This window comes from Actinoplanes sp. ATCC 53533 (assembly GCF_003947245.1).
The window spans coordinates 1-57671 of the sequence record NZ_QHHV01000021.1 but is presented as its reverse complement, the minus strand read 5'-3'; the positions used below and the strand labels follow the sequence as shown (position 1 = coordinate 57671).

Here is a 57671-nt window from a genome sequence, read left to right as displayed (position 1 = left end):
CTGCGAGGCGACCTGCACGCTGGAGAACGTCTGGTGGGAGGACGTGGGCGAGGACGCGGCGACCTTCAAGCCGTCGTCCACCTCGGCGACCATGACGATCAAGGGTGGCGGTGCGCTGCACGCCAGCGACAAGGTCTTCCAGCACAACGGCGTCGGCGGCACGGTCGTCATCGACGGCTTCCAGGTGCAGGACTTCGGCAAGCTGTACCGCTCCTGCGGCAACTGCAAGTCGGGCCAGGGCAAGCGCACGGTCGTGATCAAGAACGTGACGGCGACGTACAAGGGCGGCTCGCTGGCCGGCATCAACACCAACTACGGCGACAGCGCGACGTTCAGCAAGATCACGATCATCGGCGACAGCAGCAAGAAGATCGTCATCTGCAACAAGTTCATCGGCAACAACACCGGCGCGGAGCCGACGTCGAACGGCTCGGGTGCGGACGGCACGTACTGCAAGTACAAGGCCTCGGACATCACGTACAAGTAGGTCCTGCTCCTTCTGAGCGGCCCCGGGCTCGCCCGGGGCCGCTTCGTGCGTTCTGTCGGCTGCTTGCCCGCTTTTCGCCTCGCTTGCTCTGCCCGCTTGTGTCTGGTGGCTCGCTTGCTTTGCCTCGTTGCTGGCCTGTTCGTGCCGCGCTGACCGCCTGCTTTTGCCTCATGATCGCCGGGAGTGACAGAAATGCGGCCATTCGGCCGCCTTGAAGTCGCGGCCGTGGCGATGGATCGTGGCAGGAACCGGGCCATCACCGACGCCGGCCCGGTCGGGGAGGCCGCCATGACGATGCCGATGCTGGACCGGATCCGGTGCGGGCTGATCGGCGCGGGGGAGGTGCTCGACGGGCCCTACGGGCCGCGGCGGCTCACCTACGCCGACCACACCGCGTCGGGCCAGGCGCTGGACTTCGTCGAGGACTTCATCCGCCGGCAGGTGCTGACCCGCTATGCCAACACCCACACCGAGGCGTCCGCGACCGGGCTGCAGACCGGTGCCCTGCGGGCCGAGGCCCGGCAGCTCATCCATCGCAGCGTCGGCGCGGGCCCGGACGATGTGGTGCTCTTCTGCGGCTCCGGGGCCACGGCGGCGATCAACAAGCTGGTGGCGATCCTCGGGCTGCGACTGCCGGAGGCCCTCGATGACCGGTACGCCCTCAGCGCGGCGATACCCCGCCAGGAGCGCCCGGTGGTCTTCGTGGGCCCGTACGAGCACCACTCGAACGAGCTGCCCTGGCGCGAGACGATCGCCGACGTGGTGCCGATCGGCGCCGGCCCCGACGGCCGCATCGACCTCGACGACCTGCGCCGGCGGCTGCTCGCGCACGCGGACCGGCCGCTGCTGATCGGCAGCTTCTCCGCCGCGTCGAACGTCACCGGACTGCTGACCGACACCGCCGCCGTGGCCCGGCTGCTGCACGAGCACGGGGCCCTGTCCGTGTGGGACTACGCGGCGGCGGGCCCTTACCTGCCGATCCGGATGCGCGAGTCCGCGCCGGGCCGCGCCGACCACAAGGACGCGGTGTTCCTCTCGCCGCACAAGTTCGTCGGCGGGCCGCAGACCCCGGGCGTCCTGGTGCTGCGCCGCGACCTGCTGACCAACCGGGTGCCGACAGTGCCGGGCGGCGGTACGGTCGCCTTCGTGGACCCGGTCACCCACCGCTACCTGGACGACCCGGTGGCCCGCGAGGAGGGCGGCACCCCGGCGATCGTCGAATCCATCCGGGCCGGGCTGGTCTTCGCGGTCAAGGACGCGGTCGGCACCGCCACCATCGGCGCGCGGGAACGCCGGCTGTGGCTGCGGACCCAGGACCGCTGGGCGGGCGAGGACCGCATCGAGGTGCTCGGCGACCGGCACGCCGAGCGGCTGTCCATCGTCTCGTTCCAGATCCGGGCCGGCGAACGCTACCTGCACCACAACTACGTGGTGGCGCTGCTCAACGACCTGTTCGGCATCCAGGCCCGGGGCGGATGCTCATGTGCGGGGCCGTACGGCCACCGCCTGCTGGGCATCGACGAGGCACACTCGCGGGAATTCCACGCCGAGATCGTGGCGGGCTGGGAAGGGGTGAAGCCGGGCTGGGCCAGAATCAACCTGAACTACTTCATCTCCGACACGGTCGCCGGCTACCTCGCCGAGGCGGTGGCACTGATCGCGCGGGACGGCCACCGGCTGCTGAGCGACTACCGCTTCAACCCGCGCACCGGCCGATGGTGCCACGTGGCCGCGACCCGGCCGCAGGTGTCCCTGGCGGATCTGCGGCTCGCGGCCGACGGCACCGTCACGATGCCGCCGGCCCGGCCGACGCTGGGGGAGGACGCCCTGGCCGGCTACCTCGACGAGGCCCGCCGCATCATGCGCGGCCGGGGCGAGCCGATCGACGGCGTCGGCCTTGACCTGCCGCCGGCATTTGAGAAGTTGCGGTGGTTCCTGCTGCCCGCCGAGTGCCTGGCTGATCAGGGGTGAACGGTGTCTCCGCCCGGTTGGCTCCGGGGGGTGCGACGCGGGCCAGCGGGATCGGCGCGAGCAACGGCACGGACAGGGTCCACTGGGGCAGGGTGAACACCGCGGCGCCGGTGGCGCGATGAACCAGGCGGTGAGTGGTGTCCGCGCCAGAGGCCGATGGCGGTTGTGACGCCGACGAGCGGGCGCCGCCGGCCGGTCTGGTTGGCGGGGTGTTGGGTCGGTCTGGTTGGCGGGGTGTTGGGTCGGTCTGGTTGGCGGGGCGTTCGACCGGTCTGGTTGGCGGGTGTTGGGCCGGACTGGTTGGCGGGGCGTTCGGCCGGTCCGGCTTACGGGCTGAGGAATGTCACAGCGCGTCGATACGATGTCGGCGTCCCGCGTCCTGCTAACCCTGGAGCTCAGCGTGCCCGTGCTTTGGCCGGATGGCGGCCCCTGGGCCCTGGCCACCACCTCGGCCACGGTCGACTGGCAGCCCGCGGCGGCGGCCCTGGCCGCGGCGTCGGCGGTGCGCGTGGCAGCTTTGGTCTTCGGCTGTGACGATCCGCCGGGGGAGCTGCTGCGCGGCGAGGTGGCCACGTTCCTGCAGGCCGCGGACGGTTCGGCCGACCCGCTCAGTGTCGACGAGGCAGCCGCGCTGGTCCGGACCCTCGCCCGGACGCACGGACTCGTGCTGGTGGTGGGCGTGCCGGGCCTGCTGGTCCCTGTGGGCCGGGCCGGCTGGAGCCTGATGGATCTGGCGGTGGCCGTTTCCGCGCCGGTCGTGGTGGTCACCGGGACGGGGCCGGACTCGGCAAACCACACGTCCCTCGCGCTCGCCGCCGTGTCGGGCCACGGCCTCACGGGCACGGTGATCACGGTCGGCGGCCCGGAAACTCCCGGCGCCCGGGCGACGGTGGTCGGCCCAGCGACGGTGGTCGTCCCGGCAACAGCCGACGCGGATTCGACGATCAGCCCTCCGGAGAACGTCGACGCGGCCCGACCCGATGCTGTCGCTGCAACGGGCGCGGCCCGTCCGATGGATGATCTTGCCCCTGCGGGTGATGCCGTCGCGGTGGACGGTCCGGCTTCCGAGGGTGATGCCGCCGTTTCGGCGGATGCTCCGGCTTCTGCGGCTGATGCTGTGCCGGCGGGTGATGCTGTTTCGGCGGGTGTGACCGTTCCTGGCAGTGATGCCGTCTCGGCTGGTGATGCCGCTGAGGCGGGCGGCATCACCAGCTCTGTGCACGCAGCGGATCACGAGGCCGGGATGCCGGTGAGGCCCGCCGGCCGGATTCCCGGCGACGTGGGGATCCGCGGCGACAGCTTCGCCGCCGCTGCCAGGGAATGGCTCGATCCTCTGTTGCACGCGTCGGCCGGCCGGCCCAAGGCCGACACCGCGCCGCCCCCGCCGCAACCCCTGCCACCCCCGGCGACTGCCAGCGGCAAGCGTGTCGTCCTGCTGCTGGCCGGCGTCTTCGTGTCGATGTCCCTGGTGGTCTGTGGGCTGGCGTTCTGCGACCGCACGGGTTCGACGGAGACGGAGGCCCGGATCTTCGAGACCACCATCGAGCCGCTACCGCCGGAGGCCTATCCCGGCACCGACCTCGGCCCCGGCCCGGACCCCGGCCTCAGCACCGGCACCGGCACCGTCCCGGTGCCGAGGCGAGCGGTGGGCGACGTCTGTCCGCGGAATCCGGCCGGGGTCACCCCCACCGTGCCGGACCGGGCCACCACGAAGCGCGTCAACGCCGCCTGGAAACGCATCGAGGTCTGGCTCGCCGCACACGCTCCGGCCAGCCGCCGCTCGCTGCGCCCTCCGGCCGCGGCCAAGGAGATCGCCGCGGCGCAGCGCCGCATGTCCGTGGCGTTCCCGGCCGATCTGGTCGCCTCGTTGCTCCGGCACGACGGTGTCACCAGCCGGGGAGCCGCGTTCACTCTGCCGTTCTTCTACGATCCGTTGCCGGTCGGCGGGATCGTGCCCGAGTGGCTGTCGCTCTGCGAGGTGCTGGCCAACGTGCCCGGCGCGCAGGAGAGCACCTGGTGGGACAAGTCGTTCGTGCCGTTCGCGTCGTCCGGGGACGGCGGCAATCTGCTCGTGGACCAGCGCCCGGGCAACCACGGCCGGGTGGGCGACTTCTTCAACGAGGTGGGTGTCTCCTTCGAGGCATGGCCCGGGTCGGTCGCCGAACTCCTGGAGAAGACTGCCCAGTCCCTGGAGTCCGGCCGGCCCTACGGCAACCGGTTCCGGCCCACGGTGACCAGGGAGGGCATCCTCGATTGGGACATCGTTTGATCAGCTATGCCCGCCGGAGTCATGACGGCGCTGGAGATCTTCGTGGCCGATGGCCCTCCGCGAGGGTGGTCCGGGAATGTCTCGCTGCTGTCGGCGATACCCCCAGGGTGACGGGCGGCTCCAGCAGGACGGGCTGTGGCGCTGCGGTTTCCTGAGGATCCCCGGTTACTCGATCGGGTAGTGCCGGCCCGCTTGTCCGCGGGGTATCCGGGAGTCTTCTCATGGGTGGTTGGTGGTCTACACCTGTGCGTATCAAAGGTCGGTGGTCGGTGGACGGCGGGGCTTGGGGCTGCTGACGGTGCGGCGCCGGCCGCGGACGTTGGATCTTGTCGCGTAGCGGTCTGCTCCGCGCCCGGATGTATCAAGGTCGCGGGTCTGGTGGGCGATATATGCGTTATATGAGGCTGTGGTTTCAAGAGGTGGGACGAGATCCTCCACCCGGCGCGAGCTCGATGAGCTGGGGCACCGAGCGCACCGCACGTCTCCATGATCGCGGGCGTCCCCGGCGGAGTCGCTTTCCGAGTCGGCGCGTGGGCCTTGATGCCCGGAAGGTCCCCAAGAACGTGGGCGCTCCCGCGAAGCCGTTCCGCCAACTCGACGCGCGCGCCCTTGACGCCCGTGAACAAGCCGCCGGTGGATGTGACCGTCACTCAAGATCGGTGAAGGTCGATCACATCAGGGGTCACCGGGCGGAGTGGGTGGCTTTATCGCGCCGAGTGAGCCGGCTCGGGCAGTGGCCGGCCCGCTCCGTACGTGGTGCCGGCCCGGTCGCGTTCGAGCCAGCCGGTGTCGACCAGCATTCGGCGCGTGGCGGCCACGTCGTCGGTGACGGTGGCCAGCCGGCGGTTGATCTCGTCCTCGGAGTGCAGGCCGTCCAGCGCCAGGTAGCGGGCGAGCAACTCGCCGATCAGCGGGTAGCGATCGCTGAGGGTGGGCGGCAGGCTGGTCAGCCGCCCGTGCGAGAAGTTGCCGCGCAGCTGCGGATAGCCGGCGAGCAGCGCGGCGATCGGCTGGAGCCGGTCCACCGCCTCGGCCGCCTCGCGCAGCCCCTCCGTCCGGGCCCGGTAGAACCCGTTGCCGGTGCCGGTCGCCAGGCCCAGGCCGACCAGCCGGGCGCAGGCGTCGCCGACCTTGGGCAGCGGCAGGTCGAGGGCGTAGGCCAGTTCGGCGAGGGAGGCGCCCTCCTTGCCCCGGCGGACGAGCTCGGCCAGGGCCAGCAGCCGGGTCGGACCGGACAATTGGGCTAAAACCTCGGCGGCGCGGGCGGCTTCGACGGACATCCCGACAAGGTAGTCACCGGGGCGCGTGCCGCGCATCCACATTTCCCGTACGGGGACACGACAGACCAAGCATGAAATCCGCGAAGCCGGGGAACACGGGTCTCTGTGCTCAGCGGAAGATCTCTGCCGGCGGCGCTGCTCGCGTTCTCCGGGCTGGTCCTGGCGGGCTGCGGCTCGGTCGGTGACCGGAGCCGGGCCGCCGGCGACGTCGCCGTCCGCCTGCTGACGGCGGTCGCGGACCAGGACGGCGCGACCGCCTGCGCGCTGCTCGCCCCCGACACCGCCGAGGCAGTGGCCGGATCCGGGGACGAACCGTGCGCGCAGGCCGTCCTCGACGCGAAGCTGCCCGGCCCGGGGGCGGTGACCGGCACCGACGTGTACGGCCAGTGGGCCCAGGTCCGGCTCACCGGCGACACGGTGTTCCTGGCGGTGTTCCCCGGCGGCTGGCGGGTGGTCGCGGCGGGCTGTACGCCGCGCCCGGAGCGGCCCTACGTGTGTGTGTTGCGGGGGAGTTGAGCCGTGCGCGTGCTGTTCGTCGTGCTGCTCCTGGTGGTCGGTGCCGGGCTGGTGTACTTCGTGACGTTGGGGGTGCTGCACCGGTGAGGCGTTTCGTCCGGGAGAACTCCCTCGGCCTGGTCTTCGGGCTGCTGTTCCTGGTGGTGCTGGTGGGGCAGGCCTTCGCCGGGCACGCCGACTTCAACCGGATGCAGCTCACCGAGGGCCTGCCGGAGGTGTCGCTGGGCCGCTACCTGACCTCGGCGAGCTTCGGCACCGACGTGGCCGAGAACTGGCAGTCGGAGTATCTGCAGTTCTTCCTCTACACGTTTATGACCGTCTGGCTGCTGCAGAAGGGCTCGCCCGAGTCCAAGTCGCTGGACGAGGCCGGCCTGGAATCGGACCGGGAGCAGAAGGTGGGGGAGTACGCGACCGGGAACTCGCCGGCCTGGGCCCGGGTCCGGGGGTGGCGGCTCGGTCTCTTCTCGAATTCGCTCGGGCTCGTCATGGGGCTGATCTTTCTCGCCTCCTGGGTGGCCCAGTCGGTCGCCGGCGTGGCAGCGTACAACGAGGAGCAACTCGGCGACCTGCAGGATCCGGTCTCCTGGGCGGGCTACCTGCGGGAACCGGACTTCTGGAACCGGACGCTGCAGAACTGGCAGTCCGAACTGCTGGCGGTGGCGTCGATCGCGATCCTGGCGGTCTTTCTGCGCCAGCGCGGATCGCCGCAGTCCAAGCCGGTGGGCGCCGCGCACAACGCTACGGGGATCGAGGGATGAGGGGACACACCTTCGAGTAGTTCGTCGCCGCGACAGGTTTCAACCGCCTCCCGGCCGGTAATGTCGCTTGCGGTATGGCAACTATTGCCCAGGGAGATCTCGTGGACACGAAGACCGAGCGACGTGCGACTGAGGACCCATCCGACCGCCCCGCCACCGCCCTTGAATCGCCTGAAGGCCTCCCGTCCGACCGCCCCGCCACCGCCCTTGAATCGCCTGAAGGCCTCCCGTCCGACCGCCCCGCCACCGCCCTTGAATCGCCCGAAGGATCCCCACTGAGCAGCACGCGGACCGCCGGCAACGCGGACGAGCTGTTGCGCGCGATGGCGGCGATGCCGGCCGCCCACCCGTCGCGGCCGGCGCTGCGCGACCGGGCGATCGAGGCCTGGCTGCCGCTCGCCCGGCACCTGGCGAACCGCTATGCCGGCCGCGGCGAACCCGTCGACGATCTGTTGCAGACCGCGGTCGTCGGCCTGATCAAGGCCGTCGACAAGTTCGACCCCGCCTTCGGCACGGACTTCGCCGGGTACGCGATCCCCACCGTCATCGGCGAGATCAAGCGGCACTTCCGCGACCGCACCTGGGCCGTCCGGGTGCCCCGCCGCCTGCAGGAACTGCGCCTGGCGATCACGGGCGCCAACACCACGCTCGCCCATACTCTCGGCCGGTCGCCCACGGTGGCCGACATCGCCGGGCACCTGGGAATCTCCGAGGAGGACGTGCTGGAGGGCCTCGAGGGCGCGCGGGCCTACACCGCCACGTCGCTGTCGACCCCGGTGGGCACCGACGGCGCCACCGAGCTGGGCGAGACCCTCGGCGGCGAGGACCACGAGTACGCGCTGGCCGAGGCCCGCCTGGCGCTCGGCCCGGCGCTGGCGTCCCTCGACGAGCGTGAGCGCAAGATCCTGATACTGCGCTTCTACGGCAACCTCACCCAGACGGAGATCGCCGAGCAGATCGGCGTCTCGCAGATGCACGTCTCCCGGCTGATCAGCCGCGCGCTGGCCAAGCTCCGAGGCAGACTCGGCGACGACACCATCTGAACCGCCGCACCGAACCGTCCTGGCCTGGCGGATCGGCCCGGCAGGCTACTGTCGGCGCCGGAAGGCCCGGCGCACCAGCAGGTACACGGCCGCGTAGCCGGCGGCGCCGAGCGCGAGGACCGCGAGCTGCCCGTACCAGTGCCCCAGCGGCCCGCCGGCGATCAGCTCGGTGTTCCGCAGTCCCCGCAGCAGCACGAGGAGGGCGAACGGGACCAGCGCCGCGCCGATCCACCAGCGGTTGCCCTGCTCCGGGCTCATGACTCACGCCCGGTGGCGACGAGCGGGCGGTCCAGGATCGGGAGCGGGGCCGGCGCGACCGGGGCGGGTGGGGCGCTGCGGTCGGCGATCCGCCGGCGGCGGGCCAGCACGGCGATCACCGCCGCGTACGCCAGCAGCACCGGCACGTCGATCACCGCGAACTGCCAGGGCATGTCCGCCGCGGTCTCGTCGATGGTGAGGTTGCCGTAGGCCGCGCTCAGGGCGCCGCTGACCAGGTTGTTGAGCACGTGCAGCGCGATCGCCGCCTCCAGCCCGCCGGTGCGTACGGTCAGCCAGCCGGTGACGGCGCCGAAGACGATCAGGTCGGCGAACCCCCACGGGGTGCCCCAGCCGTGCAGCGCCGCGAACACGATCGCCTGCACCGCGATCGGCACCCAGGGGCCGCGGCAGACCGTGCCGACCGCCTGCAACAGCCAGCCCCGGGTCAGGTACTCCTCGGCGGCGGCCTGCAGCGGCACCACCGCCAGCAGCACGAGGGTGCCCAGCGCGAACGGCCCCCAGCCGGCCAGCTCATCGTCGAGTCCCAGGTCCTCGCCGGTCGCCGCGGTCAGCGCCAGGTCGGCGCCGAGCAGCAGCACGACCGCGGCGAACGCCACCGGCAGGCAGGTCAGCAGCCAGCGCAGCCGCAGCCGGCCGGTGACCGACGACAGCGTGCCGGCCGGGCGCCGCTGCACCCAGCGGGCGGCGGCCAGGGTCACCGGCAGCAGCGTGGCGATGAACAGGAACTCCAGCGCCAGGTCCGCCAGCGGGCCGAAGGACGGCATGCCCTCGGCGTTGTTCGGCCGGCCGGCCAGCGCCGCGGCGAGCGCGGTCAGCCCGAGACCGAGCACGATGAGCACGACAGTGCCCGCGACCACCAGGGCGGTGCCGGCGACGGGACGCCACCAACGGTGGGCGGCGGTCCTTCCGAGACGGTGGTACGGGCTCAGCGGCGGCGCGGCATTCAGCATGCGAGAAGTCTCGTGGAGCCGGGGCGCCGGCGAATCTGGCCGCAGCCGGATTCCCGCCTCCATCGGAGGATATAGGGGCCGGATCCGTGGCGGATCCGGCCCCGCTCATCCAGCGGTGCCGGGGTTACGGCGCCGGGTAGTCCGTCACGAAGACCGGGACGCCGACCTTGGTGGTGTCCGCCGCCGCGCCCACGCCGTTGACGACGTGGTCGATGACGCCGGCGCTGAGGTTGACCGTCATGATGTGATGCAGCTTGACGCCCGGGCGGTTCGGCACCTCGAAGCCGTTCGCGGTGTGGATCGCCGGGTTGTTCTGGTTGAACACGTAGACGCCGGCCCCGTACAGCTTGTGGTTGCGGACCTTGGCACCGACCTTGTAGCCGGCGTAGCCGAGCGTGCCGTCCCGGTTGGTCCAGTCGGCCTGGGTCGGCGGGTCGTACGGCAGTTCGTTCTGGTAGAGCACGGTCGTGCCGTTCTCGCCGTTCCAGATGGTGTTGTACTGCTGGAAGTGCTCGACGAACAGGCCGGTGGCCGTCACGTTGTCCCCGTTGATCACGGCACCGTTGACGCCGGTGTTGGTGCGCCAGCGCTGGGTGTCGCCGTTGACGCCCTCGGTGAAGCCCTCGACGCCGTGGTCCGCCCGCCACACCCAGGTGTGGTCGATCAGCACGTTGTCGCTGTTGACCTCGAGCGCCGTCTGGGCCTTGCCGATGTGCGGGCCGCCGACCCGGAAGTAGACGTCGGAGAGCGTGGTCGGGTTGGCCGCCGAGCTCTTGCCGTGACCGTTCCTGCGGCCCACCTCCAGCAGCGTGTTCGACTTCCTGGTGCCCGCGTCGATGGTCACGCCGGCGACGACGACGCCGGGCACGTCCGCCACGGTCAGCGGGGTCGCGCCGTTGACCGCGGTCAGGGTCGCGTGCCCGATGCCGAGCACCACCGTGTCGGCGCGCCGCACGGTGATGCTGTGCGCGACGTCGTACACGCCCGGGGTGAGCAGCAGGTTCTTGCCCAGCGCCAGGTTGGCGTTGATCAGCCACACCGGGTCGGAGGGCTTGGCCACGAAGAAGTCCCGGATCGGGATCGTCCGGCCCGGGGTCGGGCCGGCCGACCAGGACGTGCCGCTGGTGTTGCGCCGCGCGGCGGGCACCCGGACGCCGTACCGGCCGTCGGCGCCGGTGAACAGGTACGGCTTCTCCCGGCTGAGCGGGGTCCGGTCCAGCGTGGTGTACGGCGGGTCCGGGAAGGCGGTCTCGGCCGGCGCGCCCTGCACCCCGGAGAAGACCTGGTTCCACACGGCGTTGGACCAGCTCGTCACCTTGCTGTCGCGGGTGAGCCACTGCTGCTGCGAGCCGTTGATCACGTCGGGCAGGGCCGAGTCGGCGATGAAGCCGCCGCTGGCGTACTGCGGGCCGGCGGTGCAGTAGTCCATCAGCGACAGGTTGCCCCCGCTGATGTTGAGCCGGCGCAGCGACACCGCCTGCGACACGGCCCAGAAGTTCGCCGTACCGCGGCAGCCGTCCTGGCCCTTGCCGTTGACGTTGATCGACAGGTTGGACAGCGTGCGCCAGAAGTTGACCAGCGCGAGGCAGTTGCCGGTGCCGCCGTCGGCGAGGCAGCGGTTGTACACCTCGACCTTGCCGTTGATCACGACGTCGGCCGGGGAGGCGCCCAGCCCGGAGATCTCCGTGTAGTAGCCGACCTTGACCTGCAGCGGCTTCTCCGCCGTGCCGTAGGTGCCGGGCTTGAACAGGAACGCGTACCGCTGGGTGCCCATCTCGTTGTCGACCTGCTGGGCGTACGCGGCGTCCAGAGTGGCCTGGATCTGCTCGACCGGCGTGGCCGGATCGAAGACGGTGACGTTGGCCCCGAGGTTCGGCCCGGACGGGCCCGGCCGCGCCGGGCCGGCGGAGGCGGCCGTACCGGTGAGCGTGCCGGTCGCCGTGAGGAGGAGTACGAGTGCCAGGGCGCGGGCGAGGTGCCGGCGCCTGGAAAGACGGCCACCGCCGGTGGGGCGTGTCGTCATGCGGAGAGGTCCTTTCGTAACAGGGCTGCGATGGAGCTGAGCACAGCAAGCGATAGACCGAGCCGACTGTCAAGAGCGCTCTCTCGGTGCGCATGCGGCAATCCCGGCGGCATCCGGACAACTCGCCGGAGTTCCGGAACCTGCGGCTCCGAACGGTCCATCCCGGCGGGCTGCGCGTACCTGTATCTCCGGGTGCCCGTCGTGCCTCTGTCTGACATGACGCGTGTCGACTATGCGGCCATCCGGCGCACCTGTGTGTTCGCCGCCGCCCTCATCCTGTTGCTGGTGTTCGCGCGGTCGGGGGCGTCGTCGCTGACCATCCAGGTGTGGTTCACGCTGTTCGTGATCGCCGCGACGCTCTGGGTCCGCGGGCAGTACATCGACAGCCTCGACGACCGGCAGTGGCTGATCTCCCGGCGCACCGGGGCGGTCCTGCTGGTGCTGGCGGTCGCGCTGGTCGGCTCGTACCAGTTCTGGCCGCGTGCCGGCGTCGCGCTCGCCGGCATCCTGCTGGCCTACTTCGTGGCCGGCTCGACCATCACCTGGCTGCGCCAGGGCCTGCGCTCCGACCGGCTGCGGCGCTCGCTGGCGCTCACGCTGACCAGCGCCGGAACCGTGTGCCTGCTGCTCGGCATCATGCTGCTCGGCCGCGCCTCCGGTACGGCCGGCGTGCTCCTGGAGTACGTGCTGCTCGGCTCGGCGCTGCTGGTGCTGCTGCCGCTCGGCGTCGCCCTGCTCTCCGAGCTGGCCGTACGCTGGATGTGCGGCCTGTCGGGCCTGCGCCGCCGGCTCGGGCTCGCCGGGCTCGCGCTCTTCGTCCTGTCCACGGCGCTGCTGTACGCGCTCACCCGTTCGCCCTGGCTGCTCGGTGCGGTCGTCGTGCTGTCGCTGCTGGTCGTCGCGGTCGTCTCCACCACCCAGGCGGACATCGCGTTCGTGATGAGCGCGATCGCCCTGCTGGGCGTCACCCCGCTGCCCGCCGACGTGCCGTCCGACCTGGTCCCGGACCGCACGGCCGGCTCCCTGCTGGTCGCCTTCGGCGACTCCTACATGTCCGGCGAGGGCGCGTCGACGTACTACGAGGGCACGGACGTCGGCGGCGGCAACCAGTGCCGCCGGTCGCCCACCGCCTGGGCGGCGATGGCCGGCCAGCAGCGGCCGTTCGACCAGGTCGAGTTCCTCGCCTGCTCGGGCGCGCGCACCTGGAACATCCAGTCGGCGGTGGCCCCGCCGGACCGCGCCGGGGCGCGGGCGCCGCACGCGCAGTCGGGCGAGGACCGCACCCAGCTCGACGCGTACGTGCACGACTACGGCGCCGGATTCGACCCGGCGATGGTCGTGGTCGGCGTCGGCGGCAACGACGCCGGCTTCTCCACGATCGGGCTCATGTGCCTGGCCCCGGGCATGTGCGACCGGCACAGCAAGCTCTGGACGGGCGCGCTGGAGCAGGTACGGGCCAACCTGCGGGCGACCTACCGGCAGCTCGCCGCGGTCTTCCCGGACACCCCGGTGGTCGCCGTCGGCTACCCGGACCCGATCGACCTCTCCGGCCCCTGCGAGGACGTGACGCTGGCGCCGCGCGAGCGCCGCTTCCTGCACGAGTTCGTGACCGGCGGCCTGAACCGGGTGATCGCCGAGACCGCGGCCGAGTTCGGCTTCTACTACCTGGCGGAGATGGAGGCCTCGCTCCGGGTCGCCAACCTGCAGCTCTGCGACAAACTGAACGAGGGCCGCCCGGGCCTGAACTTCGTCGGCATCCGGTCGGTGGGCGGCGTGGCCGAGCAACGATTCCACCCGAAGAACTTCTCGCACGGCAGCCTGCACCCGAACGAACGCGGCCACGCGGCGATGCTGCGTACCTTCCAGACCTGGCTGCCGGACCTGACCACCCTGCCGGCCCGCGCCCCGAAACCCGCGCCGCAGGCCCCCGGCAGCGGCGCGGGCCTCCGTCCGGTGTCGACGACGCAGGCCGCGCCGCAGTGCGACCTGCTCAGCGCCAGCACCGACGGCTGCCGGACGCAGGGCATGCAGTGGGCGAAGGGCCGGGTGCGGATGCTGCTGCTGACCCACGGCTGGCTGGGACTGCTGCCGCTGGCCGGCATCTGGCTCGCGGCCGTGGCCTTCTTCGGCGCCCAGCGCCGCCGCCTGGCAGCGACACGCGGTGCATGACGACCATGCTCCAGCGGCGCGATTCGGCGCGGGGGCCTTGGCGGTCCGCGACCGCTTGCGCCAACGGGCGAGGTACTGACGCGTTGGTTCTTACTCGGCGGAACCGGGACAACTGCCTCTGGCCGGTTCCGGCCCGGGAGCCCACCATGATCGGGTCGGCTCGACAGGGAGGTATCCCGTGCGTACCTGGAACAAGTGGTTGATCGGTGGGGTCGCGGTTGCCCTGGTCGGAGTCGGCGTGGCGCCGTCGTTCGCCGGCGAGGCGCCGGCGGAACGGCCACCGGTGGCCAAGCCCCGCCCGGTCCCGGGTTCCTGTGCCGACCCGGCGATGCTGTTCTGTGAGGACTTCGACGCGCTGCCGATCGGCGAGGCGGCCAGCCCCGACTGGAAGGTTGACCTGGAGAAGGGCACGCTGACCGTCGAGCAGGTGCCGCCGGCCGGGGGCAGCGAGTCGACCAACCGGGTGCTGCACGCGCGAACCGACGACAACGGGCGGGCCCGCCTCGTCGTCACGGACTTCGCCGCTCCGGGAAACAGCTTCTTCGGCCGGGCCCGGATCCGGGTCGACGCGCTGCCCACCGCGCCGGACTTCGCACACTGGGTGTTCGTGGAGGCGACCGGCCCGGACGCGGGCAGCGAGATCGTCCGGCCGCTCGGCGGGCAGTTCATCCCGGTCGAGGGCGCCGAGGGTGAGAACCGGCTGGGCATCGGCTCCGACGGCGGGCCCACCGGGGACTGGACCGACCACCGGGAGTCGGCACCCGCGGCCGAGGGCACGTACCAATGTTTCGAGTGGGAGATGCAGGCCGAGGACAACCGGATCGCGGTCTGGGTCGACGGCGTCGAGAACCCCGAGCTGGCCGTCTCCACGAAGCAGCACGGCGGGAACCCGGTGGACTTCGTCTTCCCCACCTTCGACAAGGTGGCATTCGGCTGGCAGCTGTTCCAGGCCGGCTCGACGCCGCCCAGCTTCGACGTCTTCCTCGACGACCTGGCGCTGAGCACCGAACGGATCGGCTGCTGAACTCCGCTGGCCGGCTCGAGCGACAGGCACCGAACTCAGCCTTTGACGGCTCCGGTGATCACGCCCTTGATGAAGTGCCGCTGGATGAACGGATAGACCAGGACGATGGGGGTGATGGTGACCACCACGATCGCCATCTTGATCGACAAGGTCGGCGGTAGCGTCGTCTGTGTGCCGCTGAACTGTGGTGTCTGGCCGGCCAGGATGTACGACTGCAGCACCCGCTGGATCGGAAACTTGTTGTTGTCGTCGATGAACAGCACGGCGGCGAACCAGATGTTCCAGTAGCCCACCGCGTAGAAGAGTCCCACCACCGCGATAACGGCCTTGGACAGCGGCAGCATGATCCGGGTCAGGATCCGGAAGTCGCCGGCGCCGTCCAGCCGAGCGCTGTCGGTCAGTTCCTGCGGGATGCCCTGGAAGAAGGCCCGGACCACGACGAGGTTGAACACGCTGACCGCGCTGGGTGCGATCAGCGCCCAGATGCTGTTCTTCAGGCCGAGCCCGCTCACCACGAGATAGCTCGGCACCAGGCCGGGATAGATGAGGAAGGTGAGCAGGAAGTAGAACAGCATGCCCCGGTGCGCGACCGTACCCGGTCGGGACAACGCGTACGCCGCCAGGACCGTGACCACCAGGCTGAAGGCCGTACCGATGACCGTGACGAGCGTGCTCGTCCACAGCGCCCGGGCGACCTGGCCGCCCGCGAACAGGACCTGGTATGCCGACATGTCGATGTCTCGCGGGATGAACACCAGCCCGCCCGCGTCGTTGATCGCTTCCCGGGAAGAGAGGCTGGTGACCACCACGGTCCACAGTGGCACGAGCACCGCGAGCACCACCGCGGTCAGCACAGTGGACTTCCCGACCTGCCCGGGGAGGCTCGGTGGCTCCTCCCACACCGGTGCGCCTTTCGCTCGCCGCCGGTGACCGGCCTGGGATGTGGTCATGACGTCGAGTACACCCCTCGCTCGCCGAGCATATGCGCGACCTTGTTCGCCGCCAGGATCAGCAGGAGCCCGAGTGCGGCCTTGAACAGACCGGCCGCGGTTCCGTATCCGTAGTTGCCGGTGGCGATGGACTGGTAGTAGATGAACGTGTCGAGCACCTCCGCGGCCTGCGACCCGACCGCGTCGCGTTGCAGCAGGAACTGCTCGAAACCAACGGAGAGCGCCTCACCCAGCCGCAGGATGAGCAGCAGCACGATGACCGGCCGCAGGCCGGGAAGGGTGATATGCCACAGCCGGCGCCACCGGCCCGCGCCGTCGACGGCGGACTGCTCGTACAGGGTCGAATCGATCGTGCTGAGAGCCGCCAGGAAGATGATCATCCCCCAGCCGGCGTCCTTCCACACCGCCTCCGCGGTGATCAGGAAGATGAAGGTGTCGGGATTCGTCATGACATCGAGGCCGCCGAACCCGGCCTGGCGCAGTTGCTGGGAGAGCAGGCCCGCGCCGCCGATCATCTGCACGAAAATCGTCACGACGAGCACCCAGCTGAAGAAGTGCGGCAGATAGACGACGGTCTGGATGAAGGCCCGCAGTCTGCCGGACAGCACGCTGTTGAACAGGATCGCGAGCAGGATCGGCAGCGGGAAGAAGAAGACCAGCTGGAAGGCTGTGATCGACAGCGTGTTCCACAAGGCATCCCAGAACAGCGGATCGCCGAACAGCGCTCTGAAGTTGCCGAAGCCGATGAAAGGGCTGTGCAGGAAGGCCTGCAGCGGATTGTCGCCGGCGAACGGGTCATAGTCCTGGAAGGCCACGACATTGCCCAGGGTGGGGATGTAATGGAACACCAGCAGCAACAGCGCCGCGGGTGCCATCATCAGCAGCAGCATCCAGTCGCGGCGCAGCCGGGTCCGAAGCGACATCTTCCGTCGGCCGCCGGCCCGCACCGGGCGGGTGCGTCGAGGCGCAGGCTCCGCTGCCTCTCGAGCCCGTACGTCGGTCTCGGCGGCGCTCACTTCGGCTTGTTCTCCAGCGCCTTGGCCATCAGCGCGCGACCCTCGTCGCCGCCGCCGCTGCGCCAATCCCGGAGGACCGTGTCGAGTTCGGACAACGGTCGGCGACCGCGGAGAATGTCAGTGATCTTGTCCTCGGTCGGCGTCTCGACGGAGACGTACCGGGCGGGCCACTCGAACTTCATCCCCGCCCACGGGTCCTCGGCTATGTACCGCGCCGTGGCTATACCCCACTCGATCACCTGCCGCGGGTAGTCGGGTGTGTCCGGGGTGGGCGCGATGGTGGGCCTGCCGCCGCCGATGAAGGTGTACTGGGACGCGTTCTCCTTGAAGCCGAGGTCCAGCTTCTCCGGGCCGCCGGCGGTCATCTTGTAGTGCTTGCCCTCGAAGCCCCAGTCGCGGGTGAAGGCCTCCTTGGTGCCGAAGGCAGCCGACGACCAGTTCATGACCCGAAGGATCTCCTCGGTGCGGGCCTTGCCCTGGCCCTTCCTCACGAACGCGTAGGAGATCGGATCAGTGCCGCCCCAGTAGAGCGGCGTTCCGCCGTCGGCGGCGAACGCCGGCACCGGTTGGATGGTGAAGCCGGCGGTGATCTTCTGCTGCGCGGCCTGCGTCGGCTGCCATGAGCCCGGGCCGTTCTGCATGAAAACTATCTTGCCGCTGGCGAACAGCTGGTCCCGGTCCGCGTCCTTGGAGGCGATGGTGTCCGGGTGGACCAACCCGTCCCGGTAGAGTTTGTGAGTGAACTCGACGGCGGCGCGGAACTCGGACGTCTCCATCCGGTGGACCGGCTTGCCCGAGCCGTCCAGACTCCAGTGGGCTCGCTGATTCGGCACTTTGAAGATCATCTGCACCATGGTGAACACATCGTTGAACGCCCAGACATTCCTGCCGGGGTCGGTGAACTTCTTGCCGACCAGGTACAGCTCATCGGCCGTCTTGGGCGGGGCGACGCCGGCCTTGTCGAACAAGTCCTTGCGGTAGTACAGCGCCCAGGGGAAGCCCGCGTCGTGCTGCGGGAACGGCACCGCATAGAGCCGCCCGGCCCACACGGACGCGTTCCACGCGCCTGTCGGGAGCGTCGCGAGCATCGGATACCTGGTCACCGCGTCGCCGGCCAGATACGGGGTGAGGTCCTCGAACAGGGCCTTGACCGCCTCGGTCATCCGCGGGACGCGGGCGACCTCCCAACCCGGGATGGCCAGGATGTCGGGCACGTCGCGAGCGCCCAGTACGGCGTTGAGCTTGTCGTTGTATTTCAGGCCGTCCTGCGTGCTGAAGTCGACGACCACACCCAGTTGGGCGTTGACACCGTCCAGATAGGCGTTCTTGCCGACGCCGTTCGGCAACGCGCCCCAGGCCGGGGTCATCGCCTTGATCGCCGCGCCACCGGTCCCCGGCTTCTCGGCTACGCCTTGGACCAGCTCGGGATACTTGAGGTAGCCGTCCGGGGTCGGCGGCTTTCCCTTGATGTCGGGCGGCGGCAAACCAGGAAGCCGCAGCTCAGTGTATTTGGGCACGACGCCGGCGGTCTTCTGTGCGTCCGAGGCCGCGCCACTGCGGTCGGCCACCGCGTCGCTGCAACCCGGCAGCAGGCTCGCGCCGGCGGCAACGCCCATCAGAGTGAAGAGATTCCGCCGGCTGGTGCCCCGGCCGGATCGCTGCATGTCCACCACTGCCTCCTTACGGTGACACCCGGTGCGCGTCGTGAGCGTTCAGCTCGAAGCAAGCCGATTCGGACGCCCCCGCCCACATCCACTTCGACGTGGTCTCGGGCGATTGCAACGTTTGTAATCGGGTCTCGGCCCACCGTAGGACACCCGTTGGCCGTGGTCAAGATGGACGGCTGTCAATGCGTCTACGTGGGGTGTAGCGAGATCAGGTCGCCTGCGGGACGGTGTTGGTGCGCGGCACGTCCAGCTCTGGGGCGTCCACTTCGAGGTTGGCGTGGTCGCGGCTTCCGCAGCGCCAGACCACCCGAGGTTGTCCCGAGGTCCACATTCCACACCCGACACGCACGGCACCGACGCCGCCCTGCTCACCGCTGCGGGCGACAGTCCGACGAATGACCGACGAAGGCTACTGGCAATGCGGACGAGCTCGTGAGGTCACCGCGGACGGCGGCGCGAGTGTGGAGGCGGTGCGGTCGTGGAACGGACCACCAGCGAAGGCTGGAACCGGACCTCTCGGTGGGTATGGCCCGGGCTCGTCTCGTCCAGCAGCAGATCCGCGGCGGTGCGGCCGAGTTCGTACTTGGGTTGGTTGACGGTGGTCAGCGGCGGCGCAAGCCGGGGGGCGAACGGCAGATCGTCGTAGCCGACCACGGACATCTCGGCCGGAACGCGCACCCCGGCGGCATCCAGCCCGTGCAGCACACCCAGGGCTGCCGTGTCGTTGAGGCACATGACCGCGGTCGGGCGCGGTGTGACGGACAGAATCCGCTCAACGGCTCTGGCCGACGCTTCGACCAGCGTGGGCGGGTGGATCGGCATGCGGATGTGGAGAAGGGCGTCGTCGGGGTCAAGGCCGGCGGCGGTCAGCGCCCGCTGAACCCCCTCGCGGCGCAGAGCCACGGGACGCGGATCGACAGCGCCTCCGAGGTACGCGATGCGGCGGTGGTCGAGCGACAGCAGGTGCTCGGCGGCGAGTTGGCCGCCGAGCAGGTGGTCAACGGCCACGGCGCACAGGTCTAGGCCGCCGCGTGGGTGGTCGATGAGGACTACCGGGGTGCCGCGGCGGCTCATCTCCAGCAGGGACGCCGGGTCCGGATCGATCGGGGAGATGATGATGCCACGCACGGCTTGCTCCTCGAGCAGGCCGAGGATCTGCTTCTCCTTCGCGGGCTGCAGGTCGGTGCTGCAGGCCAGGATGAGGCAGCCGGCCTCGGCGAGCCGGTCCTCGACGCCCCGGTTGAGTTCGGCGTAGAAGGGGTTGGCCAGATCCAGGACGATGCTGCCGACGATCAGACTGGGCAACCCGCGGAGTTGCCGGGCCGGGCCGCTGGGCACGTAGCCGACGCCGAGGATCGCCCGTTCCACCCGGCGGCGAGTCTCCGGCGCGACGATCGAGGGCCGGCTCAGGACATTGGCAACGGTGGACACGGACACCCCCGCCACCTGTGCGACTTCCCGCATGCCTCCGCGGCGCTGAGCTCCGTTCTCTGCCAACGCCGTCCTCCCGGATTTGCCGGCACCACCATACCGGAGGCGGCCGACGCAATGAGGACGTGACCGGTCCCCCGGAGGGGAGGCATCGGGGTCAATGTGTCGGCATGTCGGAGCCCGTGGTGCGCGGGTTCCGACGGAATCTTGGCGGCGCCGGCCAGGTGCGGAGCATTGCATCCAGGCTGGTCGATGTCGTATCGTGCCCGTGAGCCGGCATTACAAACGTTGCAATTTCTGGCTGCGCCCATCCCGCGAAAGTCGGGCAGCGATCGCGGGGGCTCCGGTCTGTGGCGTGGGCCCTCGTGCCCCCATGTCGGGGCTTCTTTCTCTGAGGTAGGTCATGAAGAGAATTCTCAGCGCCCTCAGTGTCGCCATACTCGCCGTCACCGCTTCGATTCTGGTGTTCGCGCAGCCGGCGTCCGCTGCCGCCGGGCTGCATGTCAGTGGCCGAAACATCGTCGAGGCGAACGGGCAGACGTTCGTCATGCGGGGGGTCAACCACCCCCACGTCTGGTACACGAATCAGACCAACTCGTTCGCCGACATCAAGGCGGCGGGTGCCAACACCGTGCGAGTCGTGCTGGGCAGCGGCAAGCGGTGGGGACCGTCCAACGATGTCGCCGGTGTGATCTCGCTGTGCAAGCAGAACCGGTTGATCTGCGTCCTGGAGGTGCACGACACCACCGGGTACGGCGAGGAGAGCGCGGCCGCCTCGCTCGACGAGGCAGCCGACTACTGGATCAGCCAGAAGAATGCGCTGTCCGGCCAGGAGAACTACGTCGTCATCAACATCGGCAACGAGCCGATCGGCAACACCAACGCCGCCCAGTGGACCAGCGCGACCGCCGCGGCGATCCAGAAGATGCGCAGCAACGGCTTCGAGCACCTGCTCATGGTCGACGCACCGAACTGGGGGCAGGACTGGCAATACGTCATGCGGGACAACGCGCAGACGATCCTGGACGCCGACAGCCGGCACAACACCGTGCTGTCAATCCACATGTACGCCGTCTTCAACACCGCTGCCAGCATCGTCGACTACCTCAACCGCTTCCAGGCCAACGGATGGCCCTTGGTCATCGGTGAGTTCGGCTGGCGATTCAACGCCAGCGAAGTGGATCATGAAACGATCCTGTCCGAAGCGCAGTCTCGCGGCCTCGGCTACCTCGCCTGGTCCTGGAGCGGCAACTCCGATCCGATCCTGGACATGACGCTCAACTTCGACCCCAGCCAGCTCACCACGTGGGGGCAGCGAATCGTCAGTGGCGCCGGCGGCCTCAAGGCCACGGCCAGGGAGGCGACGATCTACAGCGGCGGAACCAGCACCACGCCGCCCAGCTCGTCGACCCCGTCGGTGCCGCCCACGACCACGCCACCGGGCGGCGCGCGAGGCTGCACGGCGACGTACAAAGTCGTCGGTCAATGGCAGGGCGGCTTCCAGGGCGAAGTGCGAGTCACCGCGGGCAACTCGGCGATCAGCGGTTGGACGGTGACCTGGACCTTCGCCAACGGCCAGACCGTCAGCCAAGCCTGGAACACGACACTGACCAGCAACGGGTCGAACGTGACCACCCGCGGTGTGAGCTACAACAGCAGCCTCGCTGCGGGCGCCAGCACGACCTTCGGATTCCTCGGAGCCTGGAACGGCACCAACAACGCTCCACCGGTGTCCTGCACCGCCAGCTGAACGAAAGACGAGACACGGGCCGGTCGCGACAGGGCCGTTGCCGATTGTGGCGCGGTCGGCTCGGGTCCAGCGTCCATGATCGAGCTCATGCGGGGCATCCGTGCCCCGCTGAGCACGATCCTGATTCCGGGGTCGGTGAGGTCCATCATCAGGTTCCGGGCTGTCCGGGCCTATCCACCGCGACGATGACGGATTCCGACAGCTCCACATCGAGAAACAGGAGGTTCGCCGGCGGGTCCGGCACATCGCCTAAGCCCCTGGCCAGAACTCCTTCCCGTAACCCTGGGGTAGCCAGGGCGAGGTCCAGGGTGCTGCGGTGGCCAGGTTCTGGGTTTCGGTGCGGTGCTGGAAGAATGTGTGGGCTTGTTGGATCCGGTCGCTGATCGTGGCGGTTGCGGTGTTCGCGATGTGTTGTTTCATCGTGGCCCAGATCCGTTCGACCGGGTTGTCCTGAGGGCTGTATTTCGCGCCTTCGATGATCTGGATGCGGGGATGCGCGGCGAGCCAGCGTTGGGTGATTTTGGAGTGGTGGGTGCTGCCGTTGTCGCAGATCACGGCGATGGCCGGGGCTTGCGGGTAGGCGTCGAGGAGTTGCTGCAGGAAGTAGCAGAACACCACGGAGACGTTCTTGACGCTGACGTGGTGATGCACGGTGCCGGTGAGCAGGTTGACCGCGCCGTGCACGGTGCGTCGCACGTTGGTGCCGGGGGTCAGGATCCGGTGGCGCAGACCGGTGGGCATCCAGCAGGAACGGACCCGGGCGAGGAGGTCGATATGGGTTTCGTCCTCGGCCAGGACCACGCTGCCGGCTGGCAGGGCGGCGATGCGGTCGCGGATGCCGGCGCAGATGGTGTCGCGGTTGGGGTCGCTTTTGGCGATCAGGCGGGGCCGCGCCCAGCGGGCTTGTTCGCGGATGCGGCGGCGCATCGTGGACATGCTCAGCTGGGGCCGGCCCAGGGCTTTCCAGATGCGGGTGGTGGTCCAGGATCGGGGTGTCTGCAGCAGGGTGTGGATGCGTTGCCCGAGGCGGGGGCTGCCCTTGCGGGGCCGTCCTGATCGGGGCCGGTCGGGTAGCCCGGCGAGGCCCTCGGCGTGGTGGCGGGCGATCCAGGCGCGAACGGTTTTCGGGTCGTAGTGCAGCAGATCGGCGATCTCGCTCGCGGACCAGCCGGCCGCTGATAGCACCACCATCATGATCCGGGTGGCGTTACGCCAAGGCCCGTGCAGGGCGGTAATCAGTTCGGTGTGTTGCTGCGCGGACATGCTGGCGTAGACGTGCGCGGGGCGCATACTGACGGTGACCTCGTCGGGGTTCAGGCTCTTGTGTGGAAACCTGATCCGAACCCGCGGCGGGGTCTTTACGTTGTTATGTCCCTCTTGCTGAGCGTGTCCGCGTACCGCCCGTCACCAGTTACGTACCGGAATTCTGCCTACGTGCTTAGAGTCGGCCGCGTGCGACGAAAGCAGCCCGACTGACCGCGGCGCGCTGGCTAGAGTCGGCCGCGTGCGACGACAGCAGCCCGACTGGTTTCGCCGGGCCGAAGCGGATCTGCGGGATCTGGCAGCGACGCTCGAGGAGCGTGGTGTCCCGCCGGTGCCCGTGGGCAAGCTGCGGCGCGGCGGCTGGCTCGGTCGGCGGTCCGGCGGCTCGGCCGGCGACGTGAGTGATCGGCCGCTGCGCTTTCGGCGGGTCCGCGAGCAGGCTTGGCTCGCCCGTGCCGACGACATGTCCGTGACGCTCGCCCTGGATTCCTCCGGCCGTTTGCGGGTGGTCTCGCTGCTCGAGACCGGTAGGGAGCCCGCGCCGTACCAGCCGAGCTGCGAGCTTGAGGGGCATGGCCGGGGCGTGAAGTTCCTGTCGTGGCCGGGTGTCCCCACCCGCCTCGCAGCGGCACCGGACGGTTCGGCGCTCGTCCTCGCGGACGACGTGGGCTGGGGCTACCTGTTCACCATCGAGATCCCGCTCGACCGGCTGATCGCCCGGACCCTGGACGCCCACACCCACTAGTAGGACGACCGGACCGCGTTGGAGAAGGCGCTGACGAAGGCGCCGGAGAGCGAACCCTTCGTGCCCGCGACGTCGACCGACAGGCTGTCCAGGCCGGTGGTCGCCTTCAGGATCCGGTCGAGTGGCTCGGCCTCGCGGTCGGTGATGCCGAAGCAGACCGGGTAGACGGGAATCGACCTGATGTCCTCGCGGGGGTTGTTCAGCACCTCGTCTGCGGACTGGCCCCAATAGTCGTCCACACCGTCGGTCATGACCACGACGGCGTAGATGTCGTCGGCCCCGGCTCTTCCGGCTGCCGCCTTGCGCTGGGCCACCTGCTGCTGCGCACCCATGATCGCCTGAAACAGCGGGGTGTCGTTGGCTGCCTTCCGGACCCGCAGGTTGTCGACGGCCGACTTGAAGCGGTCTTCCTCGAAGCCTTCCCACCGGACCGGATCGACGCAGACGTTCTTGCACAGATCCCGCTTGTCCGGTCCTATCGTGCCGCCGTTCCTCCTGGATTTCGCGGCGAACCCCACGATCGCGAACTCGTCGTTCCTGCCCAGCCAGGCCTGCGCCCGGTGCAGGGCGCTGCGTACCTCGTCGATCCTGTTCTTCCCGGCGACCGAGCCGTCGCGGGCCATCGTCCCGGACTCGTCGATCAGGACCATCAGGTGCACGGGCTTCCGGCTCGCCAGCCACCGGTCCCGGATCGCCGCGATCTCCGGCCCCTGGACGGCCAGGCCCGGCGGCGCGGTGACCGACTCCGGCAGCACCACCCTTTCGTCACCCATCCGGTCGTTCAATTCGGTCAGTCCGGACTCCGGGAACCTCTTTCCGTCCTTGTCGCGCAGCCCCGAGTCGGCCAGCCGCTGCTGAGCGGTCCGCGAGCGGAGGAACGCCAGGAAGTCGTCGGCGGCCGCCCGCTGTTCGGCGGTGAGACCCGGAAGCGGAACGAACGGGTGGTCCATCACCCAGTTGGTGGTCGAGTAGATCGGCACCAGGTCGTCGGGTTCGCCGCCGCCGCTGCCGCCGGCGGGGCAGGGGGTGGAGCTTTTCGGGCTGCCGCCGAGGCTGTCGGCGTCGTACTGGTACATCAGGGATTCCTGGACGATCACGGCGCTGGTCCTGTCGCCCCAGTCCGGGCTCCCGCACCTGGCCTCGTAGCGCAGATCCCGCATCATCTGCGTGCCGTCCGGGTTGATGTCGTTGGGCACCAACCGCTCGATGCGCCGCAGGTATTCGGGAAGTTCCGCGGCTGTCACCCGCATTCCGGTGGCAGCCTTCGCCACGGCGATCAGCGCGAACAGCCCGGACGTGGATTCGACCGGGTCGTCCTTGCGCAACGAGAAGGCCTTCCACTGCGGTGAACCGTGGCTCAACAGGCCCGGCTGACCCCACTGCGACGGTTTGCCGTCCTGCAGGAGCTGCCCGAGGACGGACCAGTTGAAGGACAGATCGGCGTCGGCGAGGCCCTCCTTGAAGCGCCCCGCCTTGCTCCTGGGCATGGCCAGCACGAGCGGGCTCTGCGCGAGCGACTCGAAATCGTCCGCGACCGGCGCGGTGCCCGGCTTCTCGTGCTGCCACAGGGACACCCACGCGGACGACGTCGGCAGCCACACGTGCGGCTTGGACTGCTCGCCGGTGACCGCGGTCCAGTCCGAGGAGGAGAGACCCCGTTCGGCGGTGCCCGAGGTCACCGACGACAAGCTCAAGGTCGCGCAGCCCTTCCGGCCGCCCAGGTCGAATTCCCGGCGGGCGCCGTTGTAATCGATCACGATCAGGTCCATCGCCTTCGGAGCGTCCGGATTTCCGGACGCCTTCTCGGTCGACGAGGACAACTGCAGCGCCACCGGCAGGCAATCCTCCAGGGCACCGTCCAGCACCACCGCGGCACTGGAGATCAGGACGATCGCCAGCACGCTCGCCAGACCGGCCAGGCGGGGGCTCACGTTCTCAGACCTTGGCAAGGCGTCTCCTGCGCTCAAACGACCCGTGCGGGCCAGCGTAGGAAGGGAACGGCGGCCACACCCGGACAGGTCGTCCGTGCCCGCACAGCGGCGCCTCGCGCGTACGTCGCTACGGTCCGCGGCGTACGACAAGAGTCGCCTTTCGGCGTACACCGTGGGATCGGCGATCCGGCATCGTCTTAGGAGATTCGTCGCGCCCGTGTCATGTCGCCGTGAGAGGAGAGCGCCGGTGGAAACAGCGACCGCGATATCCGTAGGAGGCTCCGGCAGGCAGGTGACCGGTGCCTTCGCCCTCAGCCGGCGGTGGCGCCGGGCCTTCCTGATCCTGCACATCATCGCCGGCGGCGCCTGGATCGGGATCGATGTCATGGTCGCGGTCCTGGTCTGGACGGGCCGTTTCGGGCCGGATGCCGACGTCCGCGGCCTGGCCTACCGGGCGTTGGCGGCCTTCGCGGTGTGGCCGATGCTGACGTCCGGGCTGTTCTGCCTGGTCACCGGGGTCGTGCTGGGGCTGGGCACGAAATGGGGGCTGCTGCGGAATTGGTGGGTCGCGGTGAAGCTTGTCCTCAATCTGGTGCTCTGCACGCTGATCATCGTGGCCCTCGAGCCCGGCATGGCCGCCGTCGCGGGATACGGTCGCGACCTGGCCGCCGGCACCGAGGCGCCGCCCGAGGTGTCCTCGCTGTTCTTCCCGCCGGCCGTGTCGTTGACGGCCCTGACGGTCGCCACGGTGCTGAGCGTGGTGAAGCCCTGGGGACGGATCAGGCGGTAGTGCAGGCTATACCGACTGTGGGTAGTTGCCGGGATCGATGTCGACGACCGCGGAAAATAGCGTTCTTCCCATGACGACGACGAAGAAGTTCCGAAACTTGACGGTCGCTCTCGGCACCGCCGCGGTGCTCGTCTCGGGCGCGGGTGTCGCCAACGCGGCAGTGACGCGGAGCGCGGTGACCGGCGGACCGACACCGGCCGCCGCGACGGCGAAGCAGTCCGGCTGGCAGGGCATCACCCGCGAGGCGGTCCAGATCGACTTCGGCAACGGCTGGGTCACCAAGGGCGAGCTCACCTACCCGAGCAGGGCCAAGGGCCGGCTGCCGGTGGTCGTGATGCTGCACGGCAGCGGGCACAACGACATGAACCAGACCCTGCCCGACGGCAAGGGCGCGACCTTCGTCCCGCTCGCCCAGGCCGCCGGCCGCGAGGGCTTCGCGACGCTGCGCTTCAACAAGCGCGGCGTGACCGACATCGGTCCGGTGTTGAGCACCGACCCCGCCCAGCTGGCGCCGAAGAAGCCGTACGACCGGATCCAGCAGGACGCCGCCGCGGCGATCCGGTTCGCCGCGAAGTCGCCGAGGGTCGACCCGTCGAGGATCTTCCTGCTCGGGCACAGCGAGGGCACCAACGTGGCCGCCAACCTCGCCGCCGATCCGAAGAAGCACGGCATCCCGAAGCCGGCCGGTGTGATTGAGATGGGTGTCGTCGGCCTGCACATCAAGAGCCTGATCACCCTGCAGATCTATGGCCGGCTGCTGCTGCAGATGCACGACGAGTTCGACGTGGACGGCGACGGCCGGCTGACGGCCACCGAGGCGGTCAACGGCCTGACCGCCCAGCCGAAGGAGGCGGCCGACCAGTTCCGCGCCGTCCTACTCGCCGGCGACAAGGTGCTGGCCAGCACCGACACCAACCGCGACGGTCAGGTGGCCATCGACGCCGAGGCCGGCCCGGTGCTGCGCGAGATGACCGGCATCGACGCCTACCCGAACATCCCGGGCCTGGAGCAGCCGGTGATCGACTACATCAACGACATCGCCCGCTTCCCGACGGTCGCGCAGGCACTGCCCAGGTTCTCCGGCCCCACGCTGATGCTCAACGGCGAGAACGACCTGCAGACCCCGGCCCGCGCCGCCCTGGTCGCCGACGCCGCCGTCGCCGCGGCCGGCAACAAGGACCACAAGATTGTCATCTACCCGGGTATGGCGCACACCATGAACATCACGCCGAGGTTCTCCCCGGAGTTCGGCGAGCCCGACCAGAAGGTCATCACCGAGGTTCGGAGCTGGCTCGGGTCGCACCGCTGACCTGTCAGGGACCCGAGCTTGTCGGGGGCCTGAGCTTGTCAGGGGCCTGAGCTTGTCGGGGGCCTGAGCTTGTCAGGGGCCTGAGCTTGTCGGGGGCCCGGGCTTGTCGGGGGCCTGAGCTTGTCGGGGGCCTGAGCTTGTCAGGGGCCCGGGCTTGTCAGGGGCCCGGGCTTGTCAGGGGCCCGAGATTGTCAGCACTTGAGGGCGGCCACCGATTCGGTGGCCGCCGTCGTCGCGAGGACCCGGTTTCCGGCAGCGAGCCGCCGGGTCTCAACCGCTTCTCCCGATCAGAAGGGGGGAGCGTCCTCGCCCATCAGCGCCAGGGTGACGCCGCCCTTTCCGCTCTTGAGGCTCTGCACCACGACCTTGCCGGTGCTGCCGTCGGGCAGCTCCAACGTGAAGGTCTTTCCGACCGCGTTCTTGGGGCCGTTGCCGGAGCCGTTCGCGGGCCGGAAGTCGCCCGCCCACGGGGGGACTCCGCCCTTGCGCGCAGGCTCGGAGAAGAGCGCGGCGGTGCCAGGAGTCCTGGTGCCGTCGGCGGAAAGAAGCGTTGAGGCACTGCGAAAGGTAGCCATATGCAGCGAGGATATCTCGGACTGCGCTCGTTTGGGCGACGGAAGCCGTGCCACACCGCGAACGACACCGCCGTGGGCGGCGAGCTACCGGGACCAGACCGCCTCGAGACGGGTCGGGCCGCGGTGCAGCAGGTTGGCCAGGTACGGCGCGCGGAACCCGTCGGCGAGCCGGACGTCGGGTAGCCGCCGTACCAGGGTTGTGATCGCCGTGCGTGCCTCCAGGCGGGCCAGCGCCGCGCCGACGCAGAAATGGATGCCACGCCCGAACGCCAGGTGCCGGTCGGGGCGGGCGCGGTCCGGATCGAAGGTGTCGGGATCGGCGGCGGCGGCCGGGTCGCGGTTGGCGGAGCCGATCACCGCGAACACCTGCGCACCGGCCGGGACGCGCACCCCGGACAGCTCGGTGTCGGCCACCACCGTACGGAACGAGCCCTGCACGGGAGGATCCACTCGCAGGGTCTCCTCGACGAGCGAGTCGGCCCGTGCCGGATCGGCGGCGATCGCCGCGGCCAAGCCGGGGTGGCCCAGGAGCAGCAACAACGCGGTGCCGATGAGGTTGGCGGTGGTCTCGTGGCCGCCGAAGATCAAGGTGATGAGGAGGCTGACCAGCTCGGTGGTGGAGAACCGGCCGCCGGCGTCCTCCGGCGGCTCGGCGGTCACGAGGCCGGTGAGCAGGTCGTCACGCGGGTCGGCGCGGCGGGCCTCCACCAGAGCGGCCAGATACCGCTCGAACGCGACGGACTGGTGCGCGGCCTCGCGCTGGCGCTCCGGTGTCGCGTCGAACGACGTGAGCGTCTTGAGCTCCTCGGTCCACGCCCGCACCTGACCGGCGTCGGCGGCCGGGATGCCGATCAGCTCGCAGATGACCCGCAGCGGCAGCGGCAACGCGAACCGCCCCACCAGGTCGGCCTCGCCGTCGGCGGCGAAGCCGTCGATCAGCGCGTCGGTGAGCCGCTGGACGTGCGGTGCCAGCTCGCGGGTTCGGCGCGGCGAGAACGCCGTGGCGACGAGGGCGCGGGTGCGGGTGTGCGCCGGCGGATCCTCGTTCAACAGGGCCGGCACCTCCGGGTAGCCCTCCGCGAGGATCTCCCGCACGCCGTCGGCCGCGACCAGCGGCGTGCGGATGCCGAACGCCGACGAGAACCGCTCGACGTCGGTGAGCACGGTCCGCACGTCGGCGCGCCGGGTGACCACCCAGACGCCGAAGGCATCGGCGTAGTAGACCGGTGCCTCCGCACGCGCCCGCCGGTAGAGCGGGTATGGATTCTCCACATGGGACTCGGAGAAGCGATCGAACACGAATGTGCCAGCCTCGGTCATGGCTGCCCCCGGGACATCGACTGCGGTCACCGGAAAGTCTAGGGGTGTCTGGCGACGCCACGTGCGGGGTGACGGCGCCGGCGGTGCTGATCCGGCCGACCGCGATCCGCCAGACACCCCCTGACCAGGCCTGCGTCAGCCGCGATACGCGCGCGACAGCGTCTGGGTGGCAGTTCCGCCGTCGGCGCGGGTCAGCGTCGAGCGCAGCGCCACCCAGGTTCCGGCGGCCGGCGGCGTGGTCACGACCGCCGTCCATCGGCCGCCGGGCAGCCGGCGCACAGTGGCCGGCTGCCAAGTCCGGCCATCGTCCGTGGAGGTCTGCACGGCGAGTTTCCGCGTGCTGCCGCCCTCGCCGGAGTCCTGCGACTGGACGGTGACGCCGATGCTCCCGGGTCGCGGCGCGAACCGTACGGTGCTCAGCGGCAGCACCGTGGTGCCCGCCGCACGCGCCGACCGGAACGTCCATTCGGCGGTGACGGTTCGTTCCGCCGCGCTCGCCGTGATGGCCAGGCGGTACGCCGCATCGTCCGCGGGCACCTCGGCGACCAGCCGCTGCGGATCCGGGTCCTCGGCGATGAGTTCGCCGTTACGGAACAGCTGGGCAGTCCCGGTCGCCTGGAGCGCGTACCCGTAGTGCTCCGGGGCCCCGCCGTCGGAGAACAGCGGCACGCGGGCGGCGATCACGTCGCCCTGGCGCGCGACCAACGGCCGCTGCCCCGACGAAAGTCCCGGCAGGCTGGGGCCGAACACGGGCCCGTTCCACCGCATCGGGTAGGTCCGGCCGGCCCGCAGCACCCGCGCCGGGGCCGACTGCTCGGTGTCGCCGAAGATCATCGACTGGCGCCACGCGACGGTGCCGCCGCCGGTGGTGAAGTACGAGGTGCGGCTGCCGGGGACCGTGTTGACGACCGGGGTCCAGAAGCCCCCGCCCACGCGGTGGCCGAAGTACGGCATCGCGATGGACTGCACGGTGCCGCTGCCCTGATAGGTGGAGGTCACCGTCGCGAGCTCGGAACGACGCACCGCGTGGCGCAGCGTCGAGGGAATGCCGCCGGCCGTCGGCAGCACGACGTGGTAGGTGTACGGGCTGTCGGTGGCCTCCGTGCCGTTCGGTCTGACCCATTGGCTCTCGGAGAAGAACACGAGGTCGCGGGTCTTCCGCGTCCGGGTCGGCACGGCGTACAGGCCCGCGGTGCGTTTCATCGTCGGGCCGGACGGCCCGTCGATGGCGAAGGTCACCCCGTAGTCGTCGCTGCCGAGCACGATGCCGGCGTACGAGCGCCCGAGCCGGGCACTCTTCTCCGGGACCGTGACATCGATCTTCTTCGCCTTGCGGGAGTCGAAGGCCAGGGTTGTGTCGTTCGACAGTTCGAGGTCGGGGAATACCTCGATGGACTGGCCGCCGACCGGCTCCACGGTGGCGGCGACCGCCGTCCAGCGCCCGGCGGGCACCCGCGCCTCGCCGGTGCCGTCGGTGAGGGCGATCTCCATTCCGTCGCCGGTGGCCGGCATCGGGTAGAGGATCACGTACGCGTCGACGGGCGACCCGGTGCGGTCCTTGGCGGTGACGGTGACGTCGTGGCTCGGCACCTCCCGTTCCACGCCCATCGCGATCCGCACCCGGGTGCCGCCGCTGGTGGCCGTGAGGACGCCGGGGAAGCGGCCATCGCGGCCGTCGAGGCCGGTATGCGCGGTGACGCCCACCTCGGCGCTGCCGTGCGCCGCGACGGCGACCCGCGCCGACGACAGGGTGAAGACGCCCACGTCCGGCGACGACACCGTCAGATCGAAGGTCCGTGCCGTGCCGGCGGTGTTGTGCAGGGTGACGGTGCGGGTCTGCCGCTGGCCGGCCGGATGCGGCCACCGGGCCAGCCCGAAGCTCAGGCTGGTCGGGGACGCGTACGCCGTGGCGGACATCGCGCTCGCGACATCGACCCGGCCGCTGCCGACCGCGTACGCATCGGCCCTGATCGGCGTGGCGCCGCCGACGAGGGCGCCCTTGAGCTGCTCGGCCCGCCAGCCGGGATGCGCCTGCGCGAGCAGTGCCGCGGAGCCCGTCACGTGCGGTGTGGCCATCGAGGTGCCGGACAGCTTCGCGTAGTTGTCGTCCACGGCCTCCAGGGCGAGGGTGTCCCGAGCCCGGGCCGCGACGATGCCGGCGCCGGGGGCCGCCAGGTCGGGTTTCACGGCGCCGTCGGCTCCCGGTCCCCGGCTGGAGAAGCCGGCGAGAGCGTCGTCGCCGTCGACCGCCGCGACGGCGAGGGCCGACTGCGCACTGGCCGGCGAGCTGACCGTACGGTCGCCTCCGTCGTTGCCGGCGGCGACGACGAACAGCGTCCCGGATCTCGCGGTGAGCGTGTTGACGGCCTCCTCGAGCGGATCGATGCCCGGCTCGTCGGGCCCACCCAGACTCAGGTTGACGATGCGGGCACCGTTGTCGACTGCCCACTGCATGCCGTCGAGGACCGATGAGGTGGAACATCCGTCCTGGCACACCCGGCCGATGAGCAGATCGGCGTCGGCGGCGACGCCGCGGTATCTGCCCTCCGACGCGGCACCGCTGCCGGCCACGGTCGACGCGACGTGAGTGCCGTGTCCGTCGAGGTCGGCGGTGCCGGGGTCGTCATCGATGAAGCTCTTCGCCGCGACGACGCGTCCACGGAGATCCGGATGGTCCGGATCGAGGCCACTGTCGAGGATCGCCACCTTTACTCCCTTGCCGGTGAGCCCCGCCTGCCACGCGGCGGGAGCGCCGATCTGCGGCACACTCTTGTCCAGCAGCGGCTGGACCTCGGCGTCGAGCCACACCCTGCGGATGCCGTCCGCACGCACCAGCTTGTCCCAGACGGCGGCCGTCGCCGCGTTCTCAACGGTGACCGCGCGGGCGGACAATGCGCGGATCGGCCGCTGCTCGGCGGCGCCCGCCGCCTTCAGCTCCTGCCGGGCGCGTTCGCCCCCGGCGCTGTCGGCGTATCGCACGATGATCGGCACCTCGCCGTGCTCGCCGCTCTCGGCGAGCCGCGTCACGTTGAACAGTTGCCGGTCCAGAGTCCCGGCGGCGACGGCGCCGGCGGCATCGGACGGGATCACGTAGGTGTCGGCGCCCGACGTGCGGCGCACGAACCGAACGCCGGCCCGGCCCGGCGCCGGCACGACCGCGCCGGCCTCGCCGCCGACGACTGCCACCTTGTCACCGGACAGCAGGGTGACGGTCATCGGACGGGCCGCGACCGGCGCACTCTGCCCGGTGGCGGGGGGCGCCCGGCTGTTCGGTCGCGCCAGCCGAGACAGCGACACCGCTCAGGCCGAGAGTGACGACTGTGACGACCGTCGCGGTGGCCAACCGCCGTTTCGGTTCGGGCATGCGATCTCCAAGAGCAGAGGACGTTGCGCGGATACGCAGTCGTCACCTACCTGTCCGGCACCCTGCCCGCAGCCACATCCCTTTCCTGCTGTGTCGGTTTCCCGGCGGTGTCTCTGATCGGACAGGCCGGCCCCTGTCGTTCCCAGGTCGGTGTTGATTGACTGCGGGCATGCCGCTTGACCGCTACGGTGTGCTGGTTGGTGTGTTGCGCGACCATTTCCGCGACAAGCCCGACACGCAGGGCCGGTGGTATCACGTCAACCTCGAGGTGGACGGCCCCGCCGGCGGATATCGGTGCGCCATCGACGTGGACAGCAAGCAGTCCAGCATCGGCGTCCAGTGGAAGACGCTGACCGTCGCGCCCGCGGCGCTCGGTCCGGTGGCCGCATCGCAGGACGGCTACCACGATCTCGTCAGCAGTCCCGCTTCCGGGGCGTTCGACTACATTCGCCATCCGGCGCTGGTCGACAACCCGGGATGCCTGTTCGTCCTGCGACCGCCGTCCTGGCTGCAGCGCCTGCTGAGTCTGTTCTTCCCCCGCCGGCCATGGAAGGCGGGGTCCAATGTCGACGCCTCGGTGGCGCTGGAGTCGATACTCCGGCCGGGCCGGCGCATCCTGGTCTTCGGCGAGCCGTTCACCGTCGGGCTGGGGATGCACAACGTCCACCAGAATCAGGGCGACCCCGCGGGCAGCCGATGGTGGAAGGAGAACGGCATCTGGCAGGACGGCGGGACGGTCGTCGAACGGCCGGACGGCAAGTTCGACGTCTTCATCTCCAAGTTCTCCACTCAGGCCGACCGCACGGACGACGCCGGTCACCCCGGCTAGCGCGTGGCATTGACTCTCTACTATGCGTGGGGTCGTGGCATCGACGCTGCGACCCCCCGTCAGAAGGGTCGTCCACATGCTGATGAAGACGCACCGACTACTGACCGCGGCGCTGGCCGGCATCGTCCTGTCCGCCGTCGCAGCCGCGCCAGGATCGGCCGCCCCGGCCGCCTCCGATCGCACCAGCAAGGCGGAGAGCAAGCGGGTCGACGCGGTGCCCACCCCCAAACTCGGCTGGTACAAGTGTTACGAGATCGCCGAGTGCGCCACCGCCCGGCTGCCGCTCGACTACGACAAGCCGAAGGGCGCCACCACCGAGATCGCCATTCTGCGGATCAAGGCGAAGGACCAGAAGCGCAAGATCGGCAGCTTGTTCCTCAACCCTGGCGGTCCGGGCGGCTCGGCGACGGAGTTCGCCCGCTTCGCGCCGTACTTCCTCAGCGATTCGCTGCTCCAGCGCTTCGACATCGTGGGTGTCGACCCCCGCGGCATCGGCGCCAGCGCGAACGTCCGCTGCTTCAAGTCGGTCAAGGACCAGACCGCGGTGTTCGATCTGCTGAACGTGCCGTTCCCGGTCACCAAGGCGGAGGAGAAGCGGTACGTGACCGGGTCGAAGCTGATGGGCAAGGCCTGCTCCACCACCGGCCGCCCGCTGACCGGTGCGATGTCCACCGCCGAGGTGGCCCGGGACATGGACGTCATGCGCCGCGCCGTGGGCGACCGCAAGCTGAACTACCTGGGCTTCAGCTACGGCAGCGCGCTGGGCCAGTACTACGCGAACATGTTCCCGGACCGGTTCCGGGCCCTGACCGTGGACGGCGTGCTCAACCCGACCGCCTGGGTCGGCACCACCCGGCAGATCCTCGACGAGCGGCTGCGCTCGTCCGACGGCGCGTACCAGGCGCTGATCGAGATTCTCAAGCGCTGCGACCGGGCGGGCGAGAAGTTCTGCGTCTTCGCCGCGGGTGACCCGGTCAAGAACTTCGAGACCATCGCCCGCGCGCTGCGCGCGAAGCCGCTCCAACTGCCCGACGGCGCGGGCGGCACGTTCACCGTCACGTACGCGATCTTCGTCGGCGCGATCCTTGGCTCGCTCTACGGCACCGACGCCGGCCAGGTGGTCACCGAGATCGCCGCGGAGGTCTGGGCGGCCCTCCACGCGGGCTCGACCGCCGCGCTGACCGAGCGGGCCCGGGCGGCCCAGGCGACCAAGCGGGGGTACGACTTCCCGTACGAGAACGGCTTCGAGGCGAGTAGCGCGGTCATCTGCACCGACGGACGGCACCCGGCGGACGCCGGATCCTGGCCGGCCGCCACGGCCCGTCGCGACCAGCGGGCGCCCTACTTCGGCCGGTCCTGGGGCTGGATCGACAGCCAGTGCGCGAACAAGACGTGGACCGTGCAGGACGAGGACGCCTATCGCGGGCCGTTCACCAAGCGGACCGCCGCCCCGGTGCTGGTCGTCGGCAACTTCTGGGACCCGGCGACGAACTACCAGGGCGCCGTCTCGTCGAGCCGGCTGCTGCCGAACTCGCGCCTGCTGTCCAGCAACAACTGGGGCCACACCGCGTACGGCTCGGGCGTGTGCGCCACCACCGCGATCGACAACTATCTGCTGACCGGGAAGCCGCCCGCCAAGGGCACGGTCTGCACGGACTCGGTGCAGCCGTTCACCGAGCCGCTGCCGCCGCCGGGGGAGCCCACCACCCTGTCGGCGCCGACCGGTAAGCAGCGCCCGCCGGTCGCCACGCTGATCCCGGAGTCGTTGCTGATCCCGGAGAAGTAACCGCCCGTGGGCGGGGCGGCCGCGGTCGCCCCGCCCACCGCCGGCGAGCCGGGAGGGGCCACGACGGGCCGATTGGCTCCTTCGACAAAGCGCCCCCGCTGACACACTCGTTGAGGTGGATATCTGCGAAGCACAGCTGCTCTGGAGCGCACCGCCCGGCTGGTTCAACACCGCTAGTTACGGCTTGCCGCCGCGACCCGCGTGGGATGCGCTGCAGTCCGCGCTCGCCGACTGGCGAGTCGGTGCCCTCAGCCCGGACGAGTGGGATAGCGCCACCGGGATCGCCCGCGCCGGCTTCGCCCGCCTGATCGGGGTTCCCGAAGGCGACGTCGCGGTCGGTGCGCAGGCGTCCCAGCTGATCGCTCCGGTCGCGACCGCGGTCGCGGACGGGGCGCGGGTGGTGCTGCCGGAGATCGAATTCACGTCGAATCTGTTCCCGTGGCTGGTGCACAGCGACCGGCTCAAGGTGGTTACGGTGCCGACCGATCGGCTGGTGGAGACGGTGGCCGCCGGCTGCGATGTGGTGGCGTTCTCCCTGGTCCAGTCCGCGACCGGGGAGGTCGCCGGGTACCAGAGCGTCATCGCGGCCGCTCGTGAGGTGGGTGCGATGGTGGTCGTCGACGCCAGTCAGGCGTGCGGGTGGCTTCCGTTCGACGCGGCGCTCGCCGACGTGGTGGTCGTCAGCGCGTACAAGTGGCTGATGTGTCCGCGGGGCGCGGCGTTCGCCTACCTGAGTCCCCGCGTCCGGGATGCCATCCGGCCGATCGCCGCCGGGTGGTTCGCGGGCGCCGACACGCACAGCTCGTATTACGGCCCGTCGATGCGGTTGGCCGACGACGCCCGGCGCTTCGATGTGTCGCCGGCCTGGTTCAGCTGGATCGGGGCCGTGCCGGCGCTGGGCGTGGTGGAGCAGATCGGCATCGCGGCGATCCACGACCACAATGTGGCGCTGGCCAACCGCTTCCTCGCGGGGCTGGACCGGCCGGCCGGCGACAGCGCGATCGTGACCGTCGACGCGCGGGACGCCGCGGCCGGACTCGCGGCCGCCGGCATCCGGATGGCGTTGCGCGCCGGCCGGCTACGCGCGGCGTTCCACGTCTACAACACCGACGCCGACGTGGATCGAGCGCTGGACGTGCTGGCCGGCTGACCGGCTACGGTGGCGTCGTGATCGATGATGGGCGGCCGAGCAGCGCCGCGGCCGACGACCGCGCCGCGATCGCCGGCATCGTGCGGACGTTCTTCGCCGCCTTCACCTCCGGTGCGGAGTGCGCCACCCGGCTCGACGCCCTTCGGCAGGTCTTTCTCCCCGCGGCGGTGATCGTCCGGACCTGCGGTGGTGCGCCCGCCGTCCACGGAGTGGAGAGCTTCCTCGCTCCCCGGCAGGAACTGCTGTCCAGCGGCACCCTGACCGACTTCCGAGAGTGGGAGCTGTCGGGGCACACCGAGGTGTTCGGCGACATCGCCCAGCATTTCTGCGGCTACGCCAAGGCGGGAGTGCGGGACGGGACGCACTTCACCGGGCGGGGGATGAAGACACTGCAGTTCGTCCGAACGCCGGCCGGGTGGCGCATCAGCGCCGTGGCCTGGGACGACGAAAGAGACGGCCGGACGATCGAATCGGCCCGGAGTTCTCCCACCATTTCGGCCGGGTGGAGACCCGCTGGCAGGCACAGTAGGGTCGTGGGGATGGCGACATTCCGCACCCTGATGCGTGGCGACGCGAGCCCCGCCGACTCGTTCTCCGTCCAGCCCGGGCTGCTGCTCATGCGGACCGCGGATGAGTTCCAGCGGTGCTGGGAGCTGATGACGAAGGGCGACACGCCGGCGCGGGAGATTCCGGTGGTCGACTTCGCCGCCGAGGCGGTGGTGATGCTGGCCCTCGGCATGCGCCCGACGACCGGTTACTCCGTGACCATCGACCGGGTCGAGGCCGGCGCGGACGTCCTCGAGGTGAGCGCGACGGAGACGAGGCCGAGTGGATACGTTGGCGAGATGGTCACCGAGCCGGTGCACCTGGTCGCCGTGCCGGCCGCCGACGCCCGCGACGATCTGCGGCTGATCCTGCGGATCACCAACGATTAGCAGTGCCACGGCGGCGCACCAGGCGACGAACCTGGAGACCAAAGATCGCTAGGGGTGTCAGGAGGACTCCGGCAGGAGCTTGCGGCGGGCGACCCGCCGGCGGATCAGTTCGACGATGCCCCCGAACGCGAACGACAGGCCGAGGCCGACGGCGAGGCCGAGCAGGGGGTTCTCGACGAACGCCGCTCCGCCCAGGAAGCCCAGCCCCGCGGTGTAGGCGGCCCAGGCCAGTGCGGCGATCGCCGAGGCGGGGCTGAAGCGGGACAGCGGTAGCCGGGCCGTGCCGCAGGCCAGGTTCATCGTGACGCGGCCGCCGGGCAGAAATCGTGAGATCACGATCAGCGGGGTGGTGCGGCGGTCGAGTTGCCGGCCCGCCGCGGCGACGGCCCGGCTGACGCGCTGGGAGCGGTTGATCAGCCGGGGGCCGAGGACGCTGCGGCTGAGGCCGTACGCGAGGTGGTCGCCGACGAAGACGCCCAGCGCCGTGGCCAAGACGATCAGCAGCAGGCTTGGCGTGCCGGCGTGGGCGAAGACGCCGGCGGCCAGCACCGCGGCCTCGGACGGGATCATCGGCAGCACGCCGTCCAGGCTGCACAGGCCCGACAGCAGCGGGTAGAGCAGCGGCGACGTCATCAGCGGGCCGACCAGGTTCATCAGATCCATGCGCCGAAGCGTGAGCGTGGGGTACCGGCCGGGGCGTCGGTCTCCGGTGTTGTCGCGGGTCACTCCCGGGTACGGGGTCGGATACCTCTGCGGTTGGACGCGGCGGCGTGGGTGCCCTCGGTAGTGTCGTCGCGTGGCGGCGCGCTTGGAATCGGACGAGGAGCACGGTCCGCCGGTGTCCGCGGAGCATCGGCGACCGGTGCTCAAGCGTGTGCTGCGCTGGGTGGTCGCGGGCCGGCACGCGCCGGCGCGGCTGCGCCACGTCGTGGGGCGGGTCGCCGCGGCGGTCGGCAGGCCGGCGACGGAGGCCTTCGTGACCGGCATCGGCCGCCGCCCGGCGCTCTCGTGGCTGCTGTCGTGGCTGATCACGGGGTTGCTCGCGCTCGGGTCGCTGCCCCTCAACGTGGCGCTGGCCGCCTCGGAGTTCGACGTGCCGCCGCTGATCGCGTTCGTGGCGGGCATCGGGCAGAGCACCGCGCTGATTCTGATCACGGCCCGGCCGAGGGCGGCGACCGCTCTGCAGTTCCTGGCCGTCGTGGTGTTCGCGGTGGCCATCCCGCCCGGCTCCGGACCGACCTGGCCGCTGACGGCGATGGGCGGGTTCACGCTGATCGCGCACGTCGGCCTGGTCGCCGCCCGCCACAGCCGGCGGACGGCGCTGGAGACCTGGTGGGCGAGCATGCTGCTGCTGACCGCGGTGGTGCTGCTCGATCCGCGTGACCGGTCGGTCACGGACTGGCTGCCGATCATGATCGTCTACCCGATCCTCTCGGCCCTGGCACTCGGTGCCGTGCAGATGACCCGCCGCTGGCGGGAGGTCCGCCGGGAGCTCGCCGATGCGCGGCGCGATGTCGAGGTCGAGCAGAGCCAGCGCGCGGTCGCCGAGGAGCGCACCCGGATCGCGCGCGAGCTGCACGACGTGGTCGCGCACAGCATGTCGGTGATCCACATGCAGGCGACGTCGGCGTCGTACCGGATCAAGAACTTGGATCCGGAGAGCAAGGCCGAGTTCGAGCGGATCGCCGCCGGCGCGCGGTCGACGATGCGCGAGATGCGGCAGCTGCTGGCCGTGCTGCGGGATGAGAGCGCGGACGCCGAGCTGGCGCCGGTGCCCGGGCTGGGCCGGCTGCAGGAGCTGGTCGAGTCGGCCGGGCGTGCGGGCGTGCCGGTCGAGGTGCGCGAGGCCGAGGCGGTGCGGGCGGCCGTGCTCCCGGAGAGCGTCGCCCTGGCCGCATACCGGATCATCCAGGAATCGCTGAGCAACGTCATCCGGCACGCGCCCGGTGCCCGTACGCTGATTTGTCTTGATCTTGAAGGTTCTGATCTTGTGTTGTCCGTGCTGAACGACGCGGGGGCGCAGCCGGTCCAGCCCATGGAGGCGCCCGGCCGGGCCAGTCACGGACTGCCGGGGATGCGCGAGCGGGTCCGGCTGGTCGGCGGTTCATTGGCGGCCGGCGCGCGTGCCGAGGGTGGCTACCGGGTCGCGGCGAGGCTGCCGATCGGAGGCCGCGAATGATCCGCACGCTGATCGTGGACGACCAGTCGATGATCCGGGTGGGCATCCGCGCGATCCTTGAGGCGCAGGACGACATCACGGTCGTGGGTGAGGCGGAGAACGGGTCGCTCGGCGTGGAGCGGTGCCGCAGCCTGCGCCCGGACGTCGTGCTGATGGACGTCCGGATGCCGGTGCTGGACGGACTGGCCGCGACGAGAGCCCTGCTCGGCCCGGAACGCACCGAGGGGCACACGCCGCGGGTGCTGATGCTGACGACGTTCGACCTGGACGACTACATCTATGCCGCGTTGCGGGCCGGCGCGAGCGGCTTCCTGCTCAAGGACAGCGAGCCCGAGGACCTGCTGCGGGCCGTGCGCGTGGTGGCCGGCGGCGAGGCGTTGCTGGCGCCGGCCATCACGCGCCGGCTCATCGAGAGCTTCGTCGCGGCCCGGCCGAGGCGACCGGCCGGCGCCACGGCGCTCAACGGGCTCACCGACCGTGAGCGGGAGGTGCTGCGCCTGATGGCGCTGGGCCGGTCGAACGCCGAGATCGCCGCGGCGTTGTTCATCGCTGAGCAGACCACCAAGACCCATGTGAGCCGGATCCTGCAGAAGCTGGGCCTGCGCGACCGCGTCCAGGCCGTGGTCTTCGGCTACGAGACCGGCCTCGTCACGCCCGGCGGCCAGACCTGATCCCGGCTGAGCGCATACAGCTCGACCAGCGACTCCGACAGGGCGGCCGCATCACAGACCCCCATGGGGGTACGCCGCGCGATCTGCCAGTGATCCGACCACATGTCATCCGCCCACACCTCGGTGATCCGCTGCTCGTCGACCGTGTTGTGGGTCGACGTCGTGACGCCCGGATCCACCTCGACCAGCAACGTCAGCCCGCCGGGCAGCTCGCGCGCCAGCTGGGTGTGCAGCCGGCTCGACGGGTGGAATCCGTTGCCCTGCCACCGTCCGCGGAGCAGCCCCACGACCCGGTCGGTCGCCACCGGCCCGAATCCGGCCAGGCTCGTGGCCGCGCGCTCCGCCTCGGTCAGTACCACCGCCGGCCGGTGCAGCTGCGGGAACGGCTGCAGAATCTCGTAGTCGGCGAAGGTCTGCCTCCAGCCGGCCAGTTCCCCGCCCAGCTCCGCCGGGTGCACGATCCCGAGCGGCGCGTCGCCGTCGACGATCGCGGTCGTGTCGTGGATGTCGGCGAAGCTGCCGTCCTCCGCGACCCGCAGCGCCCGGACCAGACCATGCCCCGCGTCGAACTCGCCCCACAGCAGCCGTCGCGCGATCGGCCCGAGGATCGGGTGCGGAAGGAGGACCGCCGGGAGGTCGCGCGCCGGCCGGTGCCGATGCGCGAGCATCTCCCGCTCCAGGCGCGCGATCTGCGCCGCCACGGTCGCCCGCAGATCCTTCTTCAACCGCAGGAAGTGCTGGTAGGCCTCGGGATTGGTGTCCTTGACGCCCGGCTTGGGCGGCCTCGCCAGCAGCCGCCCGTCCGCATCCGCGGCGTAGGCGGTGAGGTGGTCGTCCGTGACCACTGTGAACTTGCGTGGCCCGTAGTCCAGCGTGACCCCGGTGTCCAGCCCGTGCGTGATCGCCAGCCGATCCGCCAGCTGCGTCACGGACAGCCCGCGCCGCGCGGCGGCCTGCGTCAAGTAGACGACGGCCCGCTCGTTCGTCGGCCCGCCCGACATGCCCTCCTCGATCGCCAGCAGGTGCCGCAGCGCCCCGTCCGTAGCCACCGTGGCCAGCACCGCGAGCCCGTCGATCGCCCGCGCATACCGGCTGCGCGCCGGCCACGACCGCACCAGCGGCGCGAGCGTGTCCATCGTGGAATCGTCGCCGAGGTGTGCCTGCGCCGGCACCACCCACGCCTCCGCCGCCGGCATCTCGTCCGTCAGCCACCCGTCCAGCAGCGCCCGCCCGAACGCGGCCAGGCTCTGTCTGTCGTAGCCCGCGATCAGCCTCGCCGCCTCCGGATCGGCCGCGGCTACCATCGGCTGCGCGGCCGCCGACGACTCGACGACCAGGGGCTGGCCGCCGTGGCGCGGTGCGGGATCCCCGGGTGCAGGCTCCGGCGCCTCTCCCAGGCGCGACCGGGTCAGCGCATCGACCAACCGGGCGACCTCGTCCTCCGGCACACTCCCGCCACCGGCCCGCCGGATCTCCGGCAGCCGCTCGGGGCGCAACCACCGCGGTGCCTGCCCTTTCCGCGCGGCTCGCGCCGCGTCCGGAAACACCGAGGGTACGGGCGTGAGCTCCGCGCCGCCTGGTGTCGCGCGGCCCGGCACACCGGACGGCAACTCCCGGCCGGGGGCGGGCTCGAGCAGGGCGGCGATCACGGTGCCGGCGGCCGCCCCGTACCCGTCGGCGGTCTTGACAATGACCGGCCCGTGGCCGATCGCGGCCAGGTAGCGAAGCGCATCCTCGGCATTCTGCCGCGCCTTGCCCGGGCGCCCGGCCGCGGCCGGGATCAGCGCACGCGCCGCGGCCTCGGCATGCCGATACAGCCACAGCCGCGCCCAGAGCCGCGCGGAGCCGAGCTGCCGCAGCCATCCCGCGACCGCCACGGCCGGCTCCGGCCCCCGGAACGGCAGCATCAGCACGCCCAGCCGGTCGGCGCCCTCGCCCGCCTCGCCGAGTGCGAACGGCAACGCGTCCAGCTCGAACCGCGCGACCGCGACCCGGTCCACGTCCAACCGCTGCCGGACCCGATGCGGCAGCGGCGTCGCGAGCAGCGCCCGCGCCGAGGCCTCGGGCCCCTTCGAGAACAGCCACGACACCTGCATGGGGGTCAGATCGGAGAGCCGGTCCGCGCCGGTCGCCGCCAGGACCCAGTCCGGCTGCTCCAGCCCGTGGTCGAGCGCCGCGGCCCGCGACCACCACAGCTCCCGCTCGCCGTCCGCCCAGACCATGACGGTCGGATCCGCGCAGATCAGCCCCTCGACCACGACCGGTTTGCGCCCCTTGCCCGCCGCCATCGTCCCAGCCTCCACGCTTGTTCGCTCCGCGCGGTCCAGCCACGGCCCGGCGGCCCACTCGCGGATCGGTCCAGAGACCGTAGCGGAGCGGCGCGCGCGCTCACGCACGGCCCGCGGTGGAATCGCGGTCCGCACGTGATCATGGTTTAGGGTCAGTCCAGTCCAGCGGGCCTCGGCGTGTCGGCGGTGCCTCGGCCGCGTAACCGGAGGAGTCGATGCTGCGATGACGGCAGGGCGACCGATGCCCACCCAGGACGAGGTGCTCGGATACTTCGACACGCTGTCGAACTGGGGACGCTGGGGCGACGACGACGAGCTCGGCACGCTGAACCACATCACCGACGACGTCCGGGTGGCGGCGGCGCGGGCGGTGCGCCACGGCAGGAGCGTGTCGTGCGCCTGGGAGGTTGCCGTGCCGGAGGACATGGAGCGGTCGACGACGACGTGCCCGTGCGCCGCCGACATGCCGGGCGCCGAGAACATGCCGGTGCCCGCCTTCCACGCCGACCGGCGCTGGGGCTTCTCGTCCGAGCGGCTCGGCATCACGTTCCACGGCAACACCATCACCCACCTCGACTCGCCGTGCCACATCTTCTGGGACGGCACGATGTACAACGGGCGGTCGCACTCGATGGTGGACGCCGCGACGGGATCGGCCTGGGCGGCTGTCACCGCGGCGGCGAACGGGATCAGCACGCGCGGCGTCCTGCTGGACGTCGCGAGGGTCCGCGATGTGCCGTGGTTGGAACCGGGGCAGGGCGTGTTCCCCGACGATCTCGAGGAGGCCGAGCGCCGTCAGGGTGTGCGGGTGCGATCCGGCGATGCGGTGCTCCTGCGGACCGGCTATGGCCGTGCCCGGCACCAGAGCGGTGCGGCCGGCGGTTTCACGCAGGCCGGCTGGCACGCGTCCTGCCTGCCGTGGCTGCGTGAACGGCAGGTCGCGCTGATCGCCGCCGACACCCCCCAGGACGTTCAGCCGTCGGGCTACGAAGACGTGTTGATGCCGGTGCACGCCGTGAGCCTCGTCGCGATGGGTCTGTGGCTGCTCGACAACTGCGACCTGGAGGCGTGCGCGACGACGGCTGCCGAGTTCGGCCAGTGGGACTTCCACCTCGCCGTCGCGCCGGTCCGCCTGGCCGGCACGTCCGGCAGCCCGGTCAACCCGATCGCCACATTCTGACCGCGGTGCACGAGAGTCACCTTGACCGCCGATTGCCGCGCCGGCGGGGTGTGGCGCACGTTCGCGGGCTGTTGCGTGCCGCCCTTCGCCGCGCCGACAGCGGCCAGGTCAGCGCCCTCAAGCGAACCATCGAAACGGGTTGGGTCGTCAGCTGAGCTGTTCGGCCAGACACCTTTCCGCGGTCCGGCAGGAAGTCATACGCTTCGATCGGACACCCGGTGCACGCGCACAAACGCTGAGGAGGGGTCATGAAGCTCGTGGTCAGGTTCGTGGTGGCGATGGTTGTGGCAGTGGGGCTCGCGGGACCGGCCGGGCCGGCCGCCGCGGCCCCGACCGGCTCGGCAGCCTCCGGGCATGCCCGGTTCAGTGCGCTGGTCTTCTCGAAGACCGCGGCGTTCCGGCACGACTCGATCCCGGCCGGAGTGGCCGCGATCCGGCAGCTCGGTGCCCGGCACCACTTCAAGGTCGACGCGACCGAGGACGCCGCGGCGTTCACCGACGCGAACCTCGCCCGGTACGACGTCGTGGTGTGGCTGAGCACCACCGGTGACGTGCTGACCGACGCGCAGCAGGCCGCCTTCGAGCGCTACATCCGCGCCGGCGGCGGATTCGCGGGCATCCACGCCGCCTCGGACACCGAGTACGACTGGGCCTGGTACGGCGGGCTGGTCGGGGCGTACTTCCGCGACCACCCGGGATCGGTCAACTCCCAGTTCCAGGTCGCCACGGTGAAGGTCCTCGACCGTGACTCCGCCGCCACCCGGCCGCTGCCGCGCCGCTGGGAACGGGAGGAGGAGTGGTACAACTTCCGCACCAACCCGCGGCACACCGTCCGGGTCCTCGCCGAGGTGGACGAACGGACCTACGACCCGCGCGGGTACAGCGTCCCCGGCGGCTCGCCCGGGATGGGCCGCCACCACCCGATCTCCTGGTGCCAGCCGTACGACGGGGGCCGCGCCTTCTACACCGCGCTGGGGCACAAGGCCGAGTACTACTCCGAGCCGCTGCTGCTCGCCCACCTTCTCGGCGGTATCCGGATGGCGGCCGGCGTGACCCGGTTCGACTGCGGCCGAGAGGACTGAGCCGGGACGGCCACGCCGCGGGCGAACCACGGGCCGATACCATCGCCGCGGGACGCAAGCGATCGGATAGTCGGAGGTCACGTGGCACCGGATGACATCTCGCGCGGCGAGGCGGAGCGACTTCGCGGGCTGGACGAGGCGGCGCGGGTGACCCGGACGTTCGAGATCATCGCCGACCGGGGCGCGCTGTGGGTCTGGGGCGACGAGGACGAGATCCTCTTCACCGAGGACGCGAAGCGCCGAACCCTGCTGCCGATCTGGCCCCATGCGACGGTGGCCCGGCTGGAGAACGAGGGCGACGTCGCCGGCGAGCACGCCATCAAGATCCCGGCGGAGGTGTTCCTGAAGGAATGGCTGCCGCAGCTGAGCGAGGACGACGCTGACATCGCGATCTTCCCGGTTGAGGAGTGGAACGCGGCGATCCTCACGCTGTCGGAGTTTCGCTCGAGGATGACGGCCGCGCTCCGGCTGAACTAGCACCGAACAGGCCGAGCAGGCTGCGGGGCGTGTCGGCGCCGAAGCAGATCTCGAAGTCGCGGGGGGCCTCGGCGGCCTCCGCGGTGCTGCGGGGGAAGAGCACCCGCTCGTAGGCGGTGAGCGCGGCCTCGACGTCGCCGGGGTGGGCGGCGATGGCGTGGGCGAGTTCGGCGCCGTCGAGCATGGCCAGGTTGGCGCCTTCGCCGTTCGGGGGCATGAGGTGGGCGGCGTCGCCGAGCAGCGTCACCCCGGGCACCCGGTCCCACCGGTGCCCGATCGGCAGGGCGTTGAGGACGCGCGGGACCGGTGGGGTCTCGCCGTCGGTGATCAGCGCGGTGAGCTCCGGCGCCCAGCCCTCGAACTCCGCGGCGACCCGCGCGATGGCCGCGGCGGTGTCGGTGAAGTCGATGCCGGCGATCCACTCCTGCGGCCTGGTGAGCCCCACGTAGGTGTGCAGGACGCCGCCGGCCTCGCGGTGGGCCAGGATCCCCCTGCCGGGGATGAGCGCGTACATCGCGCCATCGCCGACCGCCTTCGCGCTGGCGGGGTGGCGCTCGTCGGCGTCGAACAGGTAGGTCTCGACGAAGGACGTGCCGACGTATTCGGGCGTCGCGTCGGACAGCAGCGGGCGCACGCGGGACCACGCACCGTCCGCGCCGATCAGCAGGCTTGTCGTCACGGCCGAGCCGCCGGCGAACGTCAGCTCGTGCCGGCCGTCGCCGCTCGGCCGGATCGCGGTGACCTTGTGCCCCCACTTGATCGTGCCGGCCGGGAGTGAGTCGAGCAGGATCTGCCGCAGGTCGCCGCGGAGCACCTCGGGACGGCCGCCGGTGCCGTCGTCGGGCTTGTCGAGCAGGACGGTGGCGTCCGGGTCGAGGATCCGGACCGCCTCGCCGCCCTCGTGGACGCGCTCGAGGAACTTGTCGAACAGGCCGGCCGCCTTGAGGGCGAGCTGCCCGTTGTGCTGGTGGATGTCGAGCTGGCCGCCCTGGGTGCGGGCGCCCGCCGAGGCGTCGGCCTCGTAGATGGTCGCCGGGATGCCGTGGACGTGCAGGACCCGGGCGAGCGTCAGCCCGCCGAGTCCCGCACCGATGATCGTGACCGGAGTGGCCATGGTGAATCCTTCCGTCTCGACACGTCTGGAACGTCGTTCCATAGCCAGCTTGGAGCAGCGTTCCAGGCATGTCAAGCTGACAAATTCCACACGTCTCTCCGAAATGCTGGTCGTCGGCCCGCGGAGGTTCCCGGACCGGGTAGGACAGGGGAGGCACCATGCGGGGAATTCCTGCGCTGGTCGTGGCGATCGTGCTGGGCGGCGCGCTGCAGGCTTGCGGATCGCCGGAGACGACCGGGGGCGACGGCGGGACCGGCGCGAAGGTGGCCACCCTTTCCAGCGCCGCGGCCACGCCGAGCACGGCCGCGGAGTCCAAGCGGCCCCGGTACCGGATGGACATGACGCCGGACGAAAAGGGCGCTCTGATGGAGCCGTACTACAAATGCCTGAAGGACCACGGCTACACCTTCTTGGATGCGAAGAAGGCGGGCCTCGGTAACGCACCCCCGGCCGGGACCGTCGCATCGAAGAAGGAGCTGGAACTTCGGGCCTGCGAGGCGCAGTACTACCCGCTGCCGGAGTGGGAAATCGATCCGGCCAACCCGGAGGCCGCCGACTTCGACCATGCCGTGGACCAGTGCCTGAAGAGGAAGGACATTGACAAGAATGGCGACGTCGCCAAGATGATGGAGGCGACCGACCAGTGCCAGCGTGAGATCGCCGCCGACAAGAAGTATTAGGTAATTGTCAGGTCTTCCGGAGATCGACCGCGCTCTCGCCGGGCCGACCTATCATCGCCGTCATGTGTGCACAGGTCATGGTCGCAGACGACGATCCGCGGCACGCGGAGGGCATCCGCCGGTACCTCGTCGCGGACGGCCACGAGGCCGTGGTGGTGCATGACGGGCAGGCGGCGCTCGACACCGCCCGCCGGCTGCGGCCCGACCTGCTGATCCTCGACGTGATGATGCCGGGGCTCGACGGCCTGCAGGTGTGCCGGACCCTTCGGCGCGAGTCGGACGTCCTGATCCTGATGCTGACCGCCCGCAGCACCGAGGACGACCTGCTGGTCGGGCTGGAGCTCGGGGCCGACGACTATCTGACCAAGCCGTTCAGCCCGCGCGAGCTGATGGCCCGGATCCGCACGCTGCTGCGACGTTCATCGCGGGGCACACCGGGCCTCGCCGGGCGCCGCACCCGGCAGATCGGGCGGATCGGCATCGACCTGGCCGGCCATCACGTCACCCTCGACGGCGTCCGGATCGAGTGCACGCGCGGAGAGTTCGCGATCCTGGCCGCGATGTCGGAGCAACCGGACCGGGTCTTCACCCGGGCCCAGCTGCTGCACCACACCCGGGGCATCGACCGGAGCTCGACCGAGCGCACCATCGACGTCCACGTGGCGAACCTGCGCCGCAAGATCGAGGCCGACTCCCGGCGTCCGGTCCAACTGCTCACCGTCCACGGCGTCGGCTACAAACTGGCCGCGGCGTGAGCGAGCGCGGCGTGAGCAGTCGGGTGCCGGTGCGGCACAGCCTGATAACCCGGCTGCTGGCCACGTCGATCCTGATCGCCGTCGCGTCGATCACGGCCACCGCGTGGCTCGCCGCCAGCACCGCCACCCGGGCGGTCAGCCAGGAACAGGGCCGCGCGCTCGACGACGACAAGGGCGTGTACGACATGCTGATCGCCTACGCCGCCACCCACCCGGACTGGTCCGGCGCCCCGGCCCTGATCGACGCGCGGGCCACGAAGCTGGGCCGCCGGATCACGCTGATGACCGAGGAGCGCTCGGTGATCGCCGAGTCCGGCACCGGACCCTCGCTGCGCGCCGCGCGGCCGTCCGCCGTGGTGGACCCGCTCAATCTGGACCTCGACCTGACCGGAAGCATCGACAGCATCGACGCCCGGGCGGTCGGGCCGTACCTCGTCCCGCCGGCCGAACGCCCGGCCCTGCGCGCCATCGCCGACGAGGAACTGACCTGCCTGCGCAAGGTCGGCTTCGACGGCACGATCAGGCAGGAGCCGAACGGCCGCCCGCAGGTCATCCTGACCAGCCCCGACCGCGGCGGCTTCGCCAACATCTGCCGCCAACAGCTCCCGGCCGTGGTCAGCAGGACCGAGCAGAAGGCCCTGCGAACGCTGAGCACGCTGACCGCCCAATGCCTCAAGCTCGGCGGACGCGCGGACCAACTGCAGATCCGCCCCGACTTCACCGCCTACCTGAGCTCGGTGCCGGTGACCAAGGTGCCCGGCTCGGACACGGTCCTCAAGCTCACGGGGGAGGCACTGGTCGCCGTCACCGCCACCGACCAGGCCACCCGCGTCTGCGTGGAGAAAGAACGACGGACCCAACTGCAGGCGTACGTGGCCCCGCGCGCCTTGCTGTTCGTCACCGACGCGGGGACCGGTGTCGACCGGACCACCTTCACCCTGTCCACCGGCAACACCGTCCGGATCGTCATCGTGACCGGCGCCATCCTGCTCGTCACCATCGCGGTTACCGTGCTGGCCGGCCGTCGGCTGGTCCGGCCGCTGCGGGTGCTCACCGAGTCCGCCACCCGGCACACCCCGGCGGTGGTGTCCACCAAGGACGAGATCGGTCACCTGGCCCGGGCCCTGCAGGACTCGGCCGGCCACCGGGAGCGGGCCGACGCCCAGCGCCGGGCCATGGTCAACGACGTCGCGCACGAGCTGCGCAGCCCGCTCAGCAACATCCGCATCTGGCTGGAAGCCGCCCAGGACGACCTCACCCCGACCGACGCCCAGCTGGTCGCACTCCTGCACGAGGAGGTGATCCTGCTCCAGCACATCATCGACGACCTGCGCGACCTGGCCGCCGCGGACGCGGGCACGCTGCGCGTCCACCCCGAGCCGACGTACGTCCGCGACGTGCTGACCCAGGTGGTGGACAGCCACCGCGGCGCCGCCCACGCGGCCGGCGTCGACCTGCGACTCGACATCCCGCACGACCCGGTCGTGCCCGCCGACCAGGTGCGCCTGCGCCAGCTGGTCGGCAACCTGGTCTCGAACGCGATTCGCTACACCCCGGCGGGCGGCACGGTCACCGTCGCCGCACACGACACGACGATCACAGTACGAGACACGGGCACCGGCATCCCGGCCGAGCACCTGCCCAGGATCTTCGACCGTTTCTGGCGGGCGGACCAGTCCCGCAGCCGCTCGACCGGCGGCAGCGGCCTGGGCCTGGCGATCGCCCGGCACCTGACCGAGGCGCACGGCGGCACCATCGACGTCGCGAGCCAGCCGGGCCGGGGCACCCTCTTCACCGTCCGCCTGCCCTGACCCCCGTTGAACAGCCGGCGTCAGGGCGCTGGGCGCGCGGCGACGTCGGCGCGCAGCGCCTTCTTGTCCACCTTGCCGACCTTGGTGCTCGGCAGCTCGTCGACGAGCAGGAGCCGCTCGGGCAGCTTGAAACTTGCGATCTCCATCGCTTCCAGGCCGGCCCGGATCTGGTCGAGGGTCACCGTCCGGCCCGGTTGCGGCACCACGTAGACGCACACCCGCTCGCCCAGCTTCGGATCGGGCATCGCGACGGCGGCGACCTGGCTGATGTCGGGTAGCTGGTAGACGAGGTTCTCGACCTCCTCGGCGGAGATCTTCTCGCCGGCGCGATTGATCATGTCCTTGTCGCGCCCCTCGACCACGAGATTGCCGTCGGGAGTGAGCCGGCAGATGTCGCCGCTGCGATACCAACCGTCGGCGGTGAACGCGCGGGCGTTCTGCTCGGGAGCGCGGTAGTAGCCCCGGGGCGTGTACGGCCCCCGGGTCAGCAGCGAGCCGGGCTGCCCGTCCGGCACTTCCTGGTCGAACTCGTCGACGAGGCGCACCTCGTCGTCCGGGCACATGGGACGCCCCTGGGTGGTGCAGATGATCTCTTCGGGGTCGTCCAGCCGGGTGTAGTTCAGCAGCCCTTCGGCCATCCCGAAGACCTGCTGCAACCGCGTGCCGAGGACCGGGCGCACCCGGCGGGCCAGCTCGTCGGCGAGGCGCGCCCCACCGACCTGGAGGACAGCCAGCGTAGCGAGCTCGGCCGCGCCGTGCTCCGCGGCGTATTCCAGCCACCGCCCGGCGACGGCGGGCACCACCGCGGTGTGGGTGACCCCCGCCGCGGCGATCGTGGCGAAGGCCCGGGCCGGCTCGGGGGAGGGGAGCATGACCACGGTGCCGCCGGCGAGCAGCGCACCGAGGATCCCCGGGCAGGCCAGCGGGAAGTTGTGTCCCGCCGGCAGGCTCACCAGGTAGACGGTCCGGGCGTCGACACCGCTGACCTCGGCGCTGGCCCGGGCGTTGTACGCGTAGTCGTCGTGGGTGCGGGCGATCAGCTTCGGCAGACCGGTGGTGCCGCCGGAGAGCAGGAACACGGCGACGTCCCGGCTGCCCGGCCGGCGGGCTTCCTGCCGGGCACGCGCCGCAGCCGGGTCGGCGGCGGGGGCGCACACCGCGCGCAGGTCGATGCTGCCCGGGGTGATCAGGTCGCCGGCGACCAGCACGGTCCACGGTCCGGCTGCCTCGCCTGCCAGCTCGTGCCCGAGCCGCTGGTGGTCGAAGTCGCGCAGCCGGTCGGGCACGGCGATCGCGACCGCCTCGGAATGCCGGACGAGGTAGCCCAGCTCGGTGCGGCGGTGCCCGGGCAGGGCCATCACCGGCACGATGCCGGCGCGCAGGCAGGCGCCGAGCAGGACGACGAACTCCCAACCGTTGGGCAGTTGAACGACGATCCGGTCCCCGGCGGCCAGGCCGAGGTCGAGCAGGCGCCCGGCGGCGGCGTCCATCCGGTCGAGCAGTTCGGCGTACGTGAACCGCACCGGCCCGTCGACCAGGGCCGGCGCCGTGGGACTCCGGTCGCCGGCGGCGCGCACCAGCTCGCCCAGCGGCTGCCCGGCCCAGTATCCGGCCGCGACATAGCGGGTGACCTCCTCGTCCGGCCATCCCACAACGCCGTCACTCACTGACGTGGCCAACGGGCACCTCCGGTTCGCTCGCGACCGCGACGGCGTCCAGGGCGAGCAGGCCCCGGGCGGTCAGCCGCAGCGGGTTGATCTCGATCTCGGTCAGCTGAGGGTTGGCGTACAGCAGGTCGCCGAGGGCGACCACGACGGCGGCGAAGGCGTCCGGGTCGAGAACCGGCCCGCCCCGCCAGCCTTCGAGCAGCGTACGGCCGGCTAGTTCGCGGGGCATGGCACCGGCCTGCGCGCTGGTCAGCGGTGCGAGCCGCAGGGACACGTCGGCCAGCGCCTCCGCCGTCGTACCGCCGAGCCCGCAGAGCACCACGGGGCCGAAGACCGGGTCGCGGCGGGAACCGACCACGAGATCGACGCCGGGCGGGGCCATCGACTCCACCAGGAAGCGCCGGGCGCCGGCGGCTTCGAGCGCGTCGAGGGCGGCCTCGAGCTGGTCGGGGGTGGTCACCCCGAGCCGTACCCCGCCGATCTCGGTCTTGTGGAGCACGCTCGCGTCGAGCAGCTTGACCGCGACCGGGCCGGGCAGCTCGGCGAGCGCTCGGCGGGCCTCGGCCCGGCCGGCGCACGCCCGGCGCGGCATCGTCGCCACCCCGAGCCGCTCCAACAGGGCCTTGGCCTGGTCTTCGTCCCACGGGCCGGCGCCGACGAGCGGCGCCCGGCCGGCGGCGGCCGGCATCGGCGTGCGGCGGCCCGCGCGAGCGTCGGCGAGCAGCGCGCCGATCATGGCGGCCACCCCGGTGGGATCGGGCGCGACCGGTACGCCCCGTTCGAGGAGCGCCCGGCGGATGCGCCGAACCTCGGGCCCGACGCCGCCGACCCCGGCAACCAGCGGCGTTCCCGCCCGTGCGGTGCCTTCCTCAACCGCCGCGACCAGGTCGAACGCGTCAGGCTCGGCGAGGGCGTACGCGGCGACCACGTCCACGCCGGGGTCGGCCGCGACCGCGGCGAGCACGGCAGCGAACCCGGGCCCGGGTCGCCCGGTGTCCACCGGGTTGCGCTGGTACGTCAGCGGGGGCAGCAGCGTGGCCAGCACTCTCCTGGTCTCGGCGGCCAGCTCCGGCACCGGCGCCGCCGCCCCACGCAACTCGTCCAGCAGCAACAGCCCCGGACCGGCCTGGGCGGTGACCACGCCGACGCCCGGGTCGGCGGCGGGACGCAGCCGGATCAGCGACAGCGCGCCGACCGCGTCCACGAGTGCACGCTCGTCGTCGACCAGCACCGCCCCCGCCTGCGCCAGCGCGGCCCGGGTGGTGCGCCACGACGTGGCGAGGGCACCGGTGTGCGACGCGGCGAACGCACTGACCTCGTTGCGCCCGACCACGAGCGCGACGACAGCCACGGTGGGCACGAGCCGGGCGACCGCCTCGACCAGCCGGCGCCCGTCCGCGACCGACTCGATGTGCAGCGCGACCGCGCGGGTCTCCGGCCGGCGGGCGAGGTGGTCGAGCACGTCCGCGGCGGTGATGTCGACGGCGTTGCCCAGCCCGACCGCGAGGCTGACGCCGTGCCCGGCCTCGGTCAGGAGGAAGGCGAGCGCGTGGTTGACGCCGCCGCTCGCGGCGACCACGGCGACCCGGCCGGCGGGCACCGTGCCGGCGCCGGGGACGAAGCTGGCCGTCAGCCCGTGTCCCGGGGCGAGGAAGCCGGAGGTGTTCGGCCCGAGCAGCCGGATGCCGGTGCCCGCCGCGACCGCGGCGAGCTCATGTTGGTAACCCGCACCGTCGGGACCGGCCTCGGCGAAGCCACCGCCGTAGATGATCGCGGCCCGGGCACCGGCCGCGGCGGCCTCGGCGAGAGCGGCGGCACAGCCCGGCGCGGGCAGGCAGATCATCGCCAGGTCGACCGGACCATGCGCGGACGCATCCTTGATCGTGGCGTAGATCCCGGCGGCCGGTTCCGGGTCGCGGGCATTGACCAGCGCGACACGCCCGGGGAATCCCCGCAGTGACCGGGCCAGCGCGGCACCGAGCTTCGCCGGGTTGCGCGACGCCCCGACCACCGCCACGCCACGCGGCGCGAACAGCGGGTCGAGGGACCCGTCGCCCAGACCGCCGGGCACCGCGGTGGGCAGCACGGCGGTCACGGCGACACCTTCCAGGACGCGACGGCCTCGGACCGGCCCCCGACCAGATCGGTCCGGCCGGACAGCACGGCGGTGGTCGCCTGGTCGCGATCCAGGCCGTCGTCGACCAGCAGGGCGGGCAGCCGGTGCCGCAATCGGACGTGCTCGGTGAGCAGCGAACGCGTGAACCGGGTGCCGCCGTGCACCGCGACGAGGGCCGGGCCCGACTCGATCAGCCGGGCGAGGGTGGCCTCGGCGGCGGCGAGCCCGGCTTCGTCCTCCGGTGCGGCCAGCCACGCGCCCCAGCGCGGCCGCCCGGGATCGGCGTGGGGAAGCAGCGTCAGCTCCGTATCGGGCAGCTCCGCCGTGGCGTACGCGCCGTGCCCGGTGACCACCACGGTCCGGCCCGCCAGTGGCTCGGCCCCGTGAGCGACGCGCCATTCCTCGTGCGTGGCCCGCACGAAGTCCGGCGCCCGCCGGGCCAGCCGGGCGTCGGTGATGCTGCGGGTCAGGAAGTGGTACGCGAACTGCCACGGCTCGAACGCGTCGTGGTACTGACCGAACCGTTCCCACCAGCTCAGGCTGGGCCGTGCCGCGTCCTGGATGGCGACGACCGACGGCTGGGCCGCCGCCTCGTACGCGGGCAGCGCCGAACTCAGGTCGTACCCGTGCTCGACGAGCGTCCTGCTGAGTGCGATCGCGTCCTCCATCGCCATCTTGGTGCCGGAACCGACCGAGAAGTGCGCGGTGTGCACCGCGTCGCCGAGCAGCGCGACGGGCGCCGGCTCGAAGGTGTACCACCGCCGCGTGCGCCGGGTGCGGAAGTTGCCCCAGCGCGAGTTGTTCACCAGCAGCTGGTGGCCGTCGATCCGATCGGCGAACAGCTTTTCCAGGTACGACTTGGTGGCGAGGTCGCTCGGCCCGGGCGGTTGCGTCGTGTCGAATGCGTCAAGTCCGGCGGTTCGCCACGACGCCTCGTCGCACTCCACGATGAAGGTGCTCGTGTCCGCGCTGATCGGATAACCGTGCACGGCGAACACCCCGTCCGGGCCTCGCTCGTGAATGAAGGTGAGACCGTCGAACAGGTAGTCCGTGCCGAACCAGATGAACTTGGCGCCGGCCGTCCGCACCGTCGAGTCCAACCGCGCGGTGAGCCGTTCCCGGATCCGCGAGCCGGCCCCGTCGGCGGCCACGACGAGGTCGTAGCCCGACAGGTCGGCGAGGCCGACCTCGGTGCGGAAGCGCAGCTCGGCGCCGGATTGTTCGGCCCGGGCCTGCATCAGCGCCAGCAGGGTGCGCCGGGCGATCGCGGCCATCCCGTTGCCGCCGCAGCGGATCCGTTCGCCCTTGAGCCAAACCTCGATGTCCTCCCAGTGCCGGCCATGCGCCGCCAGCGCCTCGCGGAGCACCGGGTCCGCCTCATGGATGCCGGCCAGGGTGCGGTCGGAGAAGACCACCCCGAAGCCGAACGAGTCGTCGGCCCGGTTGCGCTCGAACACCGTCACCTCGACCGCCGGATCAGCCCGCCGGATCAGCGTGGCGAAGAACAGGCCGCCCGGTCCGCCGCCCACCACCGCGATACGCATGCCGTCAGCCCTCCGTCGCTCATCGTTGTGGCGAACATATAACAGATGAGCTACGGCCGTCCAGCATTCGAAACATCAGGATCGGTGGTGGCGCCGTTGCCGGCCAGCAACCCGTCGACGTAGGCCTCCGCCGGCGCCCGCAGCAACCCGTGCGCCTGGAGGAAGACCTCGTGCGCGGCCCGCCCCGACCAGCCCTCGGGCAGCAGCTCGGGGGGCAGATCGGGATCGCGGAACGGGAACAGCCGGTAGTCGTGGATCAAGCGGACCCGCTCCACCAGCGCCTGCCGCCCGTCCAGCTCGCCGTCCCGGTATCGAGCCAGCCGCGGCTGATAGCGCTGCAGCAGCTCGGTGTACTCCCGGTCGAGGGTGGCCAGGTCCCAGGCGCGGCCGGCCATGTCGCGATCCGCGGCGAGCCCTTCCGAGCGGGCGCTGAACGCATCGATCCGCACGGCGGGCTGGTCGGCGAAGCCGGCCCGGACGTCCGCCACCCGGTCGTGCGGGCAGAACCACACCCCCGACGCCAGCGGGCCGAATCCGAGCCAGGTCAGGCGCTTGCGCAGCTGCTCACGCAGCGCCCGATCGGTCTCCGGTACCGAAAAGATGATCATGTGCCACTGCCCGTCCCACGGTCCGGTGGCGCGAGCGAAGATCCGGGTATGCCCCTCGTCCAGCAGTCGCCACGCCGCGTCCGTGAGGGTGTAGACGGTCTCCCGGCCGTCTCGGCGGGTCTCCAGCCAGCCCTCCTTGCGCAATCGGGCGACCACCACCCGCACGGTCGGTTCGGGCACGTCGAAGCCCTCCATCAGCGTGATCAGGGTGCGTAGCCGCACCTCGCCGCCGTGGTAGCGCAGGTAGTCGCCAAACAGGTCGAAAACCAGGGACCGCGCCTTCATCGACACCCCTCGTCAGCACGAAATGTTTCAGATTCTTGACGCCCGTTGCAGAACAGTCTCATCATCATAGGGATCCTCCGGCCGCTCACGCCGGCAGCATCCCAGCACCCAAGGAGACGCCATGTCAGAAACCTTCGTTCTCATCGCCGGCGCCTGCCACGGGGGCTGGAGTTGGCGGCCGCTCGCCGAGCAGCTGCGGTCCGCCGGCCATCGGGTGCTCACCCCCACCCTGCCCGGTCTCGCCGACGGTGACGACCCCCGGCGGCACAGCCTGGCCGACGTCGCCGACTTCGTGGTCGACCTGGTCGAGCGCCACGATCTGGTCGACGTCACCATGGTCGCGCACAGCTGGGGCGGGTATCCGATGACCGGGGCGGCGCACCGGCTCGCCCCGCGGCTGCGCAAGCTGGTCTATTGGAGCGCCTTCGTCCCGGCCGAGGGGGTTCCGCTGCTCGGCGACGTACCGCCGCACTACGCCGAGATGTTCACCCAGGTGGCCGCGGCCTCGGGGAACAACAGCGTGATCTTCCCGTACGAGGTGTTCACGTCGGCCTTCATGCAGGACGCGGACGAGGGCCTGCAGCGCCTGGTCCACGGCCTGCTGACCCCGCAGCCGATGCAGTACTTCACCGAGACCGTCGCGTCCGTCGATCCGCTGGCGCTGGGCGTCCCGGCCAGCTATGTGCTCTGTACCGAAGACCTGGCGCTGCCGCCCGGCGAATGGGCCTGGGCGCCGCGCTTCCCGCAGCGCCTGGGCAACGTGCCGGTCATCGAGACGCCCGGCAGCCACGAGGCCCTCTTCACCCGGCCGGCCGAGCTGGCGGCCGCGCTCGTCAAGGCCTGAGCCTCGGGGCGGCGGCCCGCGCCTGTTCTCCGGTCGTTGCCGGCGGGTTCGCGCAAGGCTCGTACCCGGCGTCGGTCACGCGTGGAACGGCGCGGCGGGCTCGGTCTGGTGCCGAGCCCGCCGGGTCGGTGGGGTGGTGTCGTGGTGGTCAGCGTTGGCGGGTGAGTAGGCCTGGGCGGTAGGGCAGCAGGCCGTAGTCGCCGCCGGAGTTGGGGGCGCGTCCTTGGTAGAGCAGTTGCAGGTTGCAGGGGTCGATGGTCATGGTCTGGTCGGCGGTGGTGCGGATGAGTTCGCCGTGGCTGATGTCGTTGGTCCAGGTGGCGCCGCTGTTGGCTTTGCCGGCGAAGGGGTTGCTCTCGGTGGCGGCTTGGGGGGTCCAGGTGCCGCCGAGGCTGGTGGCGGTGAAGGAGCGGAAGTAGCGGCCGTTGGCGCCGATGGCTTCGACGATCATGAGGTATTGGTTTTGGCCTTGGACTTTGTAGACCTGGGGTGCTTCGAAGAGGTTGTTGGTGGTGTCGGTCATGATCGTGGTGTAGGTGGCGCCGAAGTTTCCGGGGAAGTTTCCGATGGGCATGCCGGCTCGGTAGATTTTGCCGTTGTCGCCGGCGAAGAAGAGGTACATGGTGGTGCCGTCGCCGATGATCGTCTGGTCGATGGGTCCGGTGCCGGAGCCGGTGATGCTGCCGGTGAACAGTGGTTGTGCCGCGGACCAGCCGTTGGGGTTGGTGGGGTCGTTCGAGGTGCGGTACATGAAGGGCGATGGGCCCCATTGGTAGGTGAGGACCCAGAT

At 71.0% G+C, this 57671-nt stretch carries 46 protein-coding genes (1 of these 46 running past the window's edge); 25 read left to right on the top strand and 21 right to left on the bottom strand.

What is annotated here, in order from left to right:
- The 3 genes from DMB66_RS08340 to DMB66_RS08330 form a co-directional block, all read left to right on the top strand.
- On the top strand, positions 1 to 487 hold the 3' portion of the coding sequence (locus tag DMB66_RS08340; protein ID WP_125803445.1) for a pectate lyase. It extends 299 nt beyond the left edge of the window; the window shows 487 of its 786 coding nt (coding positions 300-786); its start codon lies off the left edge, out of view; the stop codon is at positions 485 to 487.
- Between the two features lie 288 nt (positions 488 to 775).
- Positions 776 to 2458, top strand: coding sequence for an aminotransferase class V-fold PLP-dependent enzyme (locus tag DMB66_RS08335; RefSeq protein WP_199752130.1), 1683 nt, complete (start codon positions 776 to 778; stop codon positions 2456 to 2458).
- A 400-nt stretch (positions 2459 to 2858) separates the two neighbouring features.
- On the top strand, positions 2859 to 4727 hold the full coding sequence (locus DMB66_RS08330) for an SMI1/KNR4 family protein (RefSeq protein WP_125803444.1): 1869 nt from the start codon (positions 2859 to 2861) through the stop codon (positions 4725 to 4727).
- Between the two features lie 704 nt (positions 4728 to 5431).
- Here DMB66_RS08330 and DMB66_RS08325 read toward each other — a convergent pair.
- Positions 5432 to 6007, bottom strand: a complete 576-nt coding sequence (locus DMB66_RS08325; protein ID WP_125803443.1) for a DUF2087 domain-containing protein — start codon at positions 6005 to 6007, stop codon at positions 5432 to 5434.
- Positions 6008 to 6112: 105 nt separating this feature from the next.
- Here DMB66_RS08325 and DMB66_RS61065 point away from each other — a divergent pair, with 105 nt between their 5' ends.
- The 3 genes from DMB66_RS61065 to DMB66_RS08310 all read left to right on the top strand — a co-directional run bounded on the left by DMB66_RS61065 (position 6113) and on the right by DMB66_RS08310 (position 8324).
- Positions 6113 to 6523 (top strand): hypothetical protein, encoded by a 411-nt coding sequence (locus DMB66_RS61065; RefSeq protein ID WP_158647175.1) that lies wholly within the window; start codon positions 6113 to 6115, stop codon positions 6521 to 6523.
- An 83-nt stretch (positions 6524 to 6606) separates the two neighbouring features.
- Positions 6607 to 7281: a DUF6766 family protein gene (locus DMB66_RS08315; protein WP_125803442.1), complete on the top strand. Its 675-nt coding sequence runs from the start codon at positions 6607 to 6609 to the stop codon at positions 7279 to 7281.
- Positions 7282 to 7604: 323 nt separating this feature from the next.
- Complete coding sequence (locus DMB66_RS08310; RefSeq protein WP_125803484.1) at positions 7605 to 8324, top strand: RNA polymerase sigma factor SigF; 720 nt, start codon at positions 7605 to 7607, stop codon at positions 8322 to 8324.
- A 45-nt stretch (positions 8325 to 8369) separates the two neighbouring features.
- Here DMB66_RS08310 and DMB66_RS08305 read toward each other — a convergent pair whose 3' ends face one another.
- The 3 genes from DMB66_RS08305 to DMB66_RS08295 all read right to left on the bottom strand — a co-directional run bounded on the left by DMB66_RS08305 (position 8370) and on the right by DMB66_RS08295 (position 11576).
- Positions 8370 to 8582 carry a hypothetical protein gene (locus DMB66_RS08305; RefSeq protein WP_125803441.1) on the bottom strand — a complete coding sequence of 71 codons (213 nt, stop codon included), beginning with the start codon at positions 8580 to 8582 and terminating at the stop codon, positions 8370 to 8372.
- Complete coding sequence (locus DMB66_RS08300) at positions 8579 to 9553, bottom strand: CPBP family intramembrane glutamic endopeptidase (protein WP_158647174.1); 975 nt, start codon at positions 9551 to 9553, stop codon at positions 8579 to 8581. Before DMB66_RS08300 ends, DMB66_RS08305 begins: the two co-directional genes overlap by 4 nt.
- Positions 9554 to 9677: 124 nt before the next feature.
- Positions 9678 to 11576 carry an adenylyl cyclase gene (locus DMB66_RS08295; RefSeq protein WP_125803439.1) on the bottom strand — a complete coding sequence of 633 codons (1899 nt, stop codon included), beginning with the start codon at positions 11574 to 11576 and terminating at the stop codon, positions 9678 to 9680.
- A 216-nt stretch (positions 11577 to 11792) separates the two neighbouring features.
- Here DMB66_RS08295 and DMB66_RS08290 point away from each other — a divergent pair, with 216 nt between their 5' ends.
- Positions 11793 to 13745, top strand: coding sequence for an SGNH/GDSL hydrolase family protein (locus DMB66_RS08290; RefSeq protein ID WP_125803438.1), 1953 nt, complete (start codon positions 11793 to 11795; stop codon positions 13743 to 13745).
- Positions 13746 to 13923: 178 nt separating this feature from the next.
- On the top strand, positions 13924 to 14769 hold the full coding sequence (locus tag DMB66_RS08285) for a hypothetical protein (protein ID WP_125803437.1): 846 nt from the start codon (positions 13924 to 13926) through the stop codon (positions 14767 to 14769).
- 35 nt (positions 14770 to 14804) lie between these two features.
- Here the strand turns inward: DMB66_RS08285 and DMB66_RS08280 are convergent, their stop codons facing one another.
- The 4 genes from DMB66_RS08280 to DMB66_RS08265 form a co-directional block, all read right to left on the bottom strand.
- Positions 14805 to 15719 carry a carbohydrate ABC transporter permease gene (locus DMB66_RS08280; protein WP_125803436.1) on the bottom strand — a complete coding sequence of 305 codons (915 nt, stop codon included), beginning with the start codon at positions 15717 to 15719 and terminating at the stop codon, positions 14805 to 14807.
- On the bottom strand, positions 15716 to 16801 hold the full coding sequence (locus DMB66_RS08275; RefSeq protein ID WP_233624387.1) for a sugar ABC transporter permease: 1086 nt from the start codon (positions 16799 to 16801) through the stop codon (positions 15716 to 15718). The genes DMB66_RS08280 and DMB66_RS08275 overlap by 4 nt, the downstream gene beginning before the upstream one ends.
- Entirely contained in the window at positions 16732 to 18399 is a 1668-nt protein-coding gene (locus DMB66_RS08270) for an extracellular solute-binding protein (protein WP_125803482.1), read from the bottom strand. The genes DMB66_RS08275 and DMB66_RS08270 overlap by 70 nt, the downstream gene beginning before the upstream one ends.
- Before the next feature lie 441 nt (positions 18400 to 18840).
- Positions 18841 to 19866 (bottom strand): LacI family DNA-binding transcriptional regulator, encoded by a 1026-nt coding sequence (locus DMB66_RS08265; protein WP_125803435.1) that lies wholly within the window; start codon positions 19864 to 19866, stop codon positions 18841 to 18843.
- A 370-nt stretch (positions 19867 to 20236) separates the two neighbouring features.
- On the opposite strand from DMB66_RS08265, the gene DMB66_RS08260 reads away from it, so the two are divergent.
- Entirely contained in the window at positions 20237 to 21583 is a 1347-nt protein-coding gene (locus DMB66_RS08260; RefSeq protein ID WP_125803434.1) for a cellulase family glycosylhydrolase, read from the top strand.
- Positions 21584 to 21832: 249 nt separating this feature from the next.
- Here DMB66_RS08260 and DMB66_RS08255 read toward each other — a convergent pair whose 3' ends face one another.
- The gene (locus tag DMB66_RS08255; protein ID WP_125803433.1) at positions 21833 to 22873 is read right to left on the bottom strand and encodes an IS630 family transposase; all 1041 of its coding nucleotides are present in this window, start codon (positions 22871 to 22873) and stop codon (positions 21833 to 21835) included.
- 214 nt (positions 22874 to 23087) lie between these two features.
- On the opposite strand from DMB66_RS08255, the gene DMB66_RS08250 reads away from it, so the two are divergent.
- Positions 23088 to 23591 carry a hypothetical protein gene (locus DMB66_RS08250; RefSeq protein WP_125803432.1) on the top strand — a complete coding sequence of 168 codons (504 nt, stop codon included), beginning with the start codon at positions 23088 to 23090 and terminating at the stop codon, positions 23589 to 23591.
- Here DMB66_RS08250 and DMB66_RS08245 read toward each other — a convergent pair.
- Entirely contained in the window at positions 23588 to 25522 is a 1935-nt protein-coding gene (locus DMB66_RS08245) for a substrate-binding domain-containing protein (protein ID WP_158647173.1), read from the bottom strand. The two genes, DMB66_RS08250 and DMB66_RS08245, sit on opposite strands and share 4 nt — an antisense overlap.
- A 247-nt stretch (positions 25523 to 25769) precedes the next feature.
- Here DMB66_RS08245 and DMB66_RS08240 point away from each other — a divergent pair, with 247 nt between their 5' ends.
- Positions 25770 to 26312: a hypothetical protein gene (locus DMB66_RS08240; RefSeq protein WP_233624386.1), complete on the top strand. Its 543-nt coding sequence runs from the start codon at positions 25770 to 25772 to the stop codon at positions 26310 to 26312.
- Positions 26313 to 26382: 70 nt separating this feature from the next.
- Positions 26383 to 27621, top strand: coding sequence for an alpha/beta fold hydrolase (locus DMB66_RS08235; RefSeq protein ID WP_158647172.1), 1239 nt, complete (start codon positions 26383 to 26385; stop codon positions 27619 to 27621).
- 287 nt (positions 27622 to 27908) lie between these two features.
- Here the strand turns inward: DMB66_RS08235 and DMB66_RS08230 are convergent, their stop codons facing one another.
- The 3 genes from DMB66_RS08230 to DMB66_RS08220 all read right to left on the bottom strand — a co-directional run bounded on the left by DMB66_RS08230 (position 27909) and on the right by DMB66_RS08220 (position 32732).
- On the bottom strand, positions 27909 to 28196 hold the full coding sequence (locus DMB66_RS08230; RefSeq protein ID WP_125803429.1) for a hypothetical protein: 288 nt from the start codon (positions 28194 to 28196) through the stop codon (positions 27909 to 27911).
- Between the two features lie 84 nt (positions 28197 to 28280).
- Positions 28281 to 29516: a cytochrome P450 gene (locus tag DMB66_RS08225; RefSeq protein ID WP_125803428.1), complete on the bottom strand. Its 1236-nt coding sequence runs from the start codon at positions 29514 to 29516 to the stop codon at positions 28281 to 28283.
- A gap of 135 nt (positions 29517 to 29651) precedes the next feature.
- On the bottom strand, positions 29652 to 32732 hold the full coding sequence (locus DMB66_RS08220; protein WP_125803427.1) for a S8 family serine peptidase: 3081 nt from the start codon (positions 32730 to 32732) through the stop codon (positions 29652 to 29654).
- Positions 32733 to 33049: 317 nt separating this feature from the next.
- Between DMB66_RS08220 and DMB66_RS08215 the strand changes: the two genes are divergently transcribed.
- The 4 genes from DMB66_RS08215 (at position 33050) to DMB66_RS08200 (ending at position 37580) form a co-directional block, all read left to right on the top strand.
- Positions 33050 to 33709: a DUF2278 family protein gene (locus DMB66_RS08215; protein WP_125803426.1), complete on the top strand. Its 660-nt coding sequence runs from the start codon at positions 33050 to 33052 to the stop codon at positions 33707 to 33709.
- Positions 33710 to 33785: 76 nt separating this feature from the next.
- Entirely contained in the window at positions 33786 to 35495 is a 1710-nt protein-coding gene (locus DMB66_RS08210) for an alpha/beta hydrolase (RefSeq protein ID WP_125803425.1), read from the top strand.
- 115 nt (positions 35496 to 35610) lie between these two features.
- A complete protein-coding gene (locus DMB66_RS08205; RefSeq protein ID WP_125803424.1) occupies positions 35611 to 36645 on the top strand; it encodes an aminotransferase class V-fold PLP-dependent enzyme in 1035 nt (344 codons plus the stop codon).
- A 17-nt stretch (positions 36646 to 36662) separates the two neighbouring features.
- Entirely contained in the window at positions 36663 to 37580 is a 918-nt protein-coding gene (locus tag DMB66_RS08200; protein WP_125803423.1) for a protease complex subunit PrcB family protein, read from the top strand.
- Positions 37581 to 37637: 57 nt separating this feature from the next.
- Here DMB66_RS08200 and DMB66_RS08195 read toward each other — a convergent pair whose 3' ends face one another.
- Positions 37638 to 38243: a DedA family protein gene (locus DMB66_RS08195; RefSeq protein ID WP_125803422.1), complete on the bottom strand. Its 606-nt coding sequence runs from the start codon at positions 38241 to 38243 to the stop codon at positions 37638 to 37640.
- Between the two features lie 175 nt (positions 38244 to 38418).
- On the opposite strand from DMB66_RS08195, the gene DMB66_RS08190 reads away from it, so the two are divergent.
- Both DMB66_RS08190 and DMB66_RS08185 read left to right on the top strand, forming a co-directional pair.
- The gene (locus tag DMB66_RS08190; RefSeq protein ID WP_125803421.1) at positions 38419 to 39759 is read left to right on the top strand and encodes a sensor histidine kinase; all 1341 of its coding nucleotides are present in this window, start codon (positions 38419 to 38421) and stop codon (positions 39757 to 39759) included.
- Positions 39756 to 40430: a response regulator transcription factor gene (locus tag DMB66_RS08185; protein WP_125803420.1), complete on the top strand. Its 675-nt coding sequence runs from the start codon at positions 39756 to 39758 to the stop codon at positions 40428 to 40430. Before DMB66_RS08190 ends, DMB66_RS08185 begins: the two co-directional genes overlap by 4 nt.
- Here the strand turns inward: DMB66_RS08185 and DMB66_RS65530 are convergent.
- On the bottom strand, positions 40391 to 42718 hold the full coding sequence (locus tag DMB66_RS65530; RefSeq protein WP_125803419.1) for a DUF4132 domain-containing protein: 2328 nt from the start codon (positions 42716 to 42718) through the stop codon (positions 40391 to 40393). The genes DMB66_RS08185 and DMB66_RS65530 overlap by 40 nt on opposite strands.
- 223 nt (positions 42719 to 42941) lie before the next feature.
- Between DMB66_RS65530 and DMB66_RS08175 the strand changes: the two genes are divergently transcribed.
- The 3 genes from DMB66_RS08175 to DMB66_RS08165 all read left to right on the top strand — a co-directional run bounded on the left by DMB66_RS08175 (position 42942) and on the right by DMB66_RS08165 (position 45457).
- Positions 42942 to 43898, top strand: coding sequence for a cyclase family protein (locus DMB66_RS08175; protein ID WP_233624385.1), 957 nt, complete (start codon positions 42942 to 42944; stop codon positions 43896 to 43898).
- Between the two features lie 248 nt (positions 43899 to 44146).
- Positions 44147 to 44980, top strand: coding sequence for a ThuA domain-containing protein (locus tag DMB66_RS08170; RefSeq protein ID WP_125803418.1), 834 nt, complete (start codon positions 44147 to 44149; stop codon positions 44978 to 44980).
- A gap of 81 nt (positions 44981 to 45061) precedes the next feature.
- Positions 45062 to 45457: a DUF2750 domain-containing protein gene (locus DMB66_RS08165; protein WP_158647171.1), complete on the top strand. Its 396-nt coding sequence runs from the start codon at positions 45062 to 45064 to the stop codon at positions 45455 to 45457.
- Here the strand turns inward: DMB66_RS08165 and DMB66_RS08160 are convergent.
- Positions 45405 to 46571, bottom strand: a complete 1167-nt coding sequence (locus DMB66_RS08160) for an NAD(P)/FAD-dependent oxidoreductase (RefSeq protein ID WP_125803416.1) — start codon at positions 46569 to 46571, stop codon at positions 45405 to 45407. The two genes, DMB66_RS08165 and DMB66_RS08160, sit on opposite strands and share 53 nt — an antisense overlap.
- 182 nt (positions 46572 to 46753) lie before the next feature.
- On the opposite strand from DMB66_RS08160, the gene DMB66_RS08155 reads away from it, so the two are divergent.
- The 3 genes from DMB66_RS08155 (at position 46754) to DMB66_RS08145 (ending at position 49817) form a co-directional block, all read left to right on the top strand.
- Entirely contained in the window at positions 46754 to 47251 is a 498-nt protein-coding gene (locus tag DMB66_RS08155) for a hypothetical protein (RefSeq protein ID WP_125803415.1), read from the top strand.
- Between the two features lie 62 nt (positions 47252 to 47313).
- Positions 47314 to 48006 (top strand): response regulator transcription factor, encoded by a 693-nt coding sequence (locus DMB66_RS08150; RefSeq protein WP_125803414.1) that lies wholly within the window; start codon positions 47314 to 47316, stop codon positions 48004 to 48006.
- 11 nt (positions 48007 to 48017) lie between these two features.
- On the top strand, positions 48018 to 49817 hold the full coding sequence (locus DMB66_RS08145) for a cell wall metabolism sensor histidine kinase WalK (RefSeq protein ID WP_233624384.1): 1800 nt from the start codon (positions 48018 to 48020) through the stop codon (positions 49815 to 49817).
- A 20-nt stretch (positions 49818 to 49837) separates the two neighbouring features.
- Here DMB66_RS08145 and DMB66_RS08140 read toward each other — a convergent pair whose 3' ends face one another.
- Genes DMB66_RS08140 through DMB66_RS08125 form a run of 4 tightly spaced genes read right to left on the bottom strand, consistent with a single transcriptional unit; the run spans position 49838 to position 56037 of the window.
- On the bottom strand, positions 49838 to 51469 hold the full coding sequence (locus DMB66_RS08140) for a (2,3-dihydroxybenzoyl)adenylate synthase (RefSeq protein ID WP_233624383.1): 1632 nt from the start codon (positions 51467 to 51469) through the stop codon (positions 49838 to 49840).
- A 7-nt stretch (positions 51470 to 51476) separates the two neighbouring features.
- Positions 51477 to 53579, bottom strand: coding sequence for an acetate--CoA ligase family protein (locus DMB66_RS08135; RefSeq protein WP_199752126.1), 2103 nt, complete (start codon positions 53577 to 53579; stop codon positions 51477 to 51479).
- Positions 53576 to 55144, bottom strand: coding sequence for an FAD-dependent monooxygenase (locus DMB66_RS08130; protein ID WP_125803412.1), 1569 nt, complete (start codon positions 55142 to 55144; stop codon positions 53576 to 53578). Before DMB66_RS08130 ends, DMB66_RS08135 begins: the two co-directional genes overlap by 4 nt.
- Before the next feature lie 50 nt (positions 55145 to 55194).
- Positions 55195 to 56037 carry a PaaX family transcriptional regulator C-terminal domain-containing protein gene (locus tag DMB66_RS08125; protein WP_125803411.1) on the bottom strand — a complete coding sequence of 281 codons (843 nt, stop codon included), beginning with the start codon at positions 56035 to 56037 and terminating at the stop codon, positions 55195 to 55197.
- Positions 56038 to 56158: 121 nt separating this feature from the next.
- On the opposite strand from DMB66_RS08125, the gene DMB66_RS08120 reads away from it, so the two are divergent.
- Complete coding sequence (locus DMB66_RS08120; protein WP_125803410.1) at positions 56159 to 56881, top strand: alpha/beta fold hydrolase; 723 nt, start codon at positions 56159 to 56161, stop codon at positions 56879 to 56881.
- Between the two features lie 148 nt (positions 56882 to 57029).
- On the opposite strand, the gene DMB66_RS08115 is transcribed toward DMB66_RS08120, so the two are convergent.
- Positions 57030 to 57671 (bottom strand): non-reducing end alpha-L-arabinofuranosidase family hydrolase (locus tag DMB66_RS08115; protein WP_255440441.1); only part of this gene is annotated, 642 nt, incomplete at its 5' end.

Excerpts from the sequence above, each read along its gene's own strand:
- DMB66_RS08335 (WP_199752130.1), top strand. The coding sequence starts at position 776 with ATGACGATGCCGATGCTGGACCGGATCCGGTGCGGGCTGATCGGCGCG.
- DMB66_RS08325 (WP_125803443.1), bottom strand. The coding sequence starts at position 6,007 with ATGTCCGTCGAAGCCGCCCGCGCCGCCGAGGTTTTAGCCCAATTGTCC.
- DMB66_RS08310 (WP_125803484.1), top strand. The coding sequence starts at position 7,605 with ATGGCGGCGATGCCGGCCGCCCACCCGTCGCGGCCGGCGCTGCGCGAC.
- DMB66_RS08305 (WP_125803441.1), bottom strand. The coding sequence starts at position 8,582 with ATGAGCCCGGAGCAGGGCAACCGCTGGTGGATCGGCGCGGCGCTGGTC.
- DMB66_RS08300 (WP_158647174.1), bottom strand. The coding sequence starts at position 9,553 with ATGCTGAATGCCGCGCCGCCGCTGAGCCCGTACCACCGTCTCGGAAGG.
- DMB66_RS08295 (WP_125803439.1), bottom strand. The coding sequence starts at position 11,576 with ATGACGACACGCCCCACCGGCGGTGGCCGTCTTTCCAGGCGCCGGCAC.
- DMB66_RS08290 (WP_125803438.1), top strand. The coding sequence starts at position 11,793 with ATGACGCGTGTCGACTATGCGGCCATCCGGCGCACCTGTGTGTTCGCC.
- DMB66_RS08280 (WP_125803436.1), bottom strand. The coding sequence starts at position 15,719 with ATGACCACATCCCAGGCCGGTCACCGGCGGCGAGCGAAAGGCGCACCG.
- DMB66_RS08270 (WP_125803482.1), bottom strand. The coding sequence starts at position 18,399 with ATGCAGCGATCCGGCCGGGGCACCAGCCGGCGGAATCTCTTCACTCTG.
- DMB66_RS08265 (WP_125803435.1), bottom strand. The coding sequence starts at position 19,866 with ATGCGGGAAGTCGCACAGGTGGCGGGGGTGTCCGTGTCCACCGTTGCC.
- DMB66_RS08260 (WP_125803434.1), top strand. The coding sequence starts at position 20,237 with ATGAAGAGAATTCTCAGCGCCCTCAGTGTCGCCATACTCGCCGTCACC.
- DMB66_RS08255 (WP_125803433.1), bottom strand. The coding sequence starts at position 22,873 with ATGCGCCCCGCGCACGTCTACGCCAGCATGTCCGCGCAGCAACACACC.
- DMB66_RS08235 (WP_158647172.1), top strand. The coding sequence starts at position 26,383 with ATGACGACGACGAAGAAGTTCCGAAACTTGACGGTCGCTCTCGGCACC.
- DMB66_RS08230 (WP_125803429.1), bottom strand. The coding sequence starts at position 28,196 with ATGGCTACCTTTCGCAGTGCCTCAACGCTTCTTTCCGCCGACGGCACC.
- DMB66_RS08225 (WP_125803428.1), bottom strand. The coding sequence starts at position 29,516 with ATGACCGAGGCTGGCACATTCGTGTTCGATCGCTTCTCCGAGTCCCAT.
- DMB66_RS08220 (WP_125803427.1), bottom strand. The coding sequence starts at position 32,732 with ATGACCGTCACCCTGCTGTCCGGTGACAAGGTGGCAGTCGTCGGCGGC.
- DMB66_RS08215 (WP_125803426.1), top strand. The coding sequence starts at position 33,050 with ATGCCGCTTGACCGCTACGGTGTGCTGGTTGGTGTGTTGCGCGACCAT.
- DMB66_RS08210 (WP_125803425.1), top strand. The coding sequence starts at position 33,786 with ATGCTGATGAAGACGCACCGACTACTGACCGCGGCGCTGGCCGGCATC.
- DMB66_RS08195 (WP_125803422.1), bottom strand. The coding sequence starts at position 38,243 with ATGGATCTGATGAACCTGGTCGGCCCGCTGATGACGTCGCCGCTGCTC.
- DMB66_RS08185 (WP_125803420.1), top strand. The coding sequence starts at position 39,756 with ATGATCCGCACGCTGATCGTGGACGACCAGTCGATGATCCGGGTGGGC.
- DMB66_RS65530 (WP_125803419.1), bottom strand. The coding sequence starts at position 42,718 with ATGGCGGCGGGCAAGGGGCGCAAACCGGTCGTGGTCGAGGGGCTGATC.
- DMB66_RS08175 (WP_233624385.1), top strand. The coding sequence starts at position 42,942 with ATGACGGCAGGGCGACCGATGCCCACCCAGGACGAGGTGCTCGGATAC.
- DMB66_RS08170 (WP_125803418.1), top strand. The coding sequence starts at position 44,147 with ATGAAGCTCGTGGTCAGGTTCGTGGTGGCGATGGTTGTGGCAGTGGGG.
- DMB66_RS08160 (WP_125803416.1), bottom strand. The coding sequence starts at position 46,571 with ATGGCCACTCCGGTCACGATCATCGGTGCGGGACTCGGCGGGCTGACG.
- DMB66_RS08150 (WP_125803414.1), top strand. The coding sequence starts at position 47,314 with ATGTGTGCACAGGTCATGGTCGCAGACGACGATCCGCGGCACGCGGAG.
- DMB66_RS08130 (WP_125803412.1), bottom strand. The coding sequence starts at position 55,144 with ATGCGTATCGCGGTGGTGGGCGGCGGACCGGGCGGCCTGTTCTTCGCC.
- DMB66_RS08125 (WP_125803411.1), bottom strand. The coding sequence starts at position 56,037 with ATGAAGGCGCGGTCCCTGGTTTTCGACCTGTTTGGCGACTACCTGCGC.
- DMB66_RS08120 (WP_125803410.1), top strand. The coding sequence starts at position 56,159 with ATGTCAGAAACCTTCGTTCTCATCGCCGGCGCCTGCCACGGGGGCTGG.